Raw genomic sequence first — 55629 nt, forward strand, 5'->3', positions numbered from 1 at the left:
AAGCGGTCCATCGCGGCGATGGAATCGAGCATTGCCTCGTCCATGTTGATGTCGATGACCTGGGCGCCGTTCTCGACCTGCTGGCGGGCGACGGCCAGCGCATCGTCGAAGCGGCCCTCCAGAATCATCCGCGCGAAAGCCTTGGAACCGGTGACGTTGGTCCGTTCGCCAACGTTTACGTACAAAGAATCGGCGCCGACGTTGAACGGTTCGAGCCCTGACAGGCGCAGCTTCTTTTCGATTTTCGGCACTTTTCTCGGGTTGACCGTGGAAACCCGTTCGGCGATGACGCGAATGTGGTCCGGCGAGGTACCGCAGCAGCCACCGACAATATTGACGATGCCGCCCTTGGCCCAGCTTTCGATTTCATCGGCCAGCATCTCCGGCGTTTCATCATAGCCACCGAAGGCATTGGGCAGGCCGGCATTCGGGTGGGCCGAAACGTAGCAATCGCAGATGCGGGACAATTCCTCGACGTACTGGCGCAATTCACTGGCACCGAGCGCACAGTTCAGGCCGAAAGAAACCGGCTTGATGTGCGACAGCGAGTTCCAGAAAGCCTCGGCGGTCTGGCCAGACAAGGTGCGGCCGGAAGCATCGGTAATCGTGCCGGAAATCATCACCGGCCAGCGGCGGCCAGCATCATCGAAGAATTTTTCGATAGCGAACAGCGCCGCTTTGGCATTCAGCGTGTCGAAAATGGTTTCGACGAGCAGGATGTCGGCGCCACCGTCAGTCAGGCCACGGATCGCTTCAAGGTAATCGGTGACCAGTGCATCGAAGGTGACGTTGCGGAAGCCGGGATCATTCACGTCCGGCGAGATCGACGCCGTGCGGCTCGTCGGGCCGAGAACGCCGGCAACGAAGCGCGGCTTGGCCGGGTTGGCGGCAGTGAATTCGTCGCACAGCTGGCGGGCCAGCGCGGCGCCCGTGACGTTCAGCTCATAAACAATGGGTTCGAGCTTGTAATCGGCCTGCGAAACGGCGGTCGAATTGAAGGTGCAGGTTTCGAGAATGTCGGCGCCAGCTTCAAGGTAGGCGCGGTGGATGCCGCCGATAACGTCCGGCCGGGTCAGCACCAGCAGATCGTTGTTGCCTTTGAGGTCGTGCGCGTGATCGGCAAAGCGCTCGCCGCGATAATCGGCTTCCTGCAATCCGTGGCGCTGGATCATCGTGCCCATGGCGCCGTCGAGGACGAGCATCTTCTGGGCAAGCAGGGCGGAAAGTTCGGCGGTACGGTCGGGTTGCTGCATGATCACCTCGGCAAAGCTTGAAGGTACCGGGCGCACCGCAAAATCAAACGGCGTCGCAAACCGGGACAGGGAAACTGGGGTTTGCGAGCGCCGTTGAACATTGCCGAGCCTGGCCCCGGAATTCATGCAAAAGCATGAAAAGGGTCGCAGCGCTCCTCGGCAGAGCCCGTAGTTTACCGGTCGCCGTGCCGGCTGCCAAGTTAAGCGACTGATTTTGTGGAAAAGGCGAGCTACTTGCCAACCGGCCCGAACGTTTGTGCCTCCATCAGTGATGCCATGAATCGCTGTTCACTGCCTTCGCTGGAAGCAATGGACACCGCATTGCGCCCCTGATTTTTCGATTCGTACATGGCCCGATCGGCCGATCTGCGCAGCACATCCAGTGTTTCGCCATGCAGTGGGCACACCGCAATGCCGATGCTGCAATGGATATTGAGCGGCCCGGCGCTGGTCTCGATAGTTTCGGCCACGGCGTCCAGCAGTTTTTTGCCGACATTGGCGGCATCGAGCACTTTTTCGATATTTGCCAGCAGAATGATGAATTCGTCGCCACCATGCCGCGCCACCGTATCGCAGGCACGAAGCTCAGCTGCCATGCGCTTGCTGCTGGCAATCAGGACTTGATCACCAATTTCATGACCGTAGCGGTCGTTGATTTCCTTGAAACGGTCGAGATCGACCAGCAACAAGGCGAATGGGGTGCCGTTTCGCAGCCAGTTTCGGTGTGCCTGATCGAATCGGTCAGTGAACAGAAAGCGGTTGGGCAACTCAGTCAGCATGTCGTGGGTTGCCAGATAGGCTGCCCTTTCGTGCTCCTCGGCGGCGCGATCAAGGGACCGGTAGTGACGCAGCGTGACCCAGGGCACGATCAGGAGCGCACCGCCCAGCAGGATAAGCATGGTCAGGGTTTCCGAATTCAGTAGATCCTGCCAGCGCAATTGACGGTTGAAGGACATGATCGCCGGTTGCGACGGATTGTCGATTTTCAGGCGCCGTTTTAGATTGGGTAAAAACAGCTTGTCCAGTGCGCCTGATTCTGCGGCCTTTTGTTCGAAAAGAAGGCTGTCGAGATTCGTTGCCGAGGCGAGGCGGGCTGTGAATGCGATATTCTGGTGATCGATCAGATTGCCGTGATTCGGCAGCAAGGCCTGGGTTTTGATGACCAGCAAGGCAATCATCGTGTTGCCGAAAAAGTTCAGCGCGGAGGAGGCCGTCCGGGTGGCACGGTTCACTTCCTGAAGCAGGATATAAGCGCTGCCGCCTTCGTAGAGATCGAAAACGGGTGAAACGACCGGCCTGATATTGTTGTGAGCCAGGGCCATGGTCTGTGAAAGATAGTCCACCGTTTCCAAGCGCACACCATAAATCGCCTGGGCGTCCGGCAAGGACGGATACATGAAGAGAATCGGCCAGGTCGCTGTTTTGGGTTGCTCGTCCTCAGCAACATGTCCCGTGATTGCCGGGAAACTTTTGATGGCAAAATCCGGACGCCAGCCCTTGCGCAAAGAGGTTTCGAGCCCTTTCTGTTCGGATAAGGCCACCTGGCGGGCGACTTCGATCATGTAGATGTGTGGGTAGGCAGAGGCCGCAGATGCGGCGTAGCGCATTGTCGAGTCGGTATCGCTGCGGTCTACCGCATGTAAAAAGGCAGAAAAACCCGCCAGAACCGCTTCATTGGTATCCAGTTTTTGTTTGACCTCGCCGGCCATGAGCTGGACGTCTTCATCGAAATGCCCTTCCCAGCGACTTATCTGAGCCGATAGCAGCAGATGAGCGGCGAAGGCAATGATGGTGAGCCATGCAGCCAGCAGGATGAGCAGGGTAGGGCGTAGCGGGTGCCGAACCATTTAATAAATTCCTTATTTTCACTAAATGTCTCATCTGCTTTGCGCCTTGTAAATATCCAGAAAGTCATACCGCAGCGTGCGTTTGTCATGGTGTCGGCATCGGTGCGGTCAGGTCAGCTAGCGGCATGGTTGCCGCCAATCGCGGTTATCATGTTGTCTGTGGTCTGAGTACCGCATTGACTGGGTGGCGCTTCGGCGCCTTGTAAGCCGCCGTGATATCCGCACGGTGGTGGTTGCTGCACAAATCGGAGTAACAACATGAGCATTTCAACCCTGCGCCGTCTGGCGCTCAAGGGCGTGGTCGTTTGCGCTACGGCCGCTGCAATTTCCACTTCGTCGCACGTTTTTGCCGACGAAGCCATCCTTCGCGTTTCGGCCATTCCTGACGAGGCACCGACCGAACTGCAGCGCAAATTCGCGCCGCTCGGCAAATATCTCGAAGCGCAGACCGGCATGAAGGTCGTGTTCACCCCGGTTTCCGATTACGCTGCCGTCGTCGAATCGCTGGCGACCAAGAAGATCGACCTCGCCTGGCTGGGCGGCTTCACCTTCGTTCAGGCCAGCATCCGCACCAACGGGACAGCCATCCCTATCGTCCAGCGTGCGGAGGATGCCCGTTTTACCTCCAAATTCATTACCGCAGACCCCAATATCAAATCGGTGAGTGACCTCAAGGGCAAGACCTTCGCCTTTGGCGCGCCGTCATCGACCTCGGGCAGCCTGATGCCGCGTTTCTTCCTGCAGCAGGCCGGCCTGAATCCGGAAAAGGATTTCAAGAACGTTGCCTACTCGGGTGCTCATGACGCCACGGTGGCTTTTGTTGCGGCCGGCAAAGCTGAAGCCGGTGTGCTGAACGCGTCGGTCTGGGAAAAAATGGTAGAGGCCAAGAAGGTCGACACCGACAAGGTCCATGTCTTTTCCACCACGCCGCCATACTTCGACTACAACTGGACAGTGCGCGGCGACCTCGACCCGGTCATCGTCAAGAAGCTGACCGAGGCGTTCCTCAAGCTCGACCCGAGCAACCCGGAACAGAAGGAAATCCTCAACCTGCAACGCGCCAGCAAGTTTGTGCCGACCAAAAAAGAGAATTACGACGGTATCGAAAAGGCGGCCCATTCGGCCGGCTTGTTGAAGTGAGCTTTGCACTGAACGGCGTGGGGCTGACCCACGCCAATGGTTTTGCCGCCCTGAAGGGCATTTCGCTAAAGGCGGATCAAGGCGAGCGCATCGCCCTGATTGGCCCCTCTGGTGCCGGCAAGACCTCGCTGTTGTCAGTGCTCGGCACGGCATTGCAGCCAACTGCCGGCACAGCGGAAATTTTGGATTTTGGCCAAAATTTCCGGTCGACCGCAGCAATGGCCAAATTGCGGTCCCGCATCGGTAGCGTGCATCAATCGCCGCCGCTGCCCGGCCGTCAGCGCGTGGTTACAGCCGTCCTGGCCGGGCGGCTTGGCCGGTGGCCGCGCTGGAAGTCACTGGCGTCACTGGTCTACCCGCTCGATATCCCCGGCGCTCGCGCTGCGCTGTACCGCGTTGACCTGGCCGACAAACTGTTCGCCCGTTGTGACCAGCTTTCCGGCGGCCAGTTGCAGCGCGTCGGCATCGCCCGCGTCCTCTACCAGCAGCCTGATCTGCTTCTCGCCGACGAGCCGGTATCCGCCCTCGATCCAACACTGGCGCTGGCCACCATCCGTCTGCTGATCGCCGAAGCCGAAGCCTCTGGCGCCACGCTGGTTGCCAGCCTGCATGCCGTCGATCTGGCCATCGGCAATTTCTCGCGCATCGTCGGCGTCCGGGCCGGGCGCATCGCCTTCGACCTGCCCGCCAGCGAAGTTACCGTGCCCATGCTGCACGAGCTGTACGCCAGTGAAGGCGAAGAGCTGCCGGTGCAGGCGCATGAACCGAACTTCCTGATGAATGCCGCTGCCAACGACGCGGCGATTCGGGCCGCCTGCTGCTGAGTGCTGCCGTGCGCGACCCGGCCGCCCGTTCCCGCCTGATCGGCGCGCTGACCACGCTGGTCATTCTCTGGCCGCTGTTTCAGGCCGCCGAGTTCAAGCCCGGCGTCCTCTTTGATCCGGCCAACCTGAAGGTCATCGGCCATTTCCTTTCCGGGTTTCTGCCGCCGGAAACCGGTAGCGAATTCCTCGGCTATCTGGGCAAGGCAACACTGGAAACGCTGGCCATCGCCACCGCCGGCATGGCGCTGGCCTTTTTGATTGCCGTGCCGCTGGGTTATCTCGCGAGCGGGGCCGGGCGCGAGGCACCAACCCTTAACCCGCTGACCCGCAGCCTGCTGACTATCCTGCGCGGCATTCCGGAACTGGTCTGGGCGCTGCTGTTCGTCCGCGTCTTCGGCCTTGGCCCGGCCGCCGGCGTGCTGGCACTCGGCCTGACTTACGGCGGCATGCTGGCCAAGGTCTACGCTGAAATCCTCGAATCGGTCGATCCTGCACCGGCCCGCGCTCTGCGCCACAACGGCGCCAGCCGGCCGCTGGCCATTCTTTACGGGCTGATTCCGCAAGCCTCGAAAGAGCTGGCCTCGTATACCGTCTACCGCTGGGAATGCGCCATCCGCGCCTCGGTCGTCATGGGCTTCGTCGGCGCCGGCGGCCTCGGCCAGTTGATGGACCAGGCCATGAAAATGCTCAACGGCGGCGAAGCGGCGACCATCTTGCTCACCTTCATGGTCCTCGTCTTCTCGGCCGACGGCCTGTCCGGCTGGCTGCGCCGTGCGCTGGATACGCCGCCGGCTGATCGCGCCTCACCGTTTGGCTGGCGTAGCAGCTTGTTTGGCATGGCAACGGTCTTTGGCGTGATCGCCAGCTTCAATTATTTGGAAATCGGCCTGAAATCCCTGTTGACCGTGGAAGCCGTCCGCAGCATCGGCGAATTCATCGCCGGCTTCTTCCCGCCCGATCTGAGCGCCGAATGGCTGGCAAGAGTCGGCAAGGGCGTCTGGGAAACGCTGGCCATCTCGGTCGTCGGCACCTTGCTCGCCGCCGTCGCCGGCCTGCTGCTGGCGCTTCCGACATGGCGGGCGCCGTTCAGCTTCCTGCTCAACACCCTGCGTTCGGTGCCCGAACTGGTCTGGGCGACGATCACCGCGCTGGCCGGCGGCCTCGGCCCCTTCGCTGGCGCTTTGGCGCTGGCCCTGCATACGGCCGGCGTACTCGGCCGCCTCTACGCCGAAGCCCTCGCCAACGCCCCGCCAGCCCCCGGTTACGCCCTGCGCCTGGCCGGCGCTCCGGGCGGCCTCGCTTTTCTCTACGGCACCTTGCCCGGCGCCGCCCCGCAACTCATCGCCTACACCCTCTACCGCTGGGAAATGAACATCCGCATGGCCGCCATCCTCGGCTTCGTCGGCGCCGGCGGGCTCGGCCAACTGCTCTATTTCGAACTCTCGCTCTTCCACCATGCGCAGGCATCGACCGTGATCATCGCCATGTTGCTGCTATCGATTGCCGTCGATCAGGCTAGCGCCTGGCTGCGTCGGGCGATGCGCTGAAGCCATTACGAAAATTTCATTTTTGGCCATTTTTTCCGGTTGACCGTGGGAATCATCGCGCAGCCCGATTCCTTTGGCATGACGGCGCGCCGCGCCTTCCGCTATCATCGGCGGATTGCCGAATAGCGCCCCGCCGCCCATGAGCGAAAACCAGAACCCCGAACAACAAGCCCGCGACCGCATTGATGCGCAACTGCGCGCCGCTGGTTGGGTCGTGCAAGCCAAGAACAAGGTCAATTTTGGCGCCGCAACAGGTGTTGCCGTGCGCGAATGGCAAACCGATGCCGGCCCGGCTGACTACGTGCTCTTCATCGACAAGAAGGCGGTCGGCGTCATCGAAGCCAAGCGCGAAGAAGAAGGTCAGCACCTGACGGTGCACGAAACGCAAACCGAAGGCTACGCCGCCGCCAAGCTCAAGTGGGTCAATAACAAAGAGCCGCTGCCTTTCCTCTACGAAGCCACCGGCCTGATCACCCGCTTTACCGACGCCCGCGACCCCAAGCCGCGCTCGCGCGAAATCTTCAGCTTCCACCGCCCGGAAACCCTGCGCGACTGGCTGACCGAAGGCCAAAGCCTGCGCGCCCGCCTCGCCGAACTGCCGCCGCTCAACCCCGAACATCAGCCCGCGAAAGAACTCCGCCTGCGCGATTGCCAGGAAGTGGCGATCACCAACCTCGAACAATCCTTCCGCGAAGCCCGGCCGCGGGCGCTGATCCAGATGGCCACCGGCGCCGGCAAGACCTACACCGCCATCACCAGCATCTACCGCCTGCTCAAACATGCCGACGCCAAGCGCGTGCTCTTTCTCGTCGACACCAAAAACCTCGGCGAGCAGGCCGAGCAGGAAATGATGGCCTACGTGCCCAGCGACGATAACCGCAAATTCACCGAGCTTTACACGGTGCAGCGGCTCAAAAGCAGCTTCGTCGACAAAGGCGCCGATGTCTGCATCTCCACCATCCAGCGCCTCTATTCGCTGTTGCAGGACAAGGAACTCGACGAAGCCGCCGAAGAAATCAACCCGGCGGAATTGACCCAGCCCAAAGCCCCGGCCGCCGTCGCCTACAACGCCAAAATTCCGCCCGAATTCTTCGATTTCATCTTCATCGACGAATGCCACCGCAGCATCTACAACCTCTGGCAGCAAGTGCTCGACTACTTCGACGCCAGCCTGATCGGCCTCACCGCGACGCCCGACAACCGCACCTACGGCTTCTTCAAGAAGAACGTCGTCAGCGACTACAGCCATGAAAAAGCCGTCGCCGACGGCGTCAACGTCGGCAACGAAATCTACCTGATCGACACCCGCATCACCCAGCAAGGCGCCGTCATCGCCGCCGAGCAGCAAGTCGAAAAGCGCGAGCGCCTGACCCGCAAAAAGCGTTGGGAACAGCAAGACGAAGACGCCGCCTACACCGCCACCCAGCTCGACCGCGACATCGTCAACCCGGACCAGATCCGCACCGTCATCCGCGCCTTCCGCGACAACCTGCCGGCCATCTTCCCCGGCCGCGCCGAAGTGCCCAAGACCCTGATCTTCGCCAAGACCGACAGCCACGCCGACGACATCATCAACACCGTGCGCGAGGAGTTCGGCGAGGGCAACGCCTTCTGCAAAAAAGTCACCTACCGCGCCGCGCAGGATAGAAATCTGCCCGACGGCACGGTCGACCGTGGCGAAGACCCCAAATCCATCCTCGCCCAGTTCCGCAACGGCTACCACCCGCGCATCGCCGTCACCGTCGACATGATCGCCACCGGCACCGACGTCAAGCCGCTCGAATGCCTGCTCTTCATGCGCGACGTCAAAAGCCGCAACTACTTCGAGCAGATGAAAGGGCGCGGCACCCGCACGCTGGACATGGACGACCTCAAGAAAGTCACGCCCAGCGCCAAAAGCGCCAAGACGCATTACGTGATTGTCGACGCCATTGGCGTCACCAAATCGCTGAAAACCGCCAGCCAGCCGCTCATCACCAAGCCCGGCGTGCCGCTCAAAGACCTCGCCATGGGCATCCTGATGGGCGCCACCGACACCGACAGCGTCTCCTCGCTGGCCGGCCGGCTGGCGCGGCTCAACAAGCAGCTCGACGCCGACGACCAGCGCCGCCTGCGTGAAGCGGCCGGCGGCGTCGAACTCAGCCACATCGTCAGCCAACTCTTCAACGCCATCGACGGCGACCTCATCGAAGCCCGCGCCCTCGAACTGGCAAATTTACCCATCGGCAACGACCCCGGCGACACGCTGCGCGAGCAAGCCCAGCAACAACTGGTCTTTGAGGCGGCGGCGCTGATGAACGGCGAATTCATCGAACTGATCGACACCATCCGCCGCGAAAAAGAACAGACCATCGACCACGACAACCTCGACAGCGTCACCTACGCCGGCTGGAACAAGGACAGCGCGGCCAACGCAGCCGCCTTAACGGCTGAATTCGCCGACTGGCTGGCGGCGCATCGCGATGAGATCGAGGCGCTGAGCATCTTCTTCGCCCAACCCTGGCGGCGGCGTGAAGTCACGCTGAAGCTCGTGCGGCAAGTGCTCGACAAGCTCAAAGCCGACCAGCCCAGACTCGCCCCGTTGCGCGTCTGGCAAGCCTACGGCCAGCTCGATGGCACCAACAGCAGCGCCCCGGAGCAGGAACTGACGGCGCTGGTCGCATTGATCCGCCGCGTCTGTGGTCTGGATGCGACAATCACGCCCTTTGCCGACACCGTGCGCAAGAACTTCCAGACCTGGATCATGCAGCACCACGCCGGCGGCGCCGACAAATTCAACGAAGAACAGATGAACTGGCTACGCATGCTCCGCGACCATATTGCCCACTCCTGCCACGTCGACCGCAGCGACCTCGACTACAGCCCCTTCGACGCCCAGGGCGGGCTGGGGAAGATGTGGCAACTGTTCGGCGAGGGCATGGACTGCCTGCTGGATGAACTAAACGACGCGCTGGTTGCCTGATCCAGTACAATCCACATATAGCACATATACGAGGAGTGAATCATGGCCCAATTGCACTGCTATGTTCCAGAAGACATCGCCCGGCAAGCACAACACCGTGCCGCGCAGGCCGGCCTGAGCCTGTCCCGCTATCTGGCCGAACTCGTCAAGCGCGATGCCGCCAATGCCAGCGGCTGGCCGGAAGGCTATTTCGATCTCTTTGTGCCAATTGAAGGGGCCGAAATCGAACGTGCGCCGCAAGGCGAATTCGAGGAAAGGTTGCCGCTGGAATGATCTATCTGCTGGATTCCAACGTTTGCATCCACCTCCTCAATGGCCGGCATACCACGCTCATTCAACGTTTTCGGCAATACGATCCACGGCAGACCGTGCTGTGCAGCATGGTCAAAGCCGAATTAATGCGTGGTGCCCTGCGCAGCCAGCGCGTTGAACTGAATCTTGAACGGCTGGCTATTTTTTTCGCGCCACTCAAAAGCCTGCCCTTCGACGACAGCGCCGCCGACCACTTCGCCCGCGTCGGCGCCGAACTGATGAAACGGGGTACGCCGATTGGCCCCAACGATCTGGTGATTGCCGCCACCGCACTCGCCCACCAAGTAACGCTGGTCACCCACAACACCGCCGAATTCAGCCGCGTGCCGGGGCTACGGTTGGAAGATTGGGAAATTTGATGAAATTTCCGGTTGACCGCAGCCACCTCGACGACAGCCCCTTCGACGCCCAGGGCGGGCTGGGGAAGATGTGGCAACTGTTCGGCGAGGGCATGGACCCGTTGCTGGATGAGTTGAATGAGGCGTTGGTGGCGTGATGGGGGAATTTCCTGCCTCATGGGTCTTGTTGCCAGTCAGTGATGTCGTACGCAACGTAACTCTCACCGACAAGAAAATTCCGCAGAAAAGTTATCTTCCAAGCGGAAAGTTTCCTGTGTTCGACCAAGGGCAAGAATACGTTGGCGGTTACACCGATGATGCTGCAATGTTGGTTGATTGCGATCTGCCAGTCATCGTATTTGGAGACCACACTCGCACCGTGAAATTGGTCAACGCGCCGTTTGCTCCGGGCGCAGATGGCGTAAAGGTTCTTCAGCCAAGCGCCTGTATCCTGCCAAAGTTACTTGAGAATTTTGTCCGCTATCTCGTTACTAAGATTCCAAACAATGGCTACGCGCGGCATTACCAGCACCTTGCCAAATCATTGCTGCCGATTCCTCCGCTCGCCGAACAACACCGCATCGTCGCCAAGATCGAGGAACTGTTTTCCGAACTCGATCAGGGCGTGGCCAGCCTGAAAACCGCCCGCGAACAGCTCAAGGTCTATCGCCAGTCGCTGCTCAAAAATGCCTTCGAAGGCAAGTTGACCGCAGCATGGCGCGCCGCCCACCGCGACCAGCTCGAAACCGCCGCTGCCCTGCAACAACGCATCGCCCTCGAACGCCAGGCCCGCTACCAGCAACAACTCGCCGACTGGCAAACCGCCGGCCAATCAGGCCCCAAACCCAAACCCCCCAAGCCCCTGCCACCCCTCACCGCCGAAGAACTCGCCGAGCTACCGGAATTGCCGGCGGGGTGGGGGTGGGCGAAATTGGGGGCGCTCATTGACGATCCTGCCTATGGCACATCGAAGAAGTGTGACTACGAAACTGCCGGGGTCGGGGTTTTACGCATTCCTAATGTTGTTTCAGGGAAAGTTGATGCCACGGATTTGAAGTTTGCACAGTTTTCCCCGGAGGAGATCGCCGCTTACCAGTTGGCGCCCGGCGACTTGTTGATGATTCGCTCCAACGGTAGCGTCTCAATCGTTGGGAAATACGCATTGGTTTCCCAACAAGACACTGCATACCTGTACGCCGGCTACTTGATCAGGCTCAGGCCTTTGCAGCCTTTGGTTTTACCTGCGTATTTGGCGCAACTGCTTTCGGCTCACGAGTTGAGAAAGCAGATAGAGCACAAGGCAAAGTCGACGAGTGGCGTGAACAACATCAATTCAGGAGAGATTCAAGCGTTGGTGGTGCCGTTCTGTGGCTTGGCCGAGCAAGAATTGATATTGCAAGAACTCGAATCCAAACTCTCCGAAGCCGACCAACTCGACCAAACCCTGGCCACTGCGCTGCAACAGGCCGACGCGCTGCGCCAGTCCATCCTGAAAAAGGCCTTCTGCGGTCAACTGGTAAAACAGGACAAAAACGAAGAACCCGCCTCCACCCTGCTCGAACGCATCCGCGCCGGGAAATCGAATGGCATAAAAAAGCCAGTCAAACAGAGAAAACCCGGCTAACATACTGGTGTTATATCCAGTTATTTGCCGAGACCGATCATGCAAACCCAAACCAGCGCCCAAACCCCGATTGCCATTTACGAAACTGCCGATGGTGTCATTTCAACTGAAGTCAGGCTGGAAAACGAAACCGTTTGGCTAACACAGGATCAAATCGGGCGCCTGTTTGGTCGTGAGCGTTCGGTCATCACCAAACACTTGGGCAACGTGTTCAAGGAGAATGAATTGTCCGAAAAAAGCAATGTGCAAAATTTGCACATTGCAAATTCGGATAAGCCGGTGAAGCACTACAACCTCGATGTCATCATCTCCGTCGGCTACCGCGTCAAATCGCCCGAAGGCACCCGCTTCCGTATCTGGGCCAACCGCATCCTCAAGGATCATCTGGTGCAGGGCTATACGCTGAACCAGCAGCGCCTGACGCAGCAGCAGGAAAACATCCGCCAATTGGAACGCACATTGAGCCTGTTCCAGCAAAACCTGATCGAACAGGCCAGTTTGCCGGAGGCGCGCGGGTTGGTGAATGTGATTGCCGGTTATGCCCGCACCTTCGTGCTGCTCAACCAGTTCGACAGCGAGCGCCTGCCGCTGGGTGATTTTGCGACGACGATCCATTACGAAATCCGCGAGGATGAGGCGCTGGCCGGGATTGCTACGTTAAAGGCTGACATGCTGGCAAGGGGCGAGGCATCGGAACTCTTCGGCAACCAGAAGGACGACAGCTTTGCCGGCATTCTCGGCAACATCCTGCAATCCTTCGGTGGTGAATACCTCTATCCGAGCATCGAGGAACAGGCGGCGCATCTCCTGTATTTCGTGATCAAGAACCATCCGTTTTCGGATGGCAACAAGCGTATCGGCGCTTTTCTGTTCATCTGGTTTTTGCAACGCAACCGGCATCATTTGAAGTCGGATGGCGAACTGAAAATCAACGACAACGCGCTGGCAGCGATTGCGCTGCTGGTGGCGCAAAGCGACCCAGCACAAAAACAACTGATGATTCACCTGATCATGAATCTGATTCGGGGATGACCGCTCATCAATTCGGCACACGCTGTGTGCACAATCCACGCAAGACCCAAGGCTAGCCATGAACGCAACCGCATCCATCGTCTCCCGTGTCTGGAGCTTCTGTACCACGCTGCGCGACGACGGGGTCAGCTATGGCGATTACCTTGAGCAGCTGACTTACCTGATCTTCCTGAAAATGGCCGATGAGTACAGCCGGCCGCCGTACAGCCGCAAAATCGGCATTCCCGAAGACCTTGGCTGGACCAGCCTGAAGGGGGCGCGCGGGGCGGCGCTGGAGGTGCATTACGTGACGGTGCTGCGCGAGCTGGGCAACAGGCCGGGGCTGCTCGGGCAGATTTTTACCAAGGCGCAGAACAAGATTCAGGACCCGGCGAAGCTCTCGCGGCTGATCGACATGGTCGATGAAACCAGTTGGGTGACGCTGGGGGCGGACGTCAAGGGTGACATCTACGAAGGCCTGCTGGAGCGCAACGCCGAGGATACGAAGTCGGGGGCGGGGCAGTATTTCACGCCCCGGCCTTTGATCCGGGCGATGGTCGAGTGCATGCGGCCGTTGCCGAACAAGACGATTGCCGATCCGGCCTGCGGGACGGGCGGCTTCTTTCTTGCCGCTTACGATTTTCTGGTGGCAAGCTATCCGGGCATGGACAGCGAGCAGCGGACTTTCCTCAAGCACGACACTTTTTTCGGTAACGAGATCGTCGCCGGCACTCGCCGGCTGGCCTTGATGAACATGTTCCTGCATAACATCGGCGAGATCGATGGAGATAGCCCGATTTCGCCGAACGATGCCTTGATTGCGCCGCCCAAGGAAACCTTCGATTACGTGCTGGCCAACCCGCCTTTCGGCAAGAAGAGCAGCATGAGTTTCACCAACGAGGAAGGTGAGCAGGAAACCGATGCGCTGACCTATAACCGTCAGGATTTTTGGGCGACGACCTCGAACAAGCAGCTCAATTTCGTGCAGCACATCAAGAGCCTGTTGAAGAGCACCGGCCGCGCTGCCGTGGTGGTGCCGGACAACGTGCTGTTCGAGGGCGGGGCGGGCGAGACGGTGCGCCGCAAGTTGCTGGAAACGACCGATCTGCACACCATCCTGCGCCTGCCGACGGGGATTTTCTACGCCAACGGCGTCAAGGCGAATGTGCTTTTCTTCGACAACCAGCCGGCGCGCAAGGAAGCGTGGACCAAGGAAGTCTGGGTCTATGACTACCGCACCAACATTCACCACACGCTGAAAAAGAAGCCGCTGCGCTACGAGGATCTGGCGAATTTCGTCGCCTGCTACCAGCCGCACAATCGCCACGGTCGACAGGAAATTTGGCACGAAATCGAAAACCCGGAAGGGCGTTGGCGCAAGTTCAGTTACGAGCAGATCGTTGCTCGTGACAAGACCAGCCTGGATATTTTCTGGCTCAAGGACAAGAGCCTGGCCGATCTGGACAATCTGCCGGAGCCGGATGATCTGGCCGGGGAAATCATCGAAAACCTGGAGGCGGGACTGAACAGCTTTCGCCTCATCGCCAATGCCTTGCAATAAGCATCAGTGAATTTCGCGCCAAGACAGCTGGCGCTGATCTGCAGAAATCGAACTAGCTGCGCTGCAGCAGGCGTCTCGATGTCTTTTTGACGCCGCCGTGGCCGGTGTCGAAATGGACCATGAAGTAGCTTTCTTCTGATGGCATCTGCGGCACACCTTCAATGCGCCATTCCCAGATTTCTTCGTGCAGGTTGTCGAACACCTGCTTGGTGGCCGGGGCGCCGAGCAGGCGGCGGACGTCGTCCTTGCTCATGCCTTCGCGCACCTTGGCGTAGTTGGCCTCATTCAGCACCTGTTCCAGCTTGCTGACGACTTGATCGCTGTTGAAGGTGATCATGTAGCACTTCATGCCGTTTGGCTGTCGGGCATATTCCCAGGTGGCCGTGCCGTCATCGTTCCAATGCACGAAGCCGGGCTCGCCCATGCGGGTGCGGACTTCGGCCTGCGTCGTGACTCCCGGTTTGATTTCCTTGGTATTGACGTAATCGCAGGCGGGGAGGGCGGCGGCGACAATGGCCGAGACGGTGGCGTTGATCCAGGTCGGGAGTTTCATGCAAGCTCCATGTGGTCGGGGAGATTGAGTTTACGTCGATAGCGGCTTGCTTTGATAATATCCGAGTCTTCTGATTTTCGACTGCACCGATGCGCTCACTCGATCCCCGTGCTGCCTGGATGCTACTTCAGCAAAATCCCGAGGCCGTGCTCGTCGACTGTCGGACCGAAATCGAGTTCATGTATGTTGGCCATCCGTTGGGTGCCGAGCACGTGGCCTGGCAGGATGGGCCGGACTGGGAGGTCGATCCTGAATTTGTCGACAAGGTGAAGCAACTGGTGCGCAATGACCTGAACCGGCCGGTGTTGTTGGTCTGCCGCAGCGGACATCGTTCTGCCTGTGCCGGCGATGCCCTTGAAATGGCCGGATTTTCGAGCGTGATCAATATTGTGGAAGGCTTTGAGGGGCCGCTGGATGAAAACTATCATCGCGGCAAGCTCGGCGGCTGGCGCTTTTTCGGCTTACCGTGGCAGCAATCGTAATTTGTAGTGGAGCGTGGCGGCGAGGCCGCCCGTAAGGAGCAGCCCGGCCATGCCGAATGACATGGTCAGCGTGGAGCCCCAGAGCGCCGGGGCGATCAACGCGGCGGTGATGCTGTTGAAGCCGGACTGGAAGAAAGTCTGGCAGGAAGCGGCCAGGCCACGTTGCGCCGGGAAGGGATCAAGGGCAAAAATGGTCAGGCTGGGCATGGCCATCGACATGCCCAGTGTGTAGATGAACAGCGGCATGACGCTCCACGGCAGGCTGGGTGGAAAGGCGAGGTTCAGCGCCAGATTGAAGACGGCGGCCGTGGCCATGATGGCGTAGCCGATGGCGATGGTACGGCTCAGCGAGATTTTTCCGGCCAGGCGACCGGATTGGCTGGCGCCGATTACCATGCCGCCCATGGCGGGCCCGAACAGCCAGAGAAAACCGGTTTCCGGCACGCCCAGATGTTTCATCAGGAAAACCGGGGCCGAGAGCACGTACAGGAAGAAGCCGGCAAAATTCAGTGAGACGGCGGCGCAGGCGAGCAGGAAGGTCGGCGAAGTCAGTACCTTCCAGTAGGTTGCGCCAAGGTAGGCCGGGCGCAGCGATTGTCGCTTTTCCGGGCGCAGGGTTTCCGGCAGTAGCTTCCAGCAGGCCAGCCACAATGCTGCGGTCGACACGACTAAAAAGGCAAAAACGGAACGCCAGCCAAAGAAGGTTTGCAGCCAGCCGCCGATCACCGGCGCGATGGCCGGGGCCAGAGCAAACATCATGGTGATCTGCGACATCAGGCGCTGGGCGGCAGCGCCGTCATAGAGGTCGCGCACGATGGCGCGGCTGACCACCATGCCGGCACCCGCAGTGATGCCCTGCATGGCCCGCCAGAACCACAGATGCTCGATGCGCGTGGCCAGCGTGCAGCCGGCCGAGGCAACCGCGAACAGGCCGAGGGCCACCAGGATGACCTTGCGCCGGCCGAAACGGTCAGAAATGGCGCCATGCCACAAGGTCATGATCGCAAACGAGAGCAGATAGACGGACAAGGTTTGCTGGACTTGCAGCGGCGTCGCGTTCAGCTTTTCGGCGATTTCATGGAAAGACGGCAGATAGGTATCGATGGAAAACGGACCGAGTGCAGAGAGCGAGGCCAGCAGAATGGCAATGCCCCGCGTCTCGCGACGCGCCTGCTTGTGTTCACCCACGGGCAAAGCGCCGGTACTGGATGGCTTCGGCGACGTGGGTGGCCCGGATGTCGTCGCAGGCGGCCAGATCGGCAATGGTCCGCGCTACCTTGAGGATGCGATGCCAGGCGCGGGCCGACAGATCGAGTTGCGTCGTTGCCTGTTGCAACAGCTTGCTGCCGGCAGCGTCGGGCTGGCAGCAGGCATCGACCTCCTTGGTGCTCAGACGGGCATTGGGCTTTTGCTGGCGGGCATGCTGCCGCTTCTGCGCTTGCTCGACGCGCGCCCGAACGGCGGCGGAGGACTCGCCGTCGGCCTTGCCGGCGAGATTTTCGGCCAGCAGCGCCGGTACTTCAATGATCAGGTCGATTCGGTCGATGAAAGGGCCGGATAGTTTGCCGCGATACCGGGCAATCTGGTCCGTCGTGCACCGGCATTTTCCACTGACTGCACCGCTGTAGCCGCAAGGACAGGGGTTCATCGCCGCGATCAGCTGGAACTCGGCCGGAAATTCGGCGTGCCTCGCCGCCCGGGCAATGTGCACGCGACCTGATTCCAGCGGTTCGCGCAGGGTTTCCAGGACTTTTCTGTCGAATTCGGGCAGCTCGTCCAGAAACAGAATGCCCTGATGGGCGAGGCTGATTTCGCCGGGGCGGGGCGGATTGCCCCCGCCGACGAGGGCCACGGCGGATGCCGTGTGGTGGGGCTGACGGTAAGGGCGGATGCCAAAGGCTTCAGGGCGAAACTGGCCGACCAGCGACAAGACTGCGGCCGAGGACTTGGCGGCTTCGCCCTGCAGCGCCGGCATCAGGCCGGGCAGGCGGGCGGCCAGCATCGATTTTCCGGAGCCGGGAGGGCCGAGCATCAGCAGGGAATGATGGCCAGCCGCCGCAATTTCGAGCGCGCGCTTGGCCTGGGCCTGACCGCGGACTTCAGACAAATCGGGGAAAATCGGCTGTTTTTCCGTGTCGACCGTGGCAATGGCCTGCGGCAGCGTTTCGCGCTCGGCCAGGTGGGCACAGACTTCCAGCAAAGAGCGGGCGGACAGTATTTCGTTGCTGCCAATCAGTGCCGCTTCGCGGGCGCTTATTTCAGGCAGGATGAAATGCTTGCCGTGGCCTGCGGTCTGCAAGGCCATGGCCAGGGCGCCGCGGATCGGACGAAGTTCGCCGGACAGCGAAAGCTCGCCGGCAAATTCATAGTCGGCCAGATGCTTGCCGGGAATCTGCCCGCTGGCGGCCAGGATGCCGAGCGCGATAGGCAGATCGAAGCGGCCGGATTCCTTGGGCAGGTCGGCCGGCGCCAAGTTGACGGTGATGCGTTTGCTGGGAAACTCGAATCCGGAATTGACAATGGCGGCGCGGACACGATCACGTGCCTCCTTGACCTCGGTGTCAGGCAGCCCGACCAGTGTGAAACTGGGCAGGCCGCTGGCCAGATGGGCCTCGACCGTGACCGGCGGCGCATTCAGGCCATCCAGTCCGCGACTGTGTGCGATGGCCAGTGCCATTAGGGTTTTATTTCGTTAACGGCGCAGCCGATCGCTCAATCATTGGCCCGAACGGGACTTTTCCAGCGCGTCGACGCGGGCTTCGAGATCCTTGAGTTTCTCGCGGGTGCGGGCCAGTACTTGTGCCTGTACGTCAAACTCTTCGCGGGTGACCAGATCCATTTTTGAAAAGAAACCGCTCATGACCATTTTGGCGTTCTTTTCAATGTCTTTGGCCGGCGAATTGGCCAACAGGGCGCTGATTTTGGCGCCGAATTCTTCAAGTATTTTGGGGTCGAGCATGATTTCCTCCGTTGGATTTGAGTTTATCACAGCGGGATTTCCTCAGCGCCAAGATGGTCGCTCGGCGATGGTGCGTAACAATCTGTGACTGCACCATATCGGTGCGCCTTATTGGTGCATGCCTTTCGATATAGGTGTCAATACTATGATTCAAATCAAAAATCATCGTTGGCATGGCATGTGCTTTTAACCAAATACTGAATTTTCCCTTTCAATTTTTAAACAATCCGTAGGAGAGAACCATGAAGAAATCCCTGATTGCCCTAGCCCTCGTTAGCGCCTTTGCAGCACCCGTTTTTGCTGAAGAAGCCGCCCCGACGCCGGTGCACACCTTTACTGGCAACGTGACCCTGGCCAGCGACTATGTTTTCCGCGGTATCAGCCAGTCGCAGCGCCAGCCCGCTATTCAGGGTGGCTTCGACTATAGCCACGCTTCCGGTCTTTACGCCGGTACGTGGGCTTCCAATGTGGCCTGGGTCAACACCAAGGACAACAACAGCATGGAGTGGGACTTCTATGCCGGCTACAAGGGCACCTTCGCCGATGATTTCTCTTATGACGTCGGCGCCTTGAAGTATTACTACCCGGGCAGCAGCACCGGCAATGCTGGCGCAACGCCGGATACGACCGAGCTTTACGCTTCTATCGGCTGGAAGTTCATCACCCTCAAGTACAACTACTCCGTTTCCAAGTATCTGTTCGCCTGGGGCGACCAGAGCGGTACCGGTAAAGACAATCGTGGCAGCGGCTATATCGATCTGTCTGCCAACTACGATCTCGGTAGTGGCTGGGGTATCCAGGCTCACGTTGGTCACCAGGATGTCCGGAACTACAGTGATGCTTCTTACACCGACTGGAAACTGGGCGTGACCAAGGATGTTGGTTTCGGCGTTGTGGGTCTGGCCTACACCGATACCGATGCCAACGGTTGTGGTTCCGCCAGTGGTGCTTATTGCTTCACGGGTACGGGTTCGTCTGGAAAGAACGTTGGCAAAGCGACCGGCGTCCTGTCTTTCAGCAAGACCTTCTAAGCAAATTTAAAAATTCCCTCGTCACTGCACCGGCCGGCGCTGGCGGGGGAACAAAAGATTCAACCTAATTGGAGAACCATTCATCATGAAATTCGTTACCGCCATCATCAAGCCATTCAAGCTTGACGAAGTGCGTGAAGCATTGTCCGCCATTGGCGTACAAGGCATCACCGTTACCGAAGTGAAGGGTTTCGGCCGGCAGAAAGGGCACACCGAGCTGTATCGGGGCGCTGAGTATGTCGTCGATTTCCTGCCCAAGGTCAAGATCGAAGCCGCCGTTAAGTCGGATCAACTGGATCAGGTCATTGAAGCCATCGAGAAGTCAGCCAGCACCGGCAAGATCGGTGACGGCAAGATCTTCGTCTTCGACGTTGAACAAGTCATTCGTATTCGTACCGGCGAAAGCGGTACGGACGCCCTGTAAGGAGCAAACCATGAAACGTATCTTTGCATTGCTTGCTCTGGCCGGCGCTGTCGCATTCAGCGCGCCGACCTGGGCTGAAGAAAAGGCGGCGCCGGAAGCGGCTGCTGTTACCGCGACAGCTGCTGCGCCAGCCGCAGCCCCGGCTGCTGCTGTTGTTGCTGAAGCTGCCGCACCGGCACCTGCTGCTGCACCGATCCCGCCGAACAAGGGCGACAACGCCTGGGTCATGCTCTGCGCAGCACTGGTTATTCTGATGTCGCTGCCTGGTCTGGCACTGTTCTACGGCGGCCTGGTTCGCACCAAGAACATGTTGTCGGTGCTGATGCAGGTCTTCGTGACCTTCTCGCTGATTTCCGTGTTGTGGGTCATTTATGGCTACTCCGCGGCTTTCACCGAGGGCAACCAGTTCTTCGGTGTGCTCGACAAGCTCTTCCTGAAGGGTGTCACGCCTGATTCCGTGGGCGCTACCTTCTCCAAAGGAGTGAACATCTCCGAACTGGCCTTCGTGATCTTCCAGGGCGCCTTTGCGGCGATTACCTGCGGCCTGATCGTCGGTGCCTTCGCAGAACGTGCGAAATTTGCCGCCATCCTGGTCTTCATGGTGATCTGGTTCACGCTGTCCTACATTCCGATGGCGCACATGGTCTGGTACTGGGCGGGTCCTGATGCCTACATCGACGCTGCTGCTGGCGAAGCTGCTGGCAAGACGGCCGGCTTCCTGTTCCAGAAGGGCGCGCTCGACTTCGCAGGCGGTACCGTGGTGCATATCAACGCCGCTATTGCCGGCCTGGTGGGTGCCTACATGGTTGGCAAGCGTAGCGGTCTGGGCAACGTGTCCATGGCCCCGCACTCGCTGACCTTCACGATGATCGGTGCATCCCTGCTGTGGTTTGGCTGGTTCGGCTTCAACGCCGGTTCCGCCCTTGAAGCCTCTGGCGGTGCTGCTCTGGCCATGGTCAACACCTGGGTTGCAACGTCCTGCGCTGCACTGTCCTGGATGTTCGCTGAATGGATCCTGAAGGGTAAGCCTTCCATGCTGGGTGCTGCTTCCGGTGCGGTTGCCGGTCTGGTGGCGATCACCCCGGCTGCCGGCTTCGTCGGTGTCATGGGTGGCATCATCATCGGTCTGCTCGCTGGCGTCGTCTGCCTGTGGGGCGTCAATGGCCTGAAGAAAATCCTCGGTGCCGATGACTCCCTTGACGTCTTCGGCGTCCATGGTGTCGGCGGTATCCTCGGCGCCATGCTGACGGGGGTCTTCGCTGACCCGGCTCTGGGTGGCACGGGCGTCTATGACTACGTGGCCAATGCCGTCGGTCCTTACGACATGGTTGCTCAGGTGACTTCCCAGGCTTGGGGCGTTGGTACCGTCATCGTGTGGTCGGCTGTTGTCTCGATCGTCGCCTACAAGCTGGTTGATATCGTGATTGGTCTGCGTGTGCCGGAAGATGAAGAGCGTGAAGGTCTTGACCTCACCTCGCACGGCGAGTCCGCTTACCACCACTAATAGTATCTCTGTAGTCTCTCTCCCTTCGGGCACCTTCGGGTGCCCGCTTTTTTTTGGGGAGAAATTTTGATTTAGGCAATTTTTTCCGGTTGACCGCAGCATCACGCTTTTCGGGGCGCGGCTACGCCGCAAGGGCGTGGATCGCCGTTGAGCACACCAACGTCGGATTACTTGATCAGCGGCAGCAGTGCGCGGAAGTCATCGGTGCCTGCCTGGTGCAGCCACTCGAAAAGTACCATTTCAGTCGTCACCACTTGGATGCCGCCCGCCTGCATCCGGGCAATGGCGGCGCTGCGGCTTTCCGGCGTGCGTGAGCCGGCGGCATCAGCGACGAGAAAGACCTGAAAGCCCATCGCCTGTAGCCCGAAGGCTGTTTGCAGCACACAGACATGCGCCTCGGTGCCGGTCAGGATGACTTGTGGCCGTTTGGCGGCACGTAGCAAATCGACGACGCCGGCTTCGGCGGCGCAGGAGAAATGCGTTTTTTCGAAAAATCTGGCCTTACCCGCCGCTGCGCGGATCGCTTCAACACTGGCGCCAAGGCCGTGCACATACTGTTCTGAAACGAAGGAAGGAACTCCCAGCTTGCCGGCACCATCGAGCAGGCGGATGCTGTTGCGGATGACCCGCTCGCCTTCAAAAATCGCCGGCGCCAGTTTTTCCTGGAGATCAACCACCAGCAGCAGGGAATCGTCGCGCCGGATCAGCATGGTTGGTGGTTTCCTTCGCCTTTGGCGGAACATGAAAGCTGGTCTTTGTGCCCCTGGCGTTGTTGCTCATCCTCGCGATAGCGCAGGCTATCGCTGTGGTTCGCGCCTAGCCAGGCACACAAATCCGGCGCTTTCACTCTGTCCCGCCAATGACGAAGCGGGCCACTATCTAAACACCACCGTCTTGTTGCCATGCACCAGTACCCGGTCTTCCAGGTGGTAGCGCAGGCCACGGGCCAGCACGGTCTTCTCGATGTCCTTGCCGTAGCGCACCATGTCTTCCGGCGAATCGGAATGGTCGATGCGGATGACGTCCTGCTCAATGATCGGGCCGGCATCCAGTTCGCTCGTCACGTAATGGCAAGTCGCGCCGATCAGCTTGACGCCGCGCGTGTAGGCCTGATGGTAGGGCTTGGCACCGGCAAAGCTGGGCAGGAAGCTGTGGTGGATGTTGATGATCTTGCCGGGCAGCGCATCGCACAGTTCCGGTGACAGAATCTGCATGTAACGCGCCAGCACCATGGTGTCGCCGCGCACGTCGTCAAAGATACGCTGCATCTCGGCGTAAGCCCCGGCTTTGTTGTCGGCCGTGACCGGCACATGGTGGAAAGGGATGCCGTGCCATTCGACAAAACCACGGAAAGTATCGTGGTTGGAAATGACGCAGGGAATCTCGATGTCGAGTTCCTTGGCCTGCCAGCGCGCCAGCAGGTCGTAGAGGCAATGTTCCTGCTTGGAAACCAGCACCACCACGCGGCGCTTTACCGCGCTGTCGTTGATCCGCCAGGTCATTTGCAGCGGCTCCGCCACTTCCGTGCGGAAGCGCTCGCGGAACTCGGCGAGCAGACAGGGCAGCGAGTCAGCCTTGATCTCGATACGCATGAAATAGCGAGCTGTCAGCACGTCCGAATGGAAACTCGATTCGAGAATCCAGCCACCGTTGCCGGCGATGAAGCCGGAAACCTTGGCAATGATGCCGACCTGATCGGGGCAGGAGGCGGAGAGCGTGTAGTAACGGTCGCTAGGCATGATGCTTCAGAGTATCAAGGTTAAAAGTGAGACCAAGCCCCGTGGCGGGGGCGGCGAATGAAGCGAGCCATGCTCACCATTCGCCGCAAGGCGTGTGCCCGAGTCAGGCAACTTTGGCGAATGCCTTGTCGATTTCGCTACGCAGATCATCGTAGTTATACACGACCGGATACTGCGGGAATTCGCGGATAACGTTCTCGGGCGGGTGAAACAGGATGCCGCCGTGGGCTTCGCCGAGCATCGCCGTATCGTTATACGAATCGCCGGCCGCGACGATGGTGAAATTCAGCTCCTTGAAGCGTTGCACCGCTTCGCGCTTCTGATCCGGCATACGCAGATGGTAATTGACCAGCATGCCCGAAGCGTCAGCTTCCAGCGAATGGCAGAACAGCGTTGGCCAGCCGAGCTGGCGCATGAGCGGATGAGCGAATTCGTAGAAAGTGTCGGACAGGATGATGACCTGATAATCCTCGCGCAGCTTGTCGAGGAAAGCGCGGGCACCCTGCATCGGGCCCATTTCAGCGATGACCTTCTGGATATCCGGCAGGCCGAGCTTGTGTTCGCGCAGGATGTTCAGGCGGTAGGTCATCAAGGTGTCGTAATTCGGCTCATCGCGCGTCGTCCGCATCAGCTCGGGAATACCCGTGCGCTTGGAGAATTCGATCCAGATTTCGGGGACGAGGACCCCTTCGAGGTCAAGGCAGACGATTTGCACGGTTGGGCTCCAGCGGGTGTATTCGGAAAATGGGGATTTTACCCGATGAGGGTTTGATTTTTGGCTTGTTTTGCCGGTTGACCGTGGGATTTCGGTTTGTTTTCTCTCTGGCTTGGCTTCTTGATTGGGCTTGGGGTTCCGCCCTGCTGGCGGCATTACTTTCTTTTGCTTCGCCAAAAGAAAGTAAGCAAAGAAAAGGCGACCCTGGGTCGTCGCCGGGCTGCGCCCGGTCCCCTGCGCTACTCGGCAGACGCGGGGGCTGCGCAACTCGGGCTGCGCCCTCAAACAGTCCTCGCCCTGATCCGCTCAAACCTGCGTTGCTCGGCGACTCCCAAGGGGCTCGGTAAGGCGCCCGGTGGTGACGAGAGCCTCAGTTCGGCCAGTTGGTATGCGATATGATTTGGATTTACAAGATAGATCGCACGCATTTATGACACTGAAAAGGGTTTTCTTTCTGCTGCTTGCTATCGGGCTTATTTGTGGAGTTGGGGCAGGAATCTTCGTGCTTTCAGCTTACGGAGAGGAGGGAGCAATCTTCAAGCACCGGCTATTAGATTTCTTTTTCTATCCGGCATACGTGCTACTTAGTGTGTACAGCCTACTTCTAGTAACTAAATGGCTTGCTAAAGCCTCCATCGGCCTCAATCTGCCACGCCTTGGTGAAATACAGATTGTCAAAATTGGTAATGGAGCAAGGTGTTTCTTCTACGTTATTTATCTGTCTCTTGGTTCAGTATTGGCACTAATAACAGGATATGAATCCGGGGTGATTGGGGTGACCTTTTATGGACGCATTTTTTTGTAACGCGCTAGTTATTGGATCGACAGCTTTGGGCACAACTGAACCATTGGCTGCTTACGTACGGTGCTTGAGCCGAGACGTTGTTGGGCCCCGTGTGGAGCGCCGAGCAACGGAGAAGGGCCGGGGGCAGTCGGCGAGGACTGTCTGAGGGGCGCAGCCCCGAGTTCCGCAGCCGCCCGGTCCTTCGAGTAGCGCAGGGAAGTTGGCGTAGCCAACCGCGTAACCCGGGGTCGCCTTTTCTTTGGCTACTTTCTTTTGGCGAAGCAAAAGAAAGTACGCCCGCCAGCAAGGCGGAACCCCAAGCCGATTAGTCGACTACAGGCAGCGCCTCCAAGGCCTCATGCACCTCCAGCCACCGCATCTCCGCCTCATCAATCTGGTCGCCCAGCAAACCCGCCTGCTTATGCATTTCCTCACTCTTCACCCGATCAACTGTGGCATAGAACGCCGGATCAGCGAACTGCGCATCCAGAGCCGCCTTTTCCTCGTTCCACTTCGCCAGCTTCCGCTCAAGCTGCTCAATCTCTTTGACCAACGGCCGCCGTTGGGCGAGTAAGGCTTGCCGGTTGGCCTTGGCATCGGCGCGTTGCGCCAGGCGTTCCGATTTCTCGGCCGCAACATCCGGCTCCGGCGCCTTTTCGGCATTGCGCTGAGCGGCCAGCCAGGATGCGTAGTCGTCCAGATCGCCGTCGAATTCGGTGACCTTGCCGTCGGCAACCAGCAGCAGTTCGTCGGCACAGGTACGCAGCAAATGGCGGTCGTGCGAAACGAAAACGACGCCGCCTTCGAAATCCTGCATGGCGAAGGTCAGGGCTTCGCGCATTTCGAGGTCGAGGTGGTTGGTCGGTTCGTCGAGCAACAGCAGGTTGGGTTTGTTGCGGATCATCAGCGCTAGCGCGAGGCGTGACTTTTCGCCGCCGGAGAAGGGCTCGATGGCGCGGGTGGCCATGTCGCCACGGAAGTCGAAGCCGCCGATGTAGTCGCGCAGTTCCTGTTCGGTGGCAGCCGGGTCGAGGCGGACAAGGTGTTGCAGTGGTGATTCGTCGGGGCGTAGCTGTTCGAGCTGGTGCTGGGCGAAGTAGCCGATGTTGAGGGCCTTGGCTTCCTTGCGCTCGCCGCTTTGCTGGGCGATCGTGCCGGCGAGAAGTTTGATCAGTGTCGATTTGCCGGCGCCGTTACGGCCGAGCAGGCCGATGCGGCAGCCGGGGCGTAGCGTCAGCATGACATGGTCGATGATCTTGTGATCGGCATAGCCGGCCGAGGCTTTTTCGATGGTCAGCAGCGGGTCGGGCAGGGCGGTGGGCTGGCGGAAGGCGAAATGGAAGGGCGAGTCGACGTGGGCGGCGGCGACCATTTCCATGCGTTCCAGCGTCTTGATCCGGCTTTGCGCTTGCCGGGCCTTGGTGGCCTTGGCTTTGAAGCGTTCGATGAAGCTCGACAGGTGGGCGATTTCGCGTTGCTGGGCTTCGTAGGACGACTGCTGGGTGGCGAGGCGGGCGGCGCGGGCCCGTTCGTAGTCGGAATAGCCGCCAGTGGTCAGCGTCAGGCGCTGGAGGTCGATGGCGATGATCTGGCCGACGACGGCGTCGAGGAAGTCGCGGTCGTGCGAAATGAGGAGCAGCGTCGCCGGCGTGTTCTTTAGCCAGTTTTCCAGCCAGAAGACAGCATCGAGGTCGAGGTGGTTGGTCGGTTCGTCAAGCAGCAACAGGTCGGCGCGGCAGGACAGGGCGCGAGCAAGGTTGAGACGAACGCGCCAGCCGCCGGAGAATTCGGCGACCGAGCGCGAGAAATCGGCATCGGTGAAACCCAGGCCGTGCAGCACTTCGGCGACGCGGGCCTTGGCCGAGTAGCCGCCGATGTCGGCGTAGCGGGCGTGCAGGTGGCCGATGGCGACACCGTCGCCGCTGGCTTCTGCGTCAACCAGTTCGCGTTCGATGCGGCGCAATTCGACGTCACCGTCGAGGACGAAATCAAGCGCGCTGTCGGGCAGGGCCGGGGTTTCCTGAGCAACGCGGGCGATGTGCCAGCTGGCCGGAATTTCGACGTTGCCCGATTCGGCGTGCAGTTCGTTGGCGAGCAGCGCGAACAGGCTGGATTTGCCACAGCCGTTGGCGCCGACGACGCCGACTTTCCAGCCGGGGTGCAGTTGAACGGAGGCGTCGATGACGAGCGGGCGGCCGGCGCGGGCGAAGGTGACTTGGCGGAGTGCGATCATGAGGGGGATGATTATAGCGAGCGGGGTGGCGAGGCGGCGCTGGGGGCGGCTTTTTTGGTCGATAAATCGACTTCCGCGGTCAACCGGAAAAAATGGCCAAAATTCGAATTTTTACAAAGGCTTGCCGCACATTTCATCCATGTTACCTAGCATTTGCGGCAGCCTGCTAGAATCTGACGCATGATCAAGCAGATTCGCGCCGACCAGCTCAAACCGGGCATGTACATCCACGACCTCAATTGTGGCTGGCTGGATCATCCTTTTGTTGCCAACACCTTTCAGGTTCGCGACCAGGAGACGGTCGACAAGATCGCCAATCTCGGCATCCGCGAGCTCTACATCGACACGCTGAAGGGCGCCGATGTCTGGGAAGCGCGGCCGCAAACCGAGGTTAACGCCGATCTTGAACGACGCCTGGCGGAGATCGCCCAGAAGCGCGCTGAAAAGCCGGTGGTGGTCGAGCTCAAGGACGAAACGGCGCGCGCCCGCCGGTTGCATGTGGAAGCCCAGAAAATTGCCCGGCTGGTGCTCGACGATGTTCGTTTTGGGCAAAAAATTCAGGTTGACCGTATAGAACCGCTGGCCGAGAACATGGTCGAGTCGGTCTTCCGCAACCAGGATGCCTTGCTGCCGCTGGCGCGCTTGAAAAATCTGGACGACTACACTTTCGAGCATTCGGTTGGCGTTTCGGCCTTGCTCATTGCCTTCGGCCGCTCGATGAAGCTGTCGAAGGAGGTCATCAAGGAAATTGCGCTGGGTGGCCTGTTGCTCGATATCGGCAAGGCGAATATTCCCGACGCCATCCTCAAGAAGCCCGGCAAGCTGACCGATGACGAGTTCGCCCGCATGCAGTCGCATGTCGTGGAAGGCCTCAAGTTGTTGAATCAGGTCCCGGGCATCAGCGAGATTGCCTTGCAGATGGTGAGCGAGCATCACGAACGTTTCGATGGCACCGGCTACCCGAACAAGCTGGCCGGCAAGCAGATTTCGCTCTACGGGCAGATGGCGGCCATCGTCGATGTTTACGACGCCATCACGTCGGACAAGGTCTATTGCCGCGGCATGCCGCCGACGCAGGCCCTCAAGAAGCTGCTGGAATGGAGCAAGCACCACTTCGACCCGCAGTTGGTGCAGGGTTTCATTCGCGCCATCGGCATCTATCCGACCGGTACGCTGGTCCGGCTGGAGAGCAACCGCATGGGTGTTGTCGTTGAGCAGAACGAAGGCAATCTGCTCGAACCTGTCGTCCGCGTGTTTTACCATGCGGCGCAGCAGTACTATATTCCGCCTGAGATCGTCGATCTCTCCAAGGTGCAGGACAAAATCGCCAGTTTCGAGAATTACGACAAATGGAAAATAGATCCCTATCAGTGGTTGCCGGCCTGATCGCCCTGCTGGCGCTGCCGGTTGTAGCGCTGGCCGCCGATAGCGAGGTTGATGCCGCGCAGCAGGCGGCCTGGCAGGAGCGTATGGACAAGGCCACGGCCATGCAGGCAGAGAGCAAGGCACGGCGCGACGAAGCAGATAAATTGCTTGATCAGCAGAACATCCTCTGCGACAAGAAATTTCTGGTGAACGACTGCCGGAACGCTGCGCATCGCGAGTATCTCAAAACTGTGGAACAAACCCGTCGCCTGTCCATCGAAGGCAAGGCGCTGGAGCGCGAGGTCAATCTGGAGCAGTTCAGGGCGCGCGAAAAGCAGAGCGAGCAAGAGGCGCCACGTCACGCAGCAGAATTGCGCTTGCGCAAGGCAAATACGGCCGCGACTCGCCAGGCGACCGATGAAAAGATAGCAGCCAGCCAAGCCGCCAAGGCGAAAAAAACGGCTGAAGGCGAGCAACGCAAGGCAGCAAACGCCGCCAAATTCCAGAAACGGCAGGCTGATCACGACGCCCGGGTGGCCAAAAAGCTGCGTGAAGCCGAGCAGCGGACAGCCGAGATGGCGGCCAGGGGGCAAGCCAAAGAACAAGCCAAGGCCGACGCCAAAGTGCAGAAGTAAGCCGCAGCGCAGACATGATCCGCAAGATCTCCATCGACCAGTTACTGCCCGGCATGTATGTCGTGGACCTGCATAAGCGCTGGCTCGACCATTCCATCTGGCAGTCGCGTTTCAAGGTGCGTGACGAGGCGCATATCTGGAAGCTGCGGGAAGAGGGCATTGGACAGCTCAGCATCGACACCACCAAGGGTATCGACCTGCCTCCGTCGCCGATGGTCGGCATCAATCGTCTGGAGCGACGCTTGCAGTCGATGGCCGAGATCAAGGCCGGGATTCCCCGTACCGTGTCACTGGGCGAGGAGCGGCGGCGGGCGACGCGATTGCTCAGTGAAGCAAGTGGCACGGTCAATCTGCTGATGTTGTCTGCCAAGGCCGGCCAGCATGTCGATGCGGCCCAGCTTGAGCCCATGGTCAGCAAGATGATCGAATCGATCATTCGCAACCCGGATGCGCTGGTGCCGCTGGCCCGCCTCAAAAGGCTGGACGCCTATGCCACCGAGCACGCGGTGGCGACGGCTGCGCTGATCATCGCCTTCGGCCGCCATCAGGGCATGCCTGCAGCGGAGATCGAAAAGCTCGCCCTCGGCACCATGGTCAAGGACATCGGCCACGCCGCGCTGGACGCCCGCCTGGTGGCCAAGCGTGGGGTGCTCTCCCAGGCGGAATATTCCATCGTCCAAAGCCATGTTGAAGAAGGCCTGGCGGTGCTGGAGGCGACCTCCAAGCTGTCCGAAACCTCGGTTGCTGTCGTGCTGGAGCATCATGAGCGCTACAACGGCTGTGGCTACCCCTACCGGATGGCCGGCGACGAGATTTCATTGGCCGGGCGCATGGCTGCCATCGTCGACACCTATGACGCCATGACCTCGGACCGCCCGTATCGGGCCGCGGTGTCACCATCGCACACGCTGCGCCAGCTCTACGATGAGGGCGGCACGCAATACGACCCGGCGCTGGTCGCGGCTTTCGTCAAGACGGTCGGCATTTATCCGATCGGCACCTTGGTCTTGCTCGAAAGCGGCCACCTCGCCGTCGTCGAGCAAATGCACCCGGACAACATGCTGACACCCATTGTTCGGGTCATCTACCACACCGGGCGCCGCCAGTACCTGACGGTCCCGGCCGAGGTCGATCTCGCGCGCAAGATCGGTAATCACTACGGCCATATCGTGCGGGCCGAAAACTTCGAGGACTGGGGCATCAGCCCCCTGCGCTGGCAACCTGCCTGATCAGCTTTTTGATCGGTGTCGGTACGCCCGCATCAGCCGCCCGCTGGATTTCCACCCACTCAAGCACCGACTCCGCCGCCTGAAAACCGGGGTCGATCCGGCACAACACCGGCATCAGCGTCAGCCGAAAATGCGTGAAGGCATGTTTCAGCGACGGCAAGGCGATCACGTCGCCCAACGCTAATCCGAAACGTGCCGCCACCTCGGCCGGCTCACCCTCGGGCGGCACCAGCAGGCCACCCCACAGGCCGACCGGCGGGCGTCGTTCAAGCAGCAGGCGTTGCCCGTCGGTGAGCAGTACAAAGGTCGAGGTGCGTTCCGGCACGGCAGCTCGGGGTTTGGCTTCCGGCAGTTCGCCTTGTCGGCCGTCGCGTCGGGCCACGCACCCCGCCGCCACCGGGCAATCGCCACAGCGAGGCTTGCTGCGCGTACACAGCGTGGCGCCAAGATCCATCAAGCCCTGCGTGTAAATCTCTATGTCGTTATCCGGCAGCAGGCTTTCGGCCAGTGTCCACAGCTTGCGATGGACCGCTGTCCCGCCGGGAAAGCCCTCGATGCCAAATTGCCGGCACAACACGCGTTTGACATTGCCATCAAGAATCGCCGCCTTGCGCCCGAACGAAAAGGCAGCAATGGCAGCGGCAGTCGAGCGGCCTATGCCGGGCAATGCCTCCAGCTTTTCTTCCGAATTCGGGAAAATTCCGCCGTAGACCGTAGCAATCTGCTGCGCGCAGCGATGCAGGTTGCGCGCCCGGGCGTAATAGCCCAGGCCAGCCCAATGCTCGATCACCACCTCGATCGGCGCCGCCGCCAGCGCCAGCACGTCCGGAAAACTTGTCAGAAAACGCGCGTAGTAGGGAATCACCGTACTCACCTGCGTTTGTTGCAACATGATCTCTGAAAGCCAGACCCGGTATGGGTCACGCGACTTCTGCCAGGGCAGGTCATGGCGGCCGGCAGTTTTCTGCCAGGCGATCAGTTGTTCGGTAAAACAATTTTGGGTGGCCAAATTCTGCCTCGACGCGGGCTGCGGGACCACGGATAATACGGCCTCTTTTCCCCTCGGCCTATCAGCCCGATCAGATGACCCAACCGCAAAACGACAGCCGCGCCCTGCGCAACGCCTTGGGGCGCTATGCCACCGGCGTCACCATCGTCACGGCTATCGATCCGGACGGCCATCCCATCGGCCTCACCGTCAATTCCTTCGCCGCCGTTTCGCTTGATCCGGCACTGGTGCTGTGGTGCCTCGATAACAGTTCGCACAACCTCGCCGCCTTCCGCAAAGCCAGCCACCACGCCATCAATGTGCTGGCCGCAGACCAGCAGGACATCTCCAATCGCTTCGCCACCTGGCCCGCTGACCGCTTCGTCGGCTTGCCCTGGCAGCCAGGCGCTGGTGGCGCCCCGGTCCTCCCCGGTTGCGGCGCCACCTTCGAAATCGCTATCGAAACAGAATACGCTGCCGGCGATCACACCATTTTCATCGGACGCGTCGAGCGTTTCGCCGAAACCCCGGATCTTGCCCCGCTCCTCTTCCACGCCGGGCGATATGCAACGCTGACCGAAGAACAGGAAGATTGAACCAGCCGCCTTCTACGCTTAGAATGCGGCCTGCAGCCCAGAGCGGGCGTCGTATAATGGTAATACCCTAGCTTCCCAAGCTAGAGCCGTGAGTTCGATTCTCATCGCCCGCTCCAGATAGAATTCAGGCAGGTAGTTGATCTGCAAAAGAAAAAGCCAACCGAGACCGGTTGGCTTTTTTGTTGTAGCTCATGCTTGATCAAGCCATTGATAGCACTCGCCACAGTGACAGGAATTGTAGAATCGCTTTTGCCTGTCAATTGGAGAGCTGGATGTCATTACTTGCCCGTGTCGCATCGGTACTCTTTTTGGTCGCTGTACTGGATACCGTTGCACTTGCCCGTGATGGCGTGGCCGTGCCACCTGTCCAAGTGCTTGTGCCGTTTGCCTCGCCCGAGGGCATGGATCGCTTGGCCCGTGCCACTGCGAAGCGTGACTTTGCGCTGCTGGCCAACCAGTTTGAAGCGCAAGCGACCATCGCTTTCTGCGGCCCCACTACCGCAGCCATCGTGCTGAACGCTTTACATCCAGCGCTTGAGGCGCCCCGGGATCGTAGCCGGCTGCTTCCCGAGGATGGCCGCTACCTGCCGCAGGGTCTGGAATTGACGGTTCCGAGACATACTCAGGAAAGCGTTATTGCGATGGGCAAAAAGACCCGGGCGCAGGTTTTTGGGCAGCCGTTTACCGTTAACGACAAAGTGTTTCGGGATGGCGGTTATCAGTTACGGCAACTTGACGAGGTGTTGAAGGCTCATGGCCTTGGCACGCGCTTGGTCATTGTCGATGCACAGACTGCTGTGGCAGACATTCGTCGCGATCTGGTCGATAACCTCAATCGAACGGGTGATGTGGTCATTGTGAATTACCAGCGCGCTGCCGTTGGTCAAGTTGGTGGTGGCCATATCTCGCCGCTCGGCGCCTATGATACCGGCACCGATTCGGTGCTTGTTCTGGATGTAAATCCCAGTCATTATCCATGGGTCTGGATGCCGATACCGACCTTGATCCAGGGGATGCGTACCAGGGATGTACTCGAAAATCGGGGTTACATTCTGGTTCAGTCCCTCTGAGGGCGCTTGAACGCAGGATCAGAATACTGTTCAAGATTGATTCCGGTCATGATTCGATTCATGACGGAGTTGCCCACTTGAATCGGTGTGCATCTAGCGCGGCCTGATCTGAAACGCGGCCAGCGGGTTGGTCGCAACTACTGGAGCCAAGGGCAGGACCGACGCGATAGCGAACTGCAACAGCGTTTGTTACACACTGCTACAGAAGGTTTGTCATCGCAATTTCCAATTGATCGTTATGCGGACATAGCCAATCGAATCAAATGGAAAAAATCATGATCCGCAATCCGAACACCGAATCCACTCAATTTATTCAGTCGCTTAAAGTGGCTGGCGTCGCGATCAGCAATGAGGGCGAAGTGATTGAGAGACTGGAAGAGGCGCGTGAATGGCACTACGCATTTACGACCCTGGTCAAACAGGGGCAGCGCATCGGCATCAGCTTCCTGGCCAATCCAGGAATGCAATCGGTTGAGTTGCAACGGTTGTTTGCTCAATACAAGTTTGCAGAACATGCAGAAGAGGCTTTCGAAGCCCACCTTTTGCACTAAGCTGATTTGATGAGTTTATGGAACCAGACAGCAGAAAGCCGTCGAATTTCAACTGAAGCTCGGTGGTCACGTAAAAATATTAAAATTTTTGACAACCAAAATTGAAGTGATGCGTTAAGCATTCATACAAGCAGAGTTACAGGTAATTACGGTGCGTAAATTTCTATTCGTCCTTTTGACTTCACTTGCCGCCATTGGCGCGCAGGGAGGAGAGCTGACGACTACGGAAATGCAGCGTGATGAGGCGCTGGCGCCACCTGCTTATGCCGAAGCCATGGTTACTATCGCGCCTGTGCCGATGCCGGTGGCGGTGGTTGAGTTGGCCCGTTATTCGCCCCAAGGCACCAGTGTTCGTCAGTCCAAAAAAGTCAAGGCGGCCAAGGTGGCACGGGCAAAGTCGATGCTCTCGCGGTCAGCCCGCGAGCAGATCGCCTTGGCCAATACGGCTGCGAAACCTGATGAAAAGGTGCAACTCAACGCCTCGGACGACGAGGACGATGATATCGGCCTTGACGATCTGGATCTCCACCGCTCCTTCAGCCAGCCTAAAGTCGCCAAGTCTTCTGATCAGGCTGACGATGATGAAAACGCGGTCATCGATCTTCCTGAGCACGTAAAGCTAAGGTTGTTGTTGGCGCGGGCAAAGGCGGTCGATTCCTACGTCCTCAGCCAGGCGGGCAAGGCAACGACGCCTGCAGACGAGGATATCCCGGATTCCGTAAAGCTTCGTTTGTTCATCGCCAGGGCACGTGCGGTCCAGGCGCATAGCGAAAAGTACGGAAAAGTTTAAAAAAGGCGGCGGAAGCCGCCTTTGACTTTGTGGCCTTGAGCACACGCTCAGTCAACAGCAGGCCGATTCCCAGCCTGAGCACCAATTTCTGCTTTTAGCCATTCCTTGAAAGCGCTGACAACCGGCCTTTCAGTAATGGATTGCGGGATCACGAGATAGTAGGCGTAGGTTGAGGGCATCGCAGTGGCGAACGGGATTGCCAGGCGTCCGGCCGCAACCTCGGCTTCGATCTGCGGCCGAAGGGCGAGGGTAACGCCCTGGCCATCGGCAGCCGCCTCCTGCGCCAGAATGGAATTGGAAAAACGCGGCCCGCGCTCGGTATCTATACCGCTGACGCCCGCAAGCTTGAGCCATTCATGCCAGCTTGGGCGTCGTTCGGGGACGGGTATCGACTCGTCGTGAATCAAAATGTGATTGACCAGATCCTCGGGTGATCGCAACGGTGTTTCACCATCAATCAGACGCGGACTACAGACCAGCACATATTCCGGCCTCAGCATTTTTTCCACCTTGTAGCCCGGGTAGATTCCCGTGCCGAAGCGGATGGCCACTTCACTGACGTCATGGCGTGGGTCGCTTGCCTCCTGAGTCATTTCCAGTGCTGTCTGTGGGCCGTCAATATTTTCCGGATTGCTTGAGATGCGGATGGCCACCTCGGCATGCGCCTGGGAAAAGCGGGCCAGGCGGGGGACCAGCCAGCGTGTGGCAAATGACGGTGGGGCGGTGACATTCAGGGCCAAACTGGTGTTGCGCCGCGTGCTCTCGACGGCGGCGGCGAGACAATCCATGCCGTCACGGACCTTGGGATACATCGCCAGGCCTTCTTCGGTCAATTGCAGTGCCTTCGGCAGGCGTTGAAAGAGCAGGACACCGAGATAAGTCTCAAGGCTCTTGATCTGTTGGCTGACGGCAGCCGGCGTGACGTGCAACTCCTCTGCCGCCTTCTTGAAGCTGAGATGGCGGGCAGCAGCTTCAAAGGTACGAAATGTGGAGAGCGGAGGAAGTCGGTAGGCCACGGCAGCTTGCCAGTTAGTGAAGTCAATTAAGTTTAACTAATGTACACGATAATAAAGCATAGTTTGTTGCAGTGCACCATAACCTCTATAGTTAGTTTGTGACAATAGATCAGGTAGTAAAGGAGTAAATCATGTCCCCCACTAAAATTCTGGCTCGTATTTTTGATTTTCCAAATCAGAGCGCTGCTGAATCAGTAGGCTACGACGAAGTATTCAAAGGCACGGCAAATGTGCCTTCCGAGACCGTGATGGCCGCAAATTGGCTGCCCGGGCTGCGACCGGTCGAGTGCGAATTCGATTCGTACTTCAAGGATGTTTTTGCCGGGAAAGTCTTTTGATGCCAATAGCCAACCGCTTTTCAGCTGGATTAAGCAGGAGGGTTGCCATGAACGCACCTAAACTTTTGCCATGGATGGCGCGCCGGGCTGGTATCGATGATGAGCAGGCCTTACGCCTGTGGCAGCGTGCTGTCGTCGAATCCGAGAAGTCGCAGGGCTGCCGCGAAGGCTCCCAGTATCACGCAGAGGCGATGAGCCGCTTCATCGACGCACTGTCGACGAGTAACTGAGCCTCGCTCCAACCCTGATCGATGATCGGGTTGTGTATTCAAGTTTCCGGTTATGTCCTGATACTGCGGTCGATTTCGGTTTTTTAGCTTTTTTTCCGGTCGACCGCAGGATTCGCTTACTCGCTGGCAATACTGCGACCGATAACCAGTCGCTGAATGTCGTTGGCGCCTTCGTAGATCTGGCAGATGCGCACGTCGCGATAAATGCGCTCAACCGGGAAGTCGCTGGTATAACCGACCCCACCGTGGATCTGGATGGCATCCGAGGCAATCTTTTCAGCCGCTTCGGAGGCGAACATCTTGGCCATCGAGGCTTCCTTCAAGCAGGGCTTGCCGGCATCCTTCAGCATCGCAGCGCGCCAGACCATCAGGCGGGCGGCGTCGAGCAGGGTGTTCATGTCGGCGAGACGGAAATTGACCGCCTGATGCTCGATGATCGGCACGCCAAACGTGACGCGTTCCTTGGAGTAGCGTACGGCGGCTTCGAACGCGGCACGGGCCATGCCGATGCTCTGGGCAGCGATGCCGATGCGCCCGGCCTCCAGGTTGGAGAGTGCTATCTTGTAGCCTTCGCCTTCCCTGCCGAGCAGCGCTGACGCAGGCACGCGGCAGTCTTCGAAGAGAATCTGCACGGTATCAGAGGCATGCTGGCCCATCTTGTCTTCGGTGCGACCGACGACAAAGCCCGGCGTGCTGGTCGGCACCAGAAAGCAGGAAATGCCTTTTTTGCCCGCATCCTTGTCGGTGACGGCAAAGACGATGGCAATGTGGGCGTACTTGCCAGTGGTGATGAACTGCTTGACCCCATTGAGCACGAAATGCTCGCCGTCACGCACGGCGCGGGTGGTGATCGCCGACGCATCCGAGCCGGTGTGCGGCTCGGTCAGGCAGAAGCAGCCGAGCTTGTCACCACGGGCCAGTGGCTTCAGCCATTCTTCCTTTTGCGCATCGGTGCCGTATTTCATCGTGATGCCGCAGGCCAGGGAGTTCTGGACGGAAACGATGGTCGAGGTGGCACCGTCGCCGGCGGCGATTTCTTCCAGCGTCAGAACCAGCGACATGTAATCCATGCCGGCGCCGTCCCATTCTTCCGGGACGACCATGCCGAGGGCGCCGAGCGCCCCCAGTTCTTTCAGCGCTTCGGCCGGGAAGGCATGGTGTTTGTCCCATTCGGCAGCGAAGGGCGCCAGACGCTCCTGCGCAAAGGCACGCATGGCATCGCGGATCATTTCCTGTTCTTGGGTAAGAATCATTGGCCCGTCTCCGCTCAGAGCATTTCGACGGCGAGGGCCGTGGCTTCGCCACCACCGATACACAGGCTGGCGACGCCGCGCTTCTTGCCGTATTTCTTCAGGGCACCCAGCAGGGTGACGACGATGCGCGCGCCGGAGGCACCAATCGGGTGGCCGAGGGCGCAGGCGCCGCCGTGAATATTGACCTTGGCCGGATCAAGCTTCAGATCGTGCAGCGAAGCCATGGTGACGACAGCGAACGCTTCGTTGATTTCGTAGAGGTCCACCGATTCTGCCGCCCACCCTGTTTTGGCGAACAGCTTTTGCATGGCGCCGACCGGGGCTGATGGAAAGAGGGCCGGTACGCCGGCGTTGGTCACGTGGCCGACAATGCGGGCGATCGGCTGCAGGCCCACCGCAGCTGCTTGCGAAGCGCGCATCAGGACCATCGCCGCAGCGCCGTCGGAAATCGACGAGGAGTTGGCCGGGGTGACGGTGCCGTCCTTTTTGAAGGCGGGCTTCAAGGTCGGAATTTTTTCGATGTTGACCGCGAAAGGCCCTTCATCCTTGTCAATCACGACATCGCCCTTACGCCCTGCGACAGTAACCGGAGCGATTTCCCAGGCAAAGCTGCCGTCGTCGCTGGCCTGCTTGGCGCGAGTCGTCGAACGGATGGCGAATTCGTCCTGGGCTTCGCGGGTGAAGCCATAGGTCGTCGCACACTCTTCGGCGAAGGTGCCCATCAGGCGACCACACGTTTCCTTGCTATACGAATCTTCCAGACCGTCGAGGAACATGTGATCCAAGATCTGGCCATGGCCAAGACGATAACCGCCACGAGCCTTGGGCAGCAGGTAGGGCGCGTTGGTCATCGATTCCATGCCGCCGACCACAGCGACGCCATAGGAGCCGGCGAGAATGCCGTCATGGCCGAGCATGGTCGCCTTCATGGCCGAACCGCAAACCTTGTGAATGGTTGCGCAACCGGCGGTGATCGGCAGGCCGGCCTGCAATGCCGCCTGGCGGGCCGGGGCCTGGCCCTGGCCGGCTTGCAGCACGCAGCCCATCAGTACTTCATCAATCAGGTTGACATCGATGCCGGCGCGCTCGACAGCGGCCTTGATGGCGGCGGCACCGAGATTGGCGGCGGTCAGGCCGGCAAAGCCGCCCTGGAAACAGCCCATGGCAGTACGGGCAGCGGAAACGATAACGATAGGATCGTGGGACATGTCGGGTTTTCCTTGATTACTTGGCGGCCATGCGAATGGCGCCATCCATGCGGATGACTTCACCGTTCAGGTATTGGTTGGCAAAAATGTGTTGGACCAGCGCCGCGTATTCGGACGGCTTGCCCATGCGTGAAGGGAAGGGAACCATCTTGCCGAGGGCGTCCTGGACTTCCGGCGGCATGCCCATCAGCATCGGCGTTTCCATGATGCCGGGGGCGATGGTCATGACGCGGATGCCGGCGCGCGCCAGTTCGCGGGCAATCGGCAGGGTCATGGCGACGACGCCGCCCTTCGAGGCAGCGTAGGCAGCCTGACCGAGTTGACCGTCGAAAGCAGCGACCGAGGCGGTGCTGACGATGACGCCGCGTTCGCCGGTTTCATCGGGGGCGCTGGCGCTCATGATTTCGGCAGCCAGTCGGATCATATTGAAGCTGCCGATCAGGTTGATGCTGATGGTGCGGGTAAATGAGTCCAGTTTGTGCGCGCCTTCCTTGCCGACGACTTTCTCGGCCGGCGCGACGCCGGCGCAATTGACCAGTCCGCGGAGCTGACCCATCGACGTTGCCACGGCAAATGCGTTGCGGGCGCTTTCATCACTGGTCACATCGGTCTGGACAAAACGGGCGTTGCTGCCAAGTTCAGCTTCCATGGCCGGGCCGGCCTGCTCATTGACGTCGACCAGCACCACCTTGCCACCGCCGGCAACAATCATCCTGGCGGTAGCGGCGCCGAGGCCGGATGCGCCGCCAGTCACCACGAATACGTTGTCCTTGATCTGCATGTGTCTCACTCCTGTTGATGATGAATATCGGGTCTGGCGCTGATTTTTCAGCTTGCCCGTGAGTGGATCACTCTAGATCTATCGGGTGCCGTGTTCGATGCCGAATTCGCTCAACATGGGTGCTAAAATTTGCCACCACTCGGGGCGACGACGACATGGACACCAAGACGTTCGAAAAAGGGACCATATCCATCAGCTTTGTGGACGAAGCCCTGTTCTGCATCCGACAGCATGGTCTCGACCAGAATGCACTGCTGCTGCGCGCCGGTATTTCGCCGGAGTTGCTCGGCTCGCCGCAGGCCCGGGTCTCATCGCGGCATTACGGCATGCTCTGGCACTGCATCGCGCAAACGCTGGACGATGAATTTTTCGGCATGGACAGCCATCGCATGAAGGCCGGCAGCTTCACCTTGTTGTGCCATGCGGTGATCCACAGTGATACGCTGGAACGCGCCTTGCGACGCGCTTTGCGCTTCTTGCGGGTGGTTCTGGACGATATGTCCGGCGAGCTGCATTGCGCCGATGGCGTGGCGCATATCGTGTTGCGCGATCACGCCGGTGTGCCTGGACAAGCACCGAAACGAGCCTTCGCCTACGGTACCTACCTGATCATGCTGCACGGCCTGGCCTGCTGGCTGGTGGGTCGGCGGATTCCCCTGTCGCAAGCCGATTTCCGGTGCGTAGAACCGCCCTTCAGCAACGAATGGAGAATTCTGTTTTCGCAGCATCTGAATTTCAATCAGGAGCATTCCGGTATCAGCTTTCCTGTCGCTTTTCTGGAGATGGCGAACATCCAGAACGAGCGGACGATGAAGGAGTTCCTGCGCAGTGCGCCGGCCAATTTCCTGGTCAAATACAAGAACAGCACCAGCCTTTCGGCGAAAATCCGCCGCCGCTTGCGCGAAATGCCCCCGGCCGCCTGGCCTGATTTCGCCACTTTGGCGCATCAACTGCATGCTTCGGCCGCCACCTTGCGGCGCAGACTGGACGAAGAGGGCGAGAACTATCGTTCAATCATGGACGACCTGCGTCGTGATCTCGCCATTTCATTGCTCGGCGAAACGCAACTCAGCGTTGCCGACATTGCCGGCGAACTGGGCTTTGCCGAGAGCAGCGCCTTCCATCGTGCCTTCAAGAAATGGACGGGGGCACGTCCGGGGGAATATCGCTGCGGTCGCGATCGGGAATAAGCCGGGCTTTAAAGATCGCAGCGGCTATTCGCCGAGCAATTTGCGCTGATCGAGATATTTTTCCAGGATTTCCAGTCGGGCCAGCGGGTCGTCGAGTTCGAGCAGCTTTTGCTTGGCGAGATTCTGGATGGGCAGGACTTCGGTGATCCGGTAGCCGACCCATTCGGCTTCGTCGTAGCGGTGGGGTTCGGGCAGGCGCTCGTTGCCAAGATCAGCCACCACCCTGCGGAGTAGTGGGAGCAGACGAGCGCGTTCGGGGGGCAATGGTGTCGGGCCGCTTTCGGCCAGCAGTTCGACGGTGGCTTCCAGTTGGTGGTTGGCAGCAACGCTGGTTTCTATGATCCTAAAGCGTCGACCGCCGTGGGCGGTGATCATCAGGATGCCGAGCTGCTCCATTTCCCAGTTGGCTATGGTGGCCAGCGTGCCGACTGCATGTGGTTCGGCGCCCCCGCCAACTTCGCTGCCTTTTTCGATCAGGCAGATGCCAAAAGGCGAGCTGTCTTTCATGCAGGCGGCGGCCATGTCGAGATAGCGCTGCTCGAAGATTTTCAGCGGTAGCACGCTGCCGGGAAACATTACGGTGTTGAGCGGGAAAAGCGGTATGCGCAGGGTTTCGATGGCATTGCCGGTTGGTGAGCGGACAAAATCGAACCAGCCCATGTCAGCGACCCTCGCCCCAGCGCTGCATCAGCGTGTGCGGCACGCCGATCTGGTCCATGACGCGGGCGACGACAAAATCGACGATGTCCTGCACGCATTGCGGGTGATGGTAAAAGCCGGGGCTGGGCGGCAGGATGACGGCGCCGGCGCGCGACAGGCGCAGCATGTTTTCGAGGTGGATGGACGAAAATGGCGTTTCACGCGGCACGAGCACCAGCTTGCGGCCTTCTTTCATGACGACATCGGCGGCGCGCTCGATCAGGTTGTCGGCCAGACCCTGGGCGATGGCGGCCAGCGTACCCATCGAGCACGGGCAGACGACCATCGCGTCGGGCGGGTTGGAACCGGAGGCAACCGGAGCGAACCATTCTTCACGGCCAAAAACTGAAAGGTTTTCCTCGTTGGCGGTCGGAAAGCGGGCGAGCAGGGCGGCCCTGGCTTCGCTTGGACGCGACGGCAGTTCGATGTCCATTTCCTGCTTGGCGACAACCTGTGAGGCCTGCGAGTAGAGCAGTTGTACCTTGCAGCCGGCTTCGAGCAGGCATTCGAGCAGGCGCAGGCCGTAGGGCATGCCGGAGGCACCGGTCAGGGCGAGGCAGATGGTCTTGGACATCAGGCGGTTTCCGAAGGCGCAGGTTCAGCCAGCAGTTTAGCCGCGATCAAGCCGTTGATGGTGCCGAAAACCAGCGCCGCGGTGGCGAAAACCGGGGTGAGCAGGAAGACGCCATCGTGCGGAATGAGCCAGACGCGGGCGAGCAACAACTGGCCGCCGATGTGCGCGAAGGCGGCGAGGATGGACAGGCTGACCGGGCCGAACCAGCGCGCCGGCAAGTGGCGGGCGAGGCCCAGGGTGAGCAGGCTGAGTGTGGTGCCGGTGAGCGACAGGAAAAAGCCGGGGGCGAGGAAATAGCCGAGCAGCAGGCTGCCGGCCAGCACCCGCAGGCCGCTGACCCAGACGGCGGTGCCCCAGCCGTAGCGGGCGAGCACGACGAGGGTGACGATATTGGCCAGCCCCGGTTTGACGCCGGGCAGCGGCGACGGGATGGCAGCGTCCACCAGCGACAGGCCAACGGCTGCGGTAGCCAGCCAGGCGACCCGGCGGTCTTCGGCAGTGACCGTCAGTTCAATAACTGATGGAGTCATAAACCTTGGTCCGACCGGTGATCTGGACGCTGACGCGATTGGGGGCGCAGATGGCGATTTCGCCGGGGCGCATCAGCCAGCCCTGCTTGACGCAGTACTGGCGCGGGCCGGGGTCGGACACCACGCGAGCGCGGCCCGGTTCGACGGCGATCAGCGTTGTGCCCAACGGGCCGGCAACTTCGAACTGCTTGCGAGCCTTGAGGTCGACTTCGGCAAAGACGCGGCCTTCCTGACGAATGATGGCGCGGTCGGCCAGCCCGCCTTGCCAGAAAATCGGGATGCTGCTGCCGACAGCCGCCGCACTGAGCAACATGACCAGCCAGTCGCCAGGCCGGATCAGTGCCAGCCAGGACATTTTGGCCGTGACCGCAGCAGCGAGGCAGATAGAAAAATTTCGATTTTGCCTATTTTTTCCGGTTGACCGCAGCAATCGATTCCGGGCCACCGTTCAAGGCGATTGGTGGCAAATCCGGCCGAAACGTACCGGTTTGGGCCGTTGCCCATCTTCAATTGCCGGCCAGTGTGCGATGGCGGACCAGTACCCGGGCGCGATTCGCAAACTCGCGTGCCAGCCATTCGGCGATGTAAACCGAACGGTGCTGACCGCCGGTGCAGCCGATGGCAACGGTCAGGTAATTGCGGTTGTCGCGAATGTAGCTGGGTAGCCAGGTGGCGACGAAACGGCAGATGTCGTCGCGCATGCGACGAACCTCGTCCTGAGCTTCGAGAAAATCGATGACCGGCTTGTCCTTCCCGGTCAGGCTGCGCAGTTCCGGGTCGTAATGCGGGTTGGGCAGGCAGCGGACGTCGAAAACAAGGTCGGCATCGAGGGGAATGCCGTGCTTGAAACCGAAGGATTCGAACATCAGCGTCAAGCCCTGGCCGGGTTCGGCCTCGATAAACTGGCGAACCCATTCACGCAGGCCGGCCGCTTTCATGCCGCTGGTGTCGATGCGGTGGCCGAGCGTGGAGATCGGTTCGAGCATGACGTTTTCGGCGCGAATCGCTTCGACCAGGGTTTGCCCCGACGCGGCCAGCGGGTGACGGCGGCGGGATTCGGAATAGCGCTTGAGCAGTGTTTCTTCGTGCGAAAACAGAAACAGGAAAATCGGCTCGATCCCGGCTTTTTTCAGTGTTTCGAGTTTTTCCGGCACCAGGTCAATGCCGTCTCCCGAACGGGCATCGATGGCCACAGCTACTTTCTGGACGCCTTCCTCGTTCATCATGCGGGCCAGCACGGTCAGCATGGCGACCGGCAGATTGTCGACGCAGTAATAGCCTGCATCTTCAAGAAGATTCAGGGCAACCGACTTGCCGGAACCGGATAGACCGCTAATCAGAATGAGTTTCATGGTGACAGAGCATAATCAAGGCGGCGTGCCGTATCAACCCGCGGCATAATATAAACCCAGAAACTGCAGCAGGCAGCTCGCCACAGCCCCGGATTCCCAATGAACACAACATATTTTGTAACCGGGCATGAGCACCGATACGCTGCTCACCTGGCGAACTGCGGCTTCTAGGTTAAAAAACAGGAGACCATCATGCCCCCGGCAATTCCTTTGCTCAAACTGCCTTTTTTGGCGGAACTGACCGCGCTGCGTCGCGATATCCATGCCCATCCCGAACTGGCTTTTGCCGAGAATCGTACCGCCGATATAGTGGCCCGCGAACTGGAGCGCTACGGCCTTGAGGTTCATCGCGGCCTGGCCAAAACCGGTGTTGTCGGCGTTTTACGAGCCGGTAAGTCGCAGAAAATGATCGGCCTGCGCGCCGACATGGATGCCTTGCCGCTGGCTGAAATGAACGAGTTTCCGCACCATTCCCGGCATCAGGGCAAGATGCACGCCTGTGGTCACGACGGCCATACTGCCATGTTGCTCGGTGCAGCGCGTTATCTTGCAGAGAAGCCGGATTTTAATGGCATCGCCGTGTTCATCTTTCAGCCGGCTGAAGAGGCTGAAGGTGGCGCCGCGGTCATGATCGAGGATGGACTCTTTGAGCAGTTCCCGGTTGAGGCCGTGTTTGGCTTGCATAACTGGCCGGGCATTTCGGTCGGCGAAATGGCGGCGATGCCGGGACCCGTTATGGCCGGTACCTGCGGCTTCGAGATTTTCGTGCGCGGCCATGGTTGCCACGCGGCGATGCCGCATCAGGGCGTCGATTCCATCGTTGCCGGGGCACAACTGGTGCAGGCGCTGCAAACGGTGGTCAGCCGCACGCTGCACCCCTGCGAATCGGCCGTGGTCAGCGTGACCCAGTTTCATGCTGGCGAGGCCTGGAACATCATTCCGGAAGAAGTGGTCTTGCGTGGCACCATCCGCAGTTTCAAGCCCGAGGTCCAGGAAAATATCGAGCGTGCCGTCGAGCGCTTGTGCAGCGGCATCGCCGCCGCCAACGGTGCGCAGATCAGCATCCGCTTCGAGCGTCGCTATCCGCCCACGGTCAACAGCGTTGCCGAGGCCAAATTCTGTCAGGATGTTGCTGCTGAGGTGTTTGGAAGTGAGCGAGTGCTTACTGATATTTTGCCGTCAATGGGTGCCGAAGACTTTGCCTACATGCTGAAGGAAAAGCCCGGCTGCTACGTCTGGCTGGGCAACGGTCCGGGCACCGGCGGTTGCACGCTGCACAATCCGCACTACGATTTCAACGATGAACTGCTGACCCTGGGCGCCAGTTACTGGGTGCGCTTGGTGCAGCGTTACCTGCCGGCGTAGGCCCCGGCTTGGCGAGCGGCGCGGTAGAGTCCGCGCCCGGCTAGAGCTTGAAGCGGGACACTTCCTGGCTCAGGGCCCCCGACATGCGTCTCAGTTGTTCGGCTGAAACGACGACCTCCTGCATGGCTTGCGAACTGTCATCGATCAGTTTGCGAACCTCTTCGATGTGATGCTGCATCGCACCCTCGTTCTGATACTCGACATCGATGGCTTCGGTGATGCGGGCCACAACCTGCCGGACTTCAAGCGAGCTGGCATTCATGCGATCAAAGGCATCGCGAGCCTGATTGGATAGCTGAACACTGTCGTCGACCTGATGCATGCCGGACTCCATGGCTTCAACGGCGCGCGACGTGCCTGACTGAATGCTTTCGACCATGGCGGAGATTTCGGCGGTGGATTGTGCAGTGCGCTCGGCCAGTTTGCGGACTTCGTCGGCAACGACGGCAAAGCCGCGGCCTTGTTCACCGGCACGTGCCGCTTCGATGGCGGCATTGAGGGCGAGCAGATTGGTCTGACTGGCGATGTCCGAGATGACGCTCAGGATGGAGTTGATCTGCGCCGATAGCGCGCCCAGTTCACGGATGTGCGTTGCCGTGGTCTGCACCGAGCCGGCCATCGATTTCGTTTCTTCGGCGGCCTTGCTGGCCAGCGCAGCACCGCTACCGGAAATTTCGCTCGAACCTTGAACGATCTGCTCCGCTTCATTCACCGCTCCCATGACCTGGTGGAGGCTGGCTGAAAGATTCTGGCCGTTGCTGACCATGGCGCTGGCCACTTCCTGTTGCTGCTCGCTGCCACTGGCCACTTTGCCGGTGATCATGGCCATCTGGTTAGCTGTCTGGGCGACATCGCTGGCGTGATTGGCCAGCGAGCTGACCAGCTGGCGAAGATGTGCCTGCATCCCGGCGAGTCCGGCCAGCAGGCTGCTGGTGTCGCCTTCAGCAAGAGAGATGGGTTGCGTCAGATCGCCCGTGGCAACGGCGTTGGCCACCTTGCGGGCATAGCCGGGCTCGCCGCCCAGTTCGCGACGAACATAGCGCAGTGTCGAGAACACGCTGGCAATGCCGACAACAATGGCCAGAACCGACAGCGCCAGCATGATGTTTTCTGCCTGTTCCGCCTTGCTGGCAACGTCATGACGCTGGCTGTCGGTGGCCTTGCTGATGGCTTCAAGATCGTTCAGCAGCGCCTTTTTGAGTGCACGCCAGGCGGGGGTCTCGGTACTGTTGATCAGTCGCTTGGCATCTTCGATCTGGCTGGACTTGACGACTGCCAGCACCTCTGCCTGAGCTTCAGCCTGGGCCTGGACCAAGGGGCTGAGGCGGGCCAGTGCCGCGTCGAATCCGTTAACGGATTTTGCGGCAAGGCCAGCTTGGTCGCGGGCCTCGGCAAAGTCCTTGCGTGCTTTTTCAAGGTTTTCAAAAGCCTTTGGATTGCTTGGATCCAGCACGATATTGCGCAATGCCTGGCCCATCTGCAGGCCCTGACTGTACATCTCTTGATAGCTCTGCTGCAGTGAGCCAATGCCGTCGAGGAAACTGCCGAAACGCGCCGATGTGCTGCGCAGTCCGCTGTTGGCGACAACGATTGCGGCGATAAAGGCCGCCATGATGAGGGCCATGCCAAGTAAAAGTCGATTGCGAAAAGTCATGATCGAGTCTCGCGCTAAATAAGTATTTCATTGTACGGCGCGGTCATGCTCGATGCCATCTTGATCAAGCGGCCATAATCATTCCGTCTTGGCGCTGCAGGGCGTTGACCAGCAGCAGCTGGCGTTCGATGCCGGTGACGAGCGCTTCGTCAGAAAGATTCAGGAAGCGCGTATTGACGTCGACTGCGAAGGGAAGGCTGAGCACGAAGGCCGGAAAATCAGCTTTCGCTACCTGGCGCTTCTCCATCATGGCGAACGATACGATAACCTTGATGGCATGCCAGGCCAGTTGTTCGATATTGCTGCGGAAATTGCCAAGGCGCCGAAAGGCCCGATCGAAGGCAGCATCGACCGTGTTGAAGGGCGCGCCGTGGCCGGGGATGACGATATCGATCGGCAGACGGGACAGCATTTCCAGCGTTTCCTGCGTGCTGGCCAGTCCGTCGGCTTCACCCAGCAGTTCGGGAAAGATGACCCCGAAGCCGTTTTCCCAAAGTGCATCGCCGGAGATCAGAATGCGCTTTTCCGGGTTGTAGTAGGCCAGCGCTTCCATGTCGTGACCGGGAACCGCCAGCGCCTGCCAATTGAGGCCACCCATTTCGAGCTGATCGTCGGCGCCGACCAGGCGGTCGTGCTGAAAACGGGCGCTCTGCTGGCCAAGCGGCGAGAGGAGCAGGGCATCCTTGTCCCAGTCGGCAATGGCGGCATGGAGGCCGGCGGGAACGATGATCTCGCAGTCGAAAGCAGCCTTCAGTGCGGCGTTTCCGCCAATGTGGTCGGAATGCGAGTGGGTGTTGATGACCCGGCTCAGTCGCCGGCTATCCAGTGCGTGATAGACAAGATCAACCGTCTGCTCGGCATGGGTGACGTAGCCGCTGTCGATCAGCGTCGCCACATCGCCATCGAAAAACAGGATGTTGTTGGCCGATAGCCAGCCACGTTCGAGTACGAGCAGGCTGTCGGGGAGCTTGATGCTCATTCCGGCGTATCCGGATCGCTGCTGTTCGTGGAAGGGGCGGTGGTGGGCACGACTAATTCGGCAACGATGCCCGGAGAGTCAAGTGGCGGGCGACCACAGCCCAGGCAGTAACCTGAATCAGGGTCAGCCATGCAGACGCCGATGCATTGGTAAAGCTCTTCCTGATTATCCATTTTGTGGTGTATTGATGATTGGTTCGGCGCCCAGAGGATCGTAGTCGAGCCGCCGTTCGTCGATATTGTGCAGGACGGTGGTGCGCTCGGTATCGCTGAGTTGCGACCACAAGGTGATTTCTTCGATGGTGCGCAAGCAGCCCCGGCAAAGCTTGGTGACCGGGTCCATCTGGCAAAGAGAGCGGCAGGGAGAGGGAGTCATTCAGATCAACATGAAGCGGTGCAGTTGGTCGCGGACCATTTCAACGGCTTCGAGCGCTTCGTCGCGGCTGATTCTGGCCAACATGGCCAGATGCAGACGCCGGTCGCGGGCCGTTAGTTCCGGGAAATTTAAGGTATGAACCTCTGGGCTGAGATCATCCCTGACAATGCCGAGGCGATCCACTGTGATACTGACTGGTGTCAGATGCAGGGCCGGCTCGGGCGAACTGAGATATTCCCCGAGTGCTTCGATGAGATGCTCCGGCATCAGCGAGTCAGCAGTCTGGCGCAACCGGGCATCGAGTTCGGCCAGATGGCGGGTACCGACTGCGCGTTCGTCGCTTCCTGAACTGCTGCGCATCACCGCCAGATGAGCGCGTTCGGCGGCAGCATCGCTGCGCAGCCCCTCGCGCTCATGACGCAGCGCCTGAACGTGTGCATGAAAAGTGTAGAGCAGGCTTTCCAGTGCCTTGCAGCGTAAGCCTCGCAGCGTGATGTCGAGTTGGCAACTGGGCTCGATCAGGGTCTGGCCGGAAAAATAAAGGACCAGTTGCGGTACGTCGGTGCGAATGACTTCACCTTGTTGTGCAATGCCAAGCTGCTTTTTTTGCTGCCGGCGAGCTGCGAACATGGCGTAGAAATACTTGCTGTCCCAGCTGCACGGCTCTTCCAGAAAATCGCGCACGGCCTGGCTCCTCCCCAGCATCTGGTCTATGTCGTCGGCGGTGGCGAACAGCGCGTGGACCAGCGGATCGTTGGCGAAGGCCTTGCGGTTGATATCAACCGGGCCAGGCAGGGCGGCCACCAGCCCGTCGCAATAGCCCAGCGCATGCTGGACTGGGCCGCTCAGGTGTTTTTCGAAGCCGGGGGCGGCGGTCAGCATGGGGTCCACCAGTTCTGCCACACGGCCAAGCGCCTTGCGCACGGAAGGATCCAGTGGCGGGGCAGGCTTCAGAAAATCAGTAACAGCGGAAAATAGGCTCACGCAGCAGTGTTGGCGCAGAGTGCCCGGCCAGCCTTGGCGCCGTTCGGACGATTGATGGCAGTGGAAATCCAGTTGCCGATAGCCGCCAGTTTAGCCAGATCGATGCCGGATTCAATGCCTAATCCATCCAATAGATAAACAACATCCTCCGTCGCCACGTTCCCGGAGGCACCCTTGGCGTAGGGGCAACCGCCCAGCCCGGCAATGGAACTGTCGAAAACGGCCATGCCCATCTGCAACGAGGCGTAGATATTGGCGATGGCCATGCCGTAGGTGTCGTGATAATGCCCGGCGAGCTTTTCAACCGGAATTTGGCGGGCGCAGGCCTCGACCATGCGCTGGATGCTGGCCGGGGTGCCGACCCCGATGGTGTCGCCCAGCGACACTTCGTAGCAGCCCATGTCAAACAAGGTCCTGGCAACGCTGGTTGTTTGTTGCGGATCAATGGCGCCTTCGTAAGGGCAGCCCACCACGCAGGAAACATAGCCACGGACCGGGATTTCCAGCGCCGAAGCGGCCGAAACCACCGGTTCGAAGCGTTTCAGGCTTTCGGTGATCGAACAATTGATATTCTTGCGCGAAAAAGCTTCTGAAGCAGCGCCGAAAATGGCGACTTCGGTAGCACCGGCCTCAACGGCTGCATCAAAACCTTGCAAATTCGGCGTCAAAACCGGGTAGACCGTGGAAGTCTGCCGTTTGATGCCGCGCAGCACTGCCGAGTTGTCGCCCATCTGCGGCACCCACTTCGGCGAAACAAAAGAGGTCGCCTCGATGACGCGCACGCCGGCATCGGCCAGTCGTTCGATCAATTCGATCTTGATGTCGGTTGGAACAACCTGGGTTTCGTTCTGCAACCCATCGCGCGGGCCGACTTCGACGATTTTGACTTTACTGGGCAGGGGCATGGCTAATGGCTTGATGGAAAATGCGGATGTAGGGTTCAAGCGGCTGGACGAACAGGGCGAGCTAGCGTGTCACCCAGCCGCCGCAAACGGGAAAGACCTGTCCGACAAAGCAGTTTGCCGAATCACTGCACAGATAGGCAGCGAACTCGGCATCTTCATCGGCGCTGACCAGGCGCCCGAGCGGTACCTCGCGTTTCAGGCGATCCTGAAAACGCGGATCGGCCTGAACCTCGGGTGGAAAGTAAGTCGGGTTCTCGACAAAGTTCTGTGCGATCACATTGACCTGAACATTGTGTGGCGCGACCTCGACTCCGACGGATTGAACATAAGCCAGCTGGGCGCCACGCGCCGCGCTGTAGGTGGATCTCAGCTTCATGCCGCGCAGGGCCGACGCGCTACCCATGACCAGAATCTTGCCGGCGCGGCGTTCGATCATGGCCGGCAACACGGCGCGGAAAAGTCGGGGCAACGGATCGACCAGTACACCGAAGATGTCACGCCATTCCTCCTCTGACACGTTCGTCACTGCAGTGGCCGGTGCCGGTATGGCCAGGTTGGCAATCAGCACATCAACCTGCCCGGCGTGGGCGACCGCGGCGGCGGGCGCATCAGGGCTGACCAACGAGTCGGTACTCGCTATCACCGTGGCGCCGTGCCGGGCAAATACCTCGCACAGTACCGGCCCCATGAACTGGTCGGCCTGAGTGATGAGGACTCGCTTGCCGAGAAGAATTTGGTTGGACATTGCAACTCCTGCAGTTAGAGGTGGATCAAGGCGTTGACTGAGGTCTGTCGCTTACGGCAAATCCCCTTGTTACTTTTGAACCTCGGTGTCAGCAAGCGGTTCCGCCAAAGATGACAATTGATGCGCTTCCTTCAGCTTCTCATCGCTCATTGTCCGAACCAGGGCATCACGCTCATGCATTGCAGTCGGATGCTTGGCGGCTGTGGCCCGGCTGAACCAGATATAGGCGCGGACGGGATCCTGCGGTAAGCCCAAACCATCACGATAAAAGCGCGCCAGTTCGAACATTCCTTCCGCACTGCCAGTGGCTGCTGCCAAGTGGATCCATTTGGCGGCCTCATCCACATCCGTAGGGAGTTTGTCGCCGCTTGCCAAGGCTCGTCCTAACTGCAGCATTGCAGCGACATCACCGTCCGAGGCAGCATTTTTAAGCGTTTTGCCAAGCTCGACCGGGTCTTTCGTGGCTTCAGGCGCAGCAACGCCCATCCGGGCTTCGGCCTTTGTCACAGCAGTGCTTGGTTCTGAACGAAAAACTGTGACAGGCGCTGCCGGCCTGATCTTCGGATCATCGTAACTTTCAAACCAGAGATCGGCTGCTGTGAGTGCACCGAAGCTGAGCAATATGCCGGCCGCAGCGTTAATCATTACCCGTTCCCGGGCGGCGTTGCTGGCGGCTAGAAAGCGATTGGTACAGTCATCGCAATGATAGGGCCGAAAGCCCTGTGCCCCCAGTTTTTCATGCTTCGAATGCCATCGCGATGGCTGGCAGCGCAAGCTGTTGCAAGCTGGGCACTTGACGCCGGCCCCGAGCATTCGCGCGATATCGACGTATTTCAGGATGGAGAGCGGCATGATTTCGAGTTCACCAGTTAGACGCAGCGAATGGGGGAGCGGCTTCACATTGTTTCCGTGTAGATATTAATGCGAAGCTGACGCCTTTTGCTGACGACTGCTGTAGATGTTGGGCCTGAACTTACTCTTGCCTGACTATATCGACAGAGATCTCCACCGCCGGTGTTAATCCCCTATTCTCGAGCCAGTGAGTGGTGTTCCTGTCCTCAGGCCAGCCAACACCCGGTCCGTATTCCGTAGCAATGCCATTTCGATAGTCGGTGATCGTTCCTTGCAGTACATAGACGGTCCCTGGTCTGTCGATATGGTTGTGAATCGGGCCAAATACGCCGCCAGGCTCGATGGTCACCATACGCATTCGAAGTTGGCGCCCTGCCATCCCCTCAATCTCAGGACCAAGGTCAACGGTTGCCAGTAATTGCACCCTAACGCCTCTTGTCTCTGGTGCCACCTGTTCGTTGTTCATCGAGATCTCCTTGGCGTTCTTCTAGAGCCTAACCAGTAGAACGGTGTTTAGTGGGTTTCGTAGATATCTTCAGTGCGTGCCGGCGACAAATTGGCGATCTTCAAATTTCAGTTTTTCAGCAAAGCATAGATCAACATTTGTCCGGATAGCTTACGCCGATTTGCCTCGCCTGCTGACCAAGCCGCGGCAAGTCGATCTTCACACTTCCCCCTCAAATTCAACCAGCGCAGCGCCATCGCTTACCTGTTCGCCGGCCGCGTAGCAGAAGGCTTTGACAGTGCCGGCGGTGGGTGCGGTGATGGTGTGTTCCATTTTCATGGCTTCGAGGATGAGCAGCGGCGTGCCTTTGTCGACCTTCTGGCCGGGCTGGGCGAGCAGGGCGACGACCTTGCCGGGCATCGGCGCGGTCAGGCCGCCGCCGTGGCTGTCGCCGGCATCGACGCGGTGCAGCGGGTCGTCGCGGAGCAGGGTGTAGGTGCGGCCTTGCAAAAACACGCTTCTTTTGTCGTCGACCGCAACCACCGAGGCGATCAGGCGGCGGTCGTCCAGTTCGACGGCAAAGCGGTCGCCATCCAGTTTCTTGCCACGAGCCAGGGTGGTTTGGCCATGCAGCGTGATCTGCCATTGGTCGCGCTGGTAGCGAACGTGGGCGTCGACCAGCGCTTCGCCATCCCGAAAACTGATGGTGCGGGCCGACGACAAGTTCATCCGCCAGCCATCACGGGCGTGCCAGGGTGAGTGCGGATCGCCGCTGGTTTTGGCGGCTTGCTTGGCTTCGTGTTGTTCCCACAGCAATTCGCCGACGGTGGCGACCAGCAGCGTGTCGCGCGGGACGGTCTGGGTGGTGGGGAACAGGAAATCCTTCTGCCGTTCAATCAGGCCGGTGTCGAGATCGGCGCCGGCAAAAGCCGGGCAGGCGACGAGGCGCGACAGGAAATCGATGTTGGTGGTGACGCCGGCCACCTGATAGTCGGCCAAGGCTTTGCGCATGCGGGCCAGCGCGGCGTCGCGATGTTCGTCCCAGACGATTAGCTTGGCGATCATCGGGTCGTAGTAGGGCGTGATTTCATCGCCTTCCTCGACGCCGGTATCGACGCGGACATTGAGGCTTTCGGCCGGGGGCGACAGGCGGATCAGCGTGCCGGTCGAGGGCAGGAAGCCCTTGCTGGCGTCTTCGGCGTAGATGCGGGCTTCGAGGGCGTGGCCGCGGATCTGCAGTTGCTCCTGCGCGAGCGGCAGCGGCAGCCCGGCGGCGACACGCAACTGCCATTCGACGAGATCCTGCCCGGTGATCATTTCGGTGACCGGGTGCTCAACCTGCAGGCGGGTATTCATTTCCATGAAGAAGAATGAGCCGTCCTGATTGGCGATGAATTCGACCGTGCCGGCGCCGACGTAACCAACGGCCTTGGCCGCCGCCACGGCTGCCTTGCCCATCTCATGGCGGCGCGCATCGGTCATGCCGGGGGCCGGGGCTTCTTCGAGCACCTTCTGGTGGCGGCGCTGCACGGAACAGTCGCGCTCGAAGAGATAGACGCAGTCGCCCTGCGTGTCGGCGAAGACCTGGATTTCGATGTGGCGCGGCTTGGTGATGTACTTCTCGATCAGCACGTGCTCGTTGCCGAAGCTTGAGGCCGCTTCGCGCTTGCAGGAGGCGAGCGATTCAGGGAAGTCCTCGCTTTTCTCGACGAGGCGCATGCCCTTGCCGCCGCCGCCGGCAGCAGCCTTGATCAGCACCGGGTAGCCGATGGCGTCGGCTTCCTTGTGCAGCAATTCCGGTGTCTGGTCGTCGCCGTGGTAACCGGGGGTGAGTGGCACGGCGGCCTTGCCCATCAGTTTCTTCGCTTCGGATTTCGAGCCCATGGCGCGAATGGCGGAAGCCGGCGGGCCGATGAAGGTAATGCCGCTGGCAGCACAGGCTTCGGAAAAGTCGGCATTCTCGGAAAGGAAGCCGTAGCCGGGATGGATGGCCTGGGCGCCGGTACGTTTGGCGGCATCGAGGATTTTGTCGGCTACCAAGTAGGACTCGCGGGCAGCTGCCGGGCCAAGCAGCACGGCCTCATCGGCGAGGCGGACGTGGCGGGCATTGGCATCGGCCTCGGAATAGACGGCGACGGTGCGGATGCCCATGCGGCGGGCGGTCTTTATGACCCGGCAGGCTATTTCTCCGCGGTTTGCAATGAGGATCTTGTTAAACATGCTGGGTCTCCCGCGGAGAAATAGCCTGAGCGCGCTTCGCACGCAGGCAGTTTGACTTCGTCGCTGCGCCGCTGCGCGGCTGGTCACCGCGGTTGGCAGTCAGGATTTTGTTAAACATGGCTTATTCCCCAATCCAGTTGGGCTGACGTTTATCCAAAAAGGCGGCGATGCCTTCGCGGGCTTCGGGCGTGGCGCGCAGGTGGGCGATGCGGTGGGCGGTGTCGTCGACCAGCGTGTCGTTGATCGGCCGGCCGTTGACGGTGCGGATCAGGTCCTTGGCGGCGGCTTGGGAAAGCGGGCCACCCTGTAACAGTGAATCAACGATGTCGCTGATCTTGGCATCCAGTTGTTCTGGTTCCACGGTTTCGTGGACGAGGCCGATGTCGAGCGCACGATGCGCGTCGATCCGTTCCGCCGACTGAAAATAGCGGTAAGCCTGCCGGGCGCCGATGGCGCGCAGCACGTAGGGTGAAATGGCCGAAGGGATGATGCCGAACTTGACCTCGGAGGTGGCGAAGACGGCCTTGGTCGAGGCGACGGCAATGTCGCAGGCGGCAGCCAGCCCCATGCCGCCGCCAAGCGCAGCGCCCTGGATGCGGGCGATGGTCGGCTTCTTCATTTCGGCCAGCGTGCGCAGCATATGGGCGAGGGCACGGGCGTCGTTGAGGTTGTCGTCGAGGCCGTTGTTGGCGGCGCGTTTCATCCAGTTGAGGTCGGCGCCGGCGGAGAAGCTTTTGCCGCGGCCGGCGAGGATGACGACGCGGACATCGTTATCTTCATTGAGGGCGATGCAGGCGGCGGTGAGTTCGGCGATCAGGGTTTCGTCGAAGGCATTGTGCAGGTCTGGGCGGTTCATCCAGAGGGTGGCGACCGGGCCGGAGAGTTCGATTTGGAGGGCTTGGAAGGGCATTTTGTTTGTCTCTTTATTGGCTATTTTTGTTTGATTGGGCTGGGGTTCCGCCCTTGTGGGACGTACTTTCTTTTGCTTCGCCAAAAGAAAGTACGTCCGCCAACAGGGCGGAACCCCAAGCGCGATCAATGGAAAGCGTTCCATCGAAAGATCACATCCGGAAAATGCCAAACTTCGTTTCCTCAGCCGGCGCATTCATCGAAGCCGACAGCCCCAACCCGAGCACCCGCCGCGTATCCGCCGGATCAATAATCCCGTCATCCCACAGCCGCGCCGAGGCGTAATACGGATGCCCCTGCGTCTCATACTGCTCACGAATCGGCGCCTTGAAAGCCGCTTCTTCTTCTGCACTCCAGGAACCGCCCTTGGCTTCGATGCCATCGCGCTTGACCGTCGCCAGCACCCCGGCCGCCTGATCGCCGCCCATCACCGAAATGCGGGCGTTCGGCCACATCCACAGGAAGCGCGGCGAATAGGCGCGGCCGCACATGCCGTAGTTGCCGGCGCCAAATGAGCCGCCGATGACGACGGTGAATTTCGGTACCTTGGCGGTGGCGACTGCGGTGACCATCTTGGCGCCGTCGCGGGCGATGCCGCCGTTTTCGTATTTTCGGCCGACCATAAAGCCGGTGATGTTCTGCAGGAAAACCAGCGGAATGCCGCGCTGGGCGCAGAGTTCGATGAAATGCGCGCCCTTGAGGGCCGATTCGCTGAACAGGATGCCGTTGTTGGCGACGATACCGACCGGATAGCCATAAATCCGTGCGAATCCGCAAACCAGTGTCGTGCCGTAGCGCGCCTTGAATTCGTCGAAATCGGAGCCGTCGACGATGCGGGCAATGATTTCGCGCACGTCGAAGGGTTTTTTCGAGTCGGTGGGAATGACGCCGTAGAGTTCTTCGGCGGCATAGAGCGGCTCGGATGGTGCGGTCAACGTGACCGGTGGCGCTTTTTTCC

General features: G+C 59.8%; 58 protein-coding genes, 1 tRNA gene and 1 riboswitch (2 of these 60 running past the window's edge). Of the genes, 27 read left to right on the forward strand and 32 right to left on the reverse strand.

Going from position 1 to position 55629, the window contains the following annotated elements; translation table 11 throughout:
- Positions 1-1253 carry the beginning of a methionine synthase gene (metH, locus tag IPJ12_09800; protein MBK7647438.1) on the reverse strand. 2413 nt of this gene lie to the left of the window's left edge, so the window shows 1253 of its 3666 coding nt (coding positions 1-1253); it begins with the start codon at positions 1251-1253; the stop codon falls past the left edge of the window.
- 78 nt (positions 1254-1331) lie between these two features.
- Positions 1332-1417: riboswitch (S-adenosyl-L-homocysteine riboswitch) on the reverse strand.
- A 66-nt stretch (positions 1418-1483) separates the two neighbouring features.
- Complete coding sequence (locus IPJ12_09805) at positions 1484-3100, reverse strand: sensor domain-containing diguanylate cyclase (GenBank protein ID MBK7647439.1); 1617 nt, start codon at positions 3098-3100, stop codon at positions 1484-1486.
- A 258-nt stretch (positions 3101-3358) separates the two neighbouring features.
- On the opposite strand from IPJ12_09805, the gene IPJ12_09810 reads away from it, so the two are divergent.
- The 10 genes from IPJ12_09810 to IPJ12_09855 all read left to right on the forward strand — a co-directional run bounded on the left by IPJ12_09810 (position 3359) and on the right by IPJ12_09855 (position 14419).
- Positions 3359-4240: a putative selenate ABC transporter substrate-binding protein gene (locus IPJ12_09810; protein ID MBK7647440.1), complete on the forward strand. Its 882-nt coding sequence runs from the start codon at positions 3359-3361 to the stop codon at positions 4238-4240.
- Positions 4237-5064 carry a phosphonate ABC transporter ATP-binding protein gene (locus IPJ12_09815; protein ID MBK7647441.1) on the forward strand — a complete coding sequence of 276 codons (828 nt, stop codon included), beginning with the start codon at positions 4237-4239 and terminating at the stop codon, positions 5062-5064. The genes IPJ12_09810 and IPJ12_09815 overlap by 4 nt, the downstream gene beginning before the upstream one ends.
- Positions 5055-6611: a phosphonate ABC transporter, permease protein PhnE gene (phnE, locus tag IPJ12_09820; protein ID MBK7647442.1), complete on the forward strand. Its 1557-nt coding sequence runs from the start codon at positions 5055-5057 to the stop codon at positions 6609-6611. The genes IPJ12_09815 and phnE overlap by 10 nt, the downstream gene beginning before the upstream one ends.
- Before the next feature lie 139 nt (positions 6612-6750).
- Positions 6751-9573, forward strand: a complete 2823-nt coding sequence (locus IPJ12_09825) for a DEAD/DEAH box helicase family protein (protein MBK7647443.1) — start codon at positions 6751-6753, stop codon at positions 9571-9573.
- A 42-nt stretch (positions 9574-9615) separates the two neighbouring features.
- The gene (locus IPJ12_09830) at positions 9616-9846 is read left to right on the forward strand and encodes a hypothetical protein (GenBank protein ID MBK7647444.1); all 231 of its coding nucleotides are present in this window, start codon (positions 9616-9618) and stop codon (positions 9844-9846) included.
- Complete coding sequence (locus tag IPJ12_09835) at positions 9843-10244, forward strand: type II toxin-antitoxin system VapC family toxin (protein ID MBK7647445.1); 402 nt, start codon at positions 9843-9845, stop codon at positions 10242-10244. Before IPJ12_09830 ends, IPJ12_09835 begins: the two co-directional genes overlap by 4 nt.
- A complete protein-coding gene (locus IPJ12_09840; protein ID MBK7647446.1) occupies positions 10244-10381 on the forward strand; it encodes a hypothetical protein in 138 nt (45 codons plus the stop codon). The genes IPJ12_09835 and IPJ12_09840 overlap by 1 nt, the downstream gene beginning before the upstream one ends.
- The gene (locus IPJ12_09845; protein MBK7647447.1) at positions 10378-11847 is read left to right on the forward strand and encodes a restriction endonuclease; all 1470 of its coding nucleotides are present in this window, start codon (positions 10378-10380) and stop codon (positions 11845-11847) included. Before IPJ12_09840 ends, IPJ12_09845 begins: the two co-directional genes overlap by 4 nt.
- 39 nt (positions 11848-11886) lie before the next feature.
- On the forward strand, positions 11887-12879 hold the full coding sequence (locus IPJ12_09850; GenBank protein ID MBK7647448.1) for a virulence protein RhuM/Fic/DOC family protein: 993 nt from the start codon (positions 11887-11889) through the stop codon (positions 12877-12879).
- Positions 12880-12937: 58 nt separating this feature from the next.
- Complete coding sequence (locus IPJ12_09855; protein MBK7647449.1) at positions 12938-14419, forward strand: SAM-dependent DNA methyltransferase; 1482 nt, start codon at positions 12938-12940, stop codon at positions 14417-14419.
- 52 nt (positions 14420-14471) lie between these two features.
- Here the strand turns inward: IPJ12_09855 and bamE are convergent, their stop codons facing one another.
- Positions 14472-14972 carry an outer membrane protein assembly factor BamE gene (gene bamE / locus IPJ12_09860; GenBank protein ID MBK7647450.1) on the reverse strand — a complete coding sequence of 167 codons (501 nt, stop codon included), beginning with the start codon at positions 14970-14972 and terminating at the stop codon, positions 14472-14474.
- A gap of 89 nt (positions 14973-15061) precedes the next feature.
- On the opposite strand from bamE, the gene IPJ12_09865 reads away from it, so the two are divergent.
- Positions 15062-15454: a rhodanese-like domain-containing protein gene (locus IPJ12_09865; protein MBK7647451.1), complete on the forward strand. Its 393-nt coding sequence runs from the start codon at positions 15062-15064 to the stop codon at positions 15452-15454.
- Here IPJ12_09865 and IPJ12_09870 read toward each other — a convergent pair.
- From IPJ12_09870 to IPJ12_09880, 3 genes are read right to left on the reverse strand one after another with little or no spacing between them, the layout of a single operon-like run.
- A complete protein-coding gene (locus IPJ12_09870) occupies positions 15434-16594 on the reverse strand; it encodes a multidrug effflux MFS transporter (GenBank protein ID MBK7647452.1) in 1161 nt (386 codons plus the stop codon). The genes IPJ12_09865 and IPJ12_09870 overlap by 21 nt on opposite strands.
- A 40-nt stretch (positions 16595-16634) precedes the next feature.
- On the reverse strand, positions 16635-18131 hold the full coding sequence (locus IPJ12_09875) for a YifB family Mg chelatase-like AAA ATPase (GenBank protein ID MBK7647453.1): 1497 nt from the start codon (positions 18129-18131) through the stop codon (positions 16635-16637).
- Positions 18132-18170: 39 nt separating this feature from the next.
- The gene (locus IPJ12_09880; protein ID MBK7647454.1) at positions 18171-18413 is read right to left on the reverse strand and encodes an accessory factor UbiK family protein; all 243 of its coding nucleotides are present in this window, start codon (positions 18411-18413) and stop codon (positions 18171-18173) included.
- Positions 18414-18655: 242 nt separating this feature from the next.
- Here IPJ12_09880 and IPJ12_09885 point away from each other — a divergent pair, with 242 nt between their 5' ends.
- From IPJ12_09885 to amt, 3 genes are all read left to right on the forward strand, one after another.
- The gene (locus IPJ12_09885) at positions 18656-19444 is read left to right on the forward strand and encodes a hypothetical protein (protein MBK7647455.1); all 789 of its coding nucleotides are present in this window, start codon (positions 18656-18658) and stop codon (positions 19442-19444) included.
- 85 nt (positions 19445-19529) lie between these two features.
- A complete protein-coding gene (gene glnK / locus IPJ12_09890) occupies positions 19530-19868 on the forward strand; it encodes a P-II family nitrogen regulator (protein MBK7647456.1) in 339 nt (112 codons plus the stop codon).
- A gap of 10 nt (positions 19869-19878) precedes the next feature.
- A complete protein-coding gene (gene amt, locus IPJ12_09895) occupies positions 19879-21372 on the forward strand; it encodes an ammonium transporter (protein ID MBK7647457.1) in 1494 nt (497 codons plus the stop codon).
- A gap of 167 nt (positions 21373-21539) precedes the next feature.
- Here the strand turns inward: amt and IPJ12_09900 are convergent, their stop codons facing one another.
- From IPJ12_09900 to thrH, 3 genes are all read right to left on the reverse strand, one after another.
- Positions 21540-22082: a hydrolase gene (locus IPJ12_09900; protein MBK7647458.1), complete on the reverse strand. Its 543-nt coding sequence runs from the start codon at positions 22080-22082 to the stop codon at positions 21540-21542.
- Between the two features lie 165 nt (positions 22083-22247).
- Complete coding sequence (gene purU, locus IPJ12_09905) at positions 22248-23111, reverse strand: formyltetrahydrofolate deformylase (GenBank protein MBK7647459.1); 864 nt, start codon at positions 23109-23111, stop codon at positions 22248-22250.
- Positions 23112-23214: 103 nt separating this feature from the next.
- Complete coding sequence (gene thrH / locus IPJ12_09910; GenBank protein MBK7647460.1) at positions 23215-23826, reverse strand: bifunctional phosphoserine phosphatase/homoserine phosphotransferase ThrH; 612 nt, start codon at positions 23824-23826, stop codon at positions 23215-23217.
- Positions 23827-24226: 400 nt separating this feature from the next.
- Between thrH and IPJ12_09915 the strand changes: the two genes are divergently transcribed.
- On the forward strand, positions 24227-24631 hold the full coding sequence (locus IPJ12_09915; protein ID MBK7647461.1) for a hypothetical protein: 405 nt from the start codon (positions 24227-24229) through the stop codon (positions 24629-24631).
- A gap of 304 nt (positions 24632-24935) precedes the next feature.
- Here the strand turns inward: IPJ12_09915 and IPJ12_09920 are convergent, their stop codons facing one another.
- Positions 24936-26843 (reverse strand): ATP-binding cassette domain-containing protein, encoded by a 1908-nt coding sequence (locus IPJ12_09920; protein ID MBK7647462.1) that lies wholly within the window; start codon positions 26841-26843, stop codon positions 24936-24938.
- A 180-nt stretch (positions 26844-27023) separates the two neighbouring features.
- Here IPJ12_09920 and IPJ12_09925 point away from each other — a divergent pair, with 180 nt between their 5' ends.
- Genes IPJ12_09925 through IPJ12_09935 form a run of 3 tightly spaced genes read left to right on the forward strand, consistent with a single transcriptional unit; the run spans position 27024 to position 30072 of the window.
- Complete coding sequence (locus tag IPJ12_09925; protein MBK7647463.1) at positions 27024-28229, forward strand: HD-GYP domain-containing protein; 1206 nt, start codon at positions 27024-27026, stop codon at positions 28227-28229.
- On the forward strand, positions 28193-28843 hold the full coding sequence (locus IPJ12_09930) for a hypothetical protein (GenBank protein MBK7647464.1): 651 nt from the start codon (positions 28193-28195) through the stop codon (positions 28841-28843). Before IPJ12_09925 ends, IPJ12_09930 begins: the two co-directional genes overlap by 37 nt.
- 14 nt (positions 28844-28857) lie before the next feature.
- Entirely contained in the window at positions 28858-30072 is a 1215-nt protein-coding gene (locus IPJ12_09935; GenBank protein ID MBK7647465.1) for an HD-GYP domain-containing protein, read from the forward strand.
- On the opposite strand, the gene mutY is transcribed toward IPJ12_09935, so the two are convergent.
- Positions 30044-31081, reverse strand: coding sequence for an A/G-specific adenine glycosylase (mutY, locus tag IPJ12_09940; GenBank protein ID MBK7647466.1), 1038 nt, complete (start codon positions 31079-31081; stop codon positions 30044-30046). The genes IPJ12_09935 and mutY overlap by 29 nt on opposite strands.
- Positions 31082-31155: 74 nt before the next feature.
- On the opposite strand from mutY, the gene IPJ12_09945 reads away from it, so the two are divergent.
- The 5 genes from IPJ12_09945 (at position 31156) to IPJ12_09965 (ending at position 34067) form a co-directional block, all read left to right on the forward strand.
- A complete protein-coding gene (locus tag IPJ12_09945) occupies positions 31156-31656 on the forward strand; it encodes a flavin reductase family protein (GenBank protein ID MBK7647467.1) in 501 nt (166 codons plus the stop codon).
- Between the two features lie 42 nt (positions 31657-31698).
- Positions 31699-31772, forward strand: a tRNA-Gly gene (locus IPJ12_09950).
- A gap of 156 nt (positions 31773-31928) precedes the next feature.
- A complete protein-coding gene (locus IPJ12_09955) occupies positions 31929-32726 on the forward strand; it encodes a phytochelatin synthase family protein (protein ID MBK7647468.1) in 798 nt (265 codons plus the stop codon).
- A gap of 275 nt (positions 32727-33001) precedes the next feature.
- Positions 33002-33277: a hypothetical protein gene (locus IPJ12_09960; GenBank protein ID MBK7647469.1), complete on the forward strand. Its 276-nt coding sequence runs from the start codon at positions 33002-33004 to the stop codon at positions 33275-33277.
- A gap of 151 nt (positions 33278-33428) precedes the next feature.
- Complete coding sequence (locus IPJ12_09965; protein ID MBK7647470.1) at positions 33429-34067, forward strand: hypothetical protein; 639 nt, start codon at positions 33429-33431, stop codon at positions 34065-34067.
- A gap of 47 nt (positions 34068-34114) precedes the next feature.
- Here IPJ12_09965 and gcvA read toward each other — a convergent pair whose 3' ends face one another.
- Entirely contained in the window at positions 34115-35083 is a 969-nt protein-coding gene (gcvA, locus tag IPJ12_09970) for a transcriptional regulator GcvA (protein ID MBK7647471.1), read from the reverse strand.
- Positions 35084-35214: 131 nt separating this feature from the next.
- Between gcvA and IPJ12_09975 the strand changes: the two genes are divergently transcribed.
- Both IPJ12_09975 and IPJ12_09980 read left to right on the forward strand, forming a co-directional pair.
- Positions 35215-35421 (forward strand): hypothetical protein, encoded by a 207-nt coding sequence (locus IPJ12_09975; GenBank protein ID MBK7647472.1) that lies wholly within the window; start codon positions 35215-35217, stop codon positions 35419-35421.
- 47 nt (positions 35422-35468) lie between these two features.
- On the forward strand, positions 35469-35651 hold the full coding sequence (locus tag IPJ12_09980) for a hypothetical protein (GenBank protein ID MBK7647473.1): 183 nt from the start codon (positions 35469-35471) through the stop codon (positions 35649-35651).
- A gap of 116 nt (positions 35652-35767) precedes the next feature.
- Here the strand turns inward: IPJ12_09980 and IPJ12_09985 are convergent, their stop codons facing one another.
- The 3 genes from IPJ12_09985 to IPJ12_09995 are packed head-to-tail and all read right to left on the reverse strand — an operon-like array spanning position 35768 to position 38893.
- A complete protein-coding gene (locus tag IPJ12_09985) occupies positions 35768-36904 on the reverse strand; it encodes an acyl-CoA dehydrogenase family protein (GenBank protein ID MBK7647474.1) in 1137 nt (378 codons plus the stop codon).
- Between the two features lie 14 nt (positions 36905-36918).
- Positions 36919-38112, reverse strand: a complete 1194-nt coding sequence (locus IPJ12_09990; GenBank protein MBK7647475.1) for an acetyl-CoA C-acyltransferase — start codon at positions 38110-38112, stop codon at positions 36919-36921.
- A 16-nt stretch (positions 38113-38128) separates the two neighbouring features.
- Positions 38129-38893, reverse strand: coding sequence for a 3-hydroxyacyl-CoA dehydrogenase (locus IPJ12_09995; GenBank protein MBK7647476.1), 765 nt, complete (start codon positions 38891-38893; stop codon positions 38129-38131).
- 155 nt (positions 38894-39048) lie between these two features.
- On the opposite strand from IPJ12_09995, the gene IPJ12_10000 reads away from it, so the two are divergent.
- Positions 39049-40083 (forward strand): AraC family transcriptional regulator, encoded by a 1035-nt coding sequence (locus tag IPJ12_10000; protein ID MBK7647477.1) that lies wholly within the window; start codon positions 39049-39051, stop codon positions 40081-40083.
- A 24-nt stretch (positions 40084-40107) separates the two neighbouring features.
- Here IPJ12_10000 and IPJ12_10005 read toward each other — a convergent pair whose 3' ends face one another.
- The 5 genes from IPJ12_10005 to rapZ form a co-directional block, all read right to left on the reverse strand.
- The gene (locus IPJ12_10005; protein ID MBK7647478.1) at positions 40108-40743 is read right to left on the reverse strand and encodes an LON peptidase substrate-binding domain-containing protein; all 636 of its coding nucleotides are present in this window, start codon (positions 40741-40743) and stop codon (positions 40108-40110) included.
- Position 40744: 1 nt separating this feature from the next.
- Entirely contained in the window at positions 40745-41356 is a 612-nt protein-coding gene (locus IPJ12_10010) for a UbiX family flavin prenyltransferase (protein ID MBK7647479.1), read from the reverse strand.
- The gene (locus tag IPJ12_10015; protein MBK7647480.1) at positions 41356-41886 is read right to left on the reverse strand and encodes a Gx transporter family protein; all 531 of its coding nucleotides are present in this window, start codon (positions 41884-41886) and stop codon (positions 41356-41358) included. Before IPJ12_10015 ends, IPJ12_10010 begins: the two co-directional genes overlap by 1 nt.
- The gene (locus IPJ12_10020) at positions 41867-42241 is read right to left on the reverse strand and encodes a NusG domain II-containing protein (protein ID MBK7647481.1); all 375 of its coding nucleotides are present in this window, start codon (positions 42239-42241) and stop codon (positions 41867-41869) included. Before IPJ12_10020 ends, IPJ12_10015 begins: the two co-directional genes overlap by 20 nt.
- A gap of 151 nt (positions 42242-42392) precedes the next feature.
- A complete protein-coding gene (rapZ, locus tag IPJ12_10025) occupies positions 42393-43238 on the reverse strand; it encodes an RNase adapter RapZ (GenBank protein ID MBK7647482.1) in 846 nt (281 codons plus the stop codon).
- 192 nt (positions 43239-43430) lie between these two features.
- On the opposite strand from rapZ, the gene IPJ12_10030 reads away from it, so the two are divergent.
- Positions 43431-44603, forward strand: coding sequence for an amidohydrolase (locus tag IPJ12_10030; protein MBK7647483.1), 1173 nt, complete (start codon positions 43431-43433; stop codon positions 44601-44603).
- A gap of 40 nt (positions 44604-44643) precedes the next feature.
- On the opposite strand, the gene IPJ12_10035 is transcribed toward IPJ12_10030, so the two are convergent.
- The 12 genes from IPJ12_10035 to IPJ12_10090 all read right to left on the reverse strand — a co-directional run.
- Positions 44644-46257: a hypothetical protein gene (locus IPJ12_10035; GenBank protein MBK7647484.1), complete on the reverse strand. Its 1614-nt coding sequence runs from the start codon at positions 46255-46257 to the stop codon at positions 44644-44646.
- Positions 46258-46321: 64 nt separating this feature from the next.
- Entirely contained in the window at positions 46322-47236 is a 915-nt protein-coding gene (locus IPJ12_10040; protein MBK7647485.1) for an MBL fold metallo-hydrolase, read from the reverse strand.
- Complete coding sequence (locus tag IPJ12_10045; GenBank protein ID MBK7647486.1) at positions 47233-47367, reverse strand: hypothetical protein; 135 nt, start codon at positions 47365-47367, stop codon at positions 47233-47235. Before IPJ12_10045 ends, IPJ12_10040 begins: the two co-directional genes overlap by 4 nt.
- Positions 47368-47401: 34 nt before the next feature.
- Complete coding sequence (locus tag IPJ12_10050) at positions 47402-47611, reverse strand: DUF1289 domain-containing protein (GenBank protein ID MBK7647487.1); 210 nt, start codon at positions 47609-47611, stop codon at positions 47402-47404.
- The gene (locus tag IPJ12_10055; GenBank protein ID MBK7647488.1) at positions 47612-48595 is read right to left on the reverse strand and encodes a hypothetical protein; all 984 of its coding nucleotides are present in this window, start codon (positions 48593-48595) and stop codon (positions 47612-47614) included.
- Complete coding sequence (locus IPJ12_10060; protein ID MBK7647489.1) at positions 48592-49500, reverse strand: hydroxymethylglutaryl-CoA lyase; 909 nt, start codon at positions 49498-49500, stop codon at positions 48592-48594. Before IPJ12_10060 ends, IPJ12_10055 begins: the two co-directional genes overlap by 4 nt.
- Before the next feature lie 61 nt (positions 49501-49561).
- Complete coding sequence (locus IPJ12_10065) at positions 49562-50245, reverse strand: SDR family oxidoreductase (protein ID MBK7647490.1); 684 nt, start codon at positions 50243-50245, stop codon at positions 49562-49564.
- Between the two features lie 69 nt (positions 50246-50314).
- Positions 50315-51097 (reverse strand): sel1 repeat family protein, encoded by a 783-nt coding sequence (locus tag IPJ12_10070; GenBank protein ID MBK7647491.1) that lies wholly within the window; start codon positions 51095-51097, stop codon positions 50315-50317.
- Positions 51098-51218: 121 nt separating this feature from the next.
- Entirely contained in the window at positions 51219-51563 is a 345-nt protein-coding gene (locus IPJ12_10075; protein MBK7647492.1) for a cupin domain-containing protein, read from the reverse strand.
- Between the two features lie 198 nt (positions 51564-51761).
- Entirely contained in the window at positions 51762-53762 is a 2001-nt protein-coding gene (locus IPJ12_10080; GenBank protein MBK7647493.1) for an acetyl/propionyl/methylcrotonyl-CoA carboxylase subunit alpha, read from the reverse strand.
- 121 nt (positions 53763-53883) lie between these two features.
- On the reverse strand, positions 53884-54672 hold the full coding sequence (locus tag IPJ12_10085; GenBank protein MBK7647494.1) for an enoyl-CoA hydratase/isomerase family protein: 789 nt from the start codon (positions 54670-54672) through the stop codon (positions 53884-53886).
- 151 nt (positions 54673-54823) lie between these two features.
- Positions 54824-55629, reverse strand: the 3' portion of a protein-coding gene (locus IPJ12_10090; protein MBK7647495.1) for a methylcrotonoyl-CoA carboxylase. 802 nt of this gene lie beyond the right edge of the window; 806 of the gene's 1608 nt are visible here — the last part of the coding sequence; its start codon lies off the right edge, out of view; it ends in the stop codon at positions 54824-54826.

Source organism: Betaproteobacteria bacterium (assembly GCA_016709965.1).
In the GTDB taxonomy this organism is placed as follows: Bacteria; Pseudomonadota; Gammaproteobacteria; order Burkholderiales; family Rhodocyclaceae; genus Azonexus; species Azonexus amarohabitans.

Bases quoted from the DNA above. Each gene is read 5' to 3' on its own strand.
- IPJ12_09805 (MBK7647439.1), bottom strand. From the start codon at position 3,100: ATGGTTCGGCACCCGCTACGCCCTACCCTGCTCATCCTGCTGGCTGCA.
- glnK (MBK7647456.1), top strand. From the start codon at position 19,530: ATGAAATTCGTTACCGCCATCATCAAGCCATTCAAGCTTGACGAAGTG.
- IPJ12_10085 (MBK7647494.1), bottom strand. From the start codon at position 54,672: ATGCCCTTCCAAGCCCTCCAAATCGAACTCTCCGGCCCGGTCGCCACC.
- IPJ12_09875 (MBK7647453.1), bottom strand. From the start codon at position 18,131: ATGGCACTGGCCATCGCACACAGTCGCGGACTGGATGGCCTGAATGCG.
- IPJ12_09850 (MBK7647448.1), top strand. From the start codon at position 11,887: ATGCAAACCCAAACCAGCGCCCAAACCCCGATTGCCATTTACGAAACT.
- IPJ12_09945 (MBK7647467.1), top strand. From the start codon at position 31,156: ATGACCCAACCGCAAAACGACAGCCGCGCCCTGCGCAACGCCTTGGGG.
- IPJ12_10060 (MBK7647489.1), bottom strand. From the start codon at position 49,500: ATGCCCCTGCCCAGTAAAGTCAAAATCGTCGAAGTCGGCCCGCGCGAT.
- IPJ12_09855 (MBK7647449.1), top strand. From the start codon at position 12,938: ATGAACGCAACCGCATCCATCGTCTCCCGTGTCTGGAGCTTCTGTACC.
- IPJ12_09935 (MBK7647465.1), top strand. From the start codon at position 28,858: ATGATCCGCAAGATCTCCATCGACCAGTTACTGCCCGGCATGTATGTC.
- IPJ12_09840 (MBK7647446.1), top strand. From the start codon at position 10,244: ATGAAATTTCCGGTTGACCGCAGCCACCTCGACGACAGCCCCTTCGAC.
- IPJ12_09865 (MBK7647451.1), top strand. From the start codon at position 15,062: ATGCGCTCACTCGATCCCCGTGCTGCCTGGATGCTACTTCAGCAAAAT.
- rapZ (MBK7647482.1), bottom strand. From the start codon at position 43,238: ATGAAACTCATTCTGATTAGCGGTCTATCCGGTTCCGGCAAGTCGGTT.
- IPJ12_09960 (MBK7647469.1), top strand. From the start codon at position 33,002: ATGATCCGCAATCCGAACACCGAATCCACTCAATTTATTCAGTCGCTT.
- IPJ12_09925 (MBK7647463.1), top strand. From the start codon at position 27,024: ATGATCAAGCAGATTCGCGCCGACCAGCTCAAACCGGGCATGTACATC.
- purU (MBK7647459.1), bottom strand. From the start codon at position 23,111: ATGCCTAGCGACCGTTACTACACGCTCTCCGCCTCCTGCCCCGATCAG.
- amt (MBK7647457.1), top strand. From the start codon at position 19,879: ATGAAACGTATCTTTGCATTGCTTGCTCTGGCCGGCGCTGTCGCATTC.
- IPJ12_09830 (MBK7647444.1), top strand. From the start codon at position 9,616: ATGGCCCAATTGCACTGCTATGTTCCAGAAGACATCGCCCGGCAAGCA.
- IPJ12_09975 (MBK7647472.1), top strand. From the start codon at position 35,215: ATGTCCCCCACTAAAATTCTGGCTCGTATTTTTGATTTTCCAAATCAG.
- IPJ12_09985 (MBK7647474.1), bottom strand. From the start codon at position 36,904: ATGATTCTTACCCAAGAACAGGAAATGATCCGCGATGCCATGCGTGCC.
- bamE (MBK7647450.1), bottom strand. From the start codon at position 14,972: ATGAAACTCCCGACCTGGATCAACGCCACCGTCTCGGCCATTGTCGCC.
- IPJ12_10010 (MBK7647479.1), bottom strand. From the start codon at position 41,356: ATGTCCAAGACCATCTGCCTCGCCCTGACCGGTGCCTCCGGCATGCCC.
- IPJ12_10075 (MBK7647492.1), bottom strand. From the start codon at position 51,563: ATGAACAACGAACAGGTGGCACCAGAGACAAGAGGCGTTAGGGTGCAA.
- IPJ12_10050 (MBK7647487.1), bottom strand. From the start codon at position 47,611: ATGACTCCCTCTCCCTGCCGCTCTCTTTGCCAGATGGACCCGGTCACC.
- IPJ12_09995 (MBK7647476.1), bottom strand. From the start codon at position 38,893: ATGCAGATCAAGGACAACGTATTCGTGGTGACTGGCGGCGCATCCGGC.
- IPJ12_10015 (MBK7647480.1), bottom strand. From the start codon at position 41,886: ATGACTCCATCAGTTATTGAACTGACGGTCACTGCCGAAGACCGCCGG.
- IPJ12_09835 (MBK7647445.1), top strand. From the start codon at position 9,843: ATGATCTATCTGCTGGATTCCAACGTTTGCATCCACCTCCTCAATGGC.
- IPJ12_10000 (MBK7647477.1), top strand. From the start codon at position 39,049: ATGGACACCAAGACGTTCGAAAAAGGGACCATATCCATCAGCTTTGTG.
- IPJ12_09900 (MBK7647458.1), bottom strand. From the start codon at position 22,082: ATGCTGATCCGGCGCGACGATTCCCTGCTGCTGGTGGTTGATCTCCAG.
- IPJ12_10070 (MBK7647491.1), bottom strand. From the start codon at position 51,097: ATGCCGCTCTCCATCCTGAAATACGTCGATATCGCGCGAATGCTCGGG.
- IPJ12_09880 (MBK7647454.1), bottom strand. From the start codon at position 18,413: ATGCTCGACCCCAAAATACTTGAAGAATTCGGCGCCAAAATCAGCGCC.
- IPJ12_09990 (MBK7647475.1), bottom strand. From the start codon at position 38,112: ATGTCCCACGATCCTATCGTTATCGTTTCCGCTGCCCGTACTGCCATG.
- IPJ12_10005 (MBK7647478.1), bottom strand. From the start codon at position 40,743: ATGGGCTGGTTCGATTTTGTCCGCTCACCAACCGGCAATGCCATCGAA.
- IPJ12_10045 (MBK7647486.1), bottom strand. From the start codon at position 47,367: ATGGCTGACCCTGATTCAGGTTACTGCCTGGGCTGTGGTCGCCCGCCA.
- IPJ12_09955 (MBK7647468.1), top strand. From the start codon at position 31,929: ATGTCATTACTTGCCCGTGTCGCATCGGTACTCTTTTTGGTCGCTGTA.
- IPJ12_09930 (MBK7647464.1), top strand. From the start codon at position 28,193: ATGGAAAATAGATCCCTATCAGTGGTTGCCGGCCTGATCGCCCTGCTG.
- IPJ12_10065 (MBK7647490.1), bottom strand. From the start codon at position 50,245: ATGTCCAACCAAATTCTTCTCGGCAAGCGAGTCCTCATCACTCAGGCC.
- IPJ12_09920 (MBK7647462.1), bottom strand. From the start codon at position 26,843: ATGATCGCACTCCGCCAAGTCACCTTCGCCCGCGCCGGCCGCCCGCTC.
- IPJ12_10030 (MBK7647483.1), top strand. From the start codon at position 43,431: ATGCCCCCGGCAATTCCTTTGCTCAAACTGCCTTTTTTGGCGGAACTG.
- IPJ12_09980 (MBK7647473.1), top strand. From the start codon at position 35,469: ATGAACGCACCTAAACTTTTGCCATGGATGGCGCGCCGGGCTGGTATC.
- IPJ12_10040 (MBK7647485.1), bottom strand. From the start codon at position 47,236: ATGAGCATCAAGCTCCCCGACAGCCTGCTCGTACTCGAACGTGGCTGG.
- IPJ12_10080 (MBK7647493.1), bottom strand. From the start codon at position 53,762: ATGTTTAACAAGATCCTCATTGCAAACCGCGGAGAAATAGCCTGCCGG.
- IPJ12_09810 (MBK7647440.1), top strand. From the start codon at position 3,359: ATGAGCATTTCAACCCTGCGCCGTCTGGCGCTCAAGGGCGTGGTCGTT.
- IPJ12_09825 (MBK7647443.1), top strand. From the start codon at position 6,751: ATGAGCGAAAACCAGAACCCCGAACAACAAGCCCGCGACCGCATTGAT.
- IPJ12_10020 (MBK7647481.1), bottom strand. From the start codon at position 42,241: ATGTCCTGGCTGGCACTGATCCGGCCTGGCGACTGGCTGGTCATGTTG.
- IPJ12_10035 (MBK7647484.1), bottom strand. From the start codon at position 46,257: ATGACTTTTCGCAATCGACTTTTACTTGGCATGGCCCTCATCATGGCG.
- IPJ12_09885 (MBK7647455.1), top strand. From the start codon at position 18,656: ATGAAGAAATCCCTGATTGCCCTAGCCCTCGTTAGCGCCTTTGCAGCA.